Source organism: Nocardia sp. NPDC047654 (assembly GCF_043205035.1).
In the GTDB taxonomy this organism is placed as follows: Bacteria; Actinomycetota; Actinomycetes; order Mycobacteriales; family Mycobacteriaceae; genus Nocardia.
On the sequence record NZ_JBIDDF010000012.1, the window covers coordinates 1 to 56,219 of the forward strand.

Genomic DNA, 56,219 nt, shown 5'->3' on the forward strand with positions numbered 1-56,219 from the left:
ATCCTTCAGTTGCTCACCCGTGCCGGGTTCTCCGGCGCCGACGCGCTGCATGTCTACCGTGCGGTGTTCGGCTTCCTGTACGGGCACGTTCTCAATGAGTTGCAGGAGATCGTGGAGCGTCCCGAGGAGACCGACGACGTACTGCGGCTCGGTCTGCATCGCCTCCCGCTGGCGGAGTTCCCCCTGCTGCGCGAACTCGCGCCCGTCCTGGCCGCCTACGACGGCGAAGCCGAACTCGAACGCGGCCTGGACATCCTGCTCACCGGTCTCACCGCCACGCTGCCCGGATCAGGGTGATGGTGTGTGGCGCTCAGTTCCTATCTCGGCCGCGTGGCGGCTGGTGTCATGGTCTCGGTGAGACCACTGATCAAAATGTCGAGGCCGCGTTCGAGTTCGACTCCGCCTTCGTAGGCAGCCAGATCCGAGGCGAGGCCGCGAAGTAAGGGAAATTCGCCCACGGGCAGGCGGTACAAGCCGAGGCGCAGCACGTCGTCGGTCTCTTCGGGGCGTTCGATGATTTCCTGGAGTTCGTTGAGGACGTGACCATAGAGGAATCCGAACAGCGCGCGGTAGATTTGCAGGGCGTCGGCACTGCTGAAGTCGGCCCGGGTGAGCAGGTCGAGGGTGCGTTCCAGCGGCCGCAGGATGCCGAGCGGCCGCAGTCCGAGCGGGGTGGACAGCGGGTGGGTGACCAGCAGGGGAACCACGTTCGGGTGGGCTACTGCCAGTCGGCGGAAGTCGCGGGCGATGATGCGCAGCTGACGGCGCCAGTCCGGGTCGGTGGGGTCGACGGTGAGTTGTTCGAGCACGATTTCGGCGACTCCGTCGAGAAGTGCGGCTTTGTTGGCCGCGTGCCGGTAGAGCACCATCGGGTCGCGGTCGAGCGCCTGGCCGAGGCGCCGCATCGACAGGTGTTCGACACTATCGCGATCGATGATCTCGAGGGCGGCCGCCAGCATCGCGGACCGGGTCAGCGGGCCGCCCGCGTGGTCTTCCCGGGCGGCGCGGTCCGCTGAGGCGTCCGCGGAACCGCTTGGTCCGGCTTTGGCACGGCTCATCGACTCGACGCCTTCTCTCGGTCGGAACTCTGATCTGTTATCGTTGTAAGTCTACACCGTAGACATACAATGTATCTAGACCCTGAGCTGGGGCGACCGGGTTCGCGCAGCTGCCGGGTAGGAGGTTCGAGAAGTGAACGGCTTCGGCCCTGCCGAGCGAAGTCGTCGCCCACGACCATGGACTGTCCAGAAAGCTCTTCACGCTGTGTCCACCCACCGCCTATCAGGCGTTCCGACGGCCGGGGCTTACTGCGCCGGTGACTTGTTCCATCGGCGGCTGCGGCCCGGAGATTATTTGAAACCTATGGATCGGCTACGTTGAGGCGACCTGCTGTCCGTGTGAGTCGGTGGCCGGTTCAGTCGGCGAGATGCCGATGGGGCGTTCGAGTAGTGTGCTCTCACGGACGAGGGCATTGTCGCGTACGAGCGCGTCCAGGGGTGTGGGTTCACACAACGCCACCGGTTCTTGGCGGCGACGGCCGTTCAGGATCAGCTCCGCGTGGCGTCTCACCTGCCTTCGAGTCCGGATCGACCTTATCCGCGCGCTCCCACTCCTTGTCCAGCTCGGTTCGCGATTCCGCCGCCGCACCGCGATGCACGTGCGCCTGCTGAGCGAGCTGCTCGGCCTGCGCCGCCTTGGCCTCGGCTTCGGCTTTTGCCGCCCGGCTCTTGGCGGCAGTCTCCTTCGCCCGCGCCTCCCGCTGACCGACCTCGAGTTCTTGTTCCGCCGCGCGGCTACGAATGCCTTCGGCTTCGACCCGCTGGTGTTCGCGCCGTCTGCGCATCAACACCCACACACCGGCCAGAAGCAAAATGACAACAACCGCGACGACGATCACGATCACAATGGTGGTGCTCATCTTTCGACTCCTCGCACTCTCCCCCTTCTACCCTAACGCCGATGCACTAGCCCTGAACTGGAAAAATGACCGATGGACGCTTAGACGGAACCTGCCCCGCATTCGACCTCCGGCCGGTAAAGGCGGGGCTGCGCCGACAGCGCGGCACAGCCACACAACGGACACTCTTCGATAACCGTTCAGGCGGTTCCGGCGGAGCTTCACCCCCACTGATCCCGGGCGAGCCTCGTTTCTGACGACAATCCGTCCTCGACGCCCTCTCCGCATCATTGTCGGCCGCGTACGACTATCCGCCGTCCATGGCGAGCCCAGAACAGCGTTTCGAACGATTCGCCGGGGGACCATCCGACCTGCTGGTCGAACAGGCTGGATGCGTGCGCTCCCGGGCCTGATCGGCCGGGTTCTCAGGCCATCCAATGTTTTCGAGCAGGCTGCTCAGTCGCGTAATGCCGTCTCGTGCAACGAGTTCAGCGTCCTGGCCAGGATGCGTGAGACGTGCATCTGGGAGACGCCGAGGTGCTCGGCGATCTGGGTTTGGGGTTTGAATTCGAAGAAGCGCATGAACAGCACTTCGCGTTCACGCTCGGGCAACGCGGCGATGAGAGGTTTCACCGTCAGGCAGTCCTCGATGGTGCGGTAGTCCGGTTCCTCGGCGCCGAGAATGTCCAGCAACGACAGTGGCGCGTTCTCGTTGTCGTAGTCGGCGGTCGCGTTGATCGAAGAGGTCTGGTAGCCGTTGTGGGCGATCATTGCCTGTGTGACATCACCGATGCCGACGCCGAGCTGCTCGGCGATCTCGCCGGCTTTGGGCATGCGGCCCAGTCGTTGCGACAGCATTTCGATCGTGGGGCCGAGGCTTTGCTGAATTTCCTTGACTCGCCGTGGTACTCGCAGCGCCCAGGTGAAGTCACGGAAATGGCGGCGGATCTCGCCCATGATGGTCGGCACCGCGAAAGACAGGAACGTCGTCCCGTAATCGGGGTCGAACCGGTCGACGGCGGTCACCATGCCCAGCCGGGCGGTCTGCAGGAGATCATCGAAGTTCTCGCCGCGGCCTGCGTACTTGCGGGCGATGTGTTCGGCCAGTGGCAGGCATCGCCCGATCAGCGCCTCCCGCAGGGTAACTCGGCGCGGGTCGTCCACGTCCAGTTCGGCGAGCTGGGCGAACAGCGGTTCGAGATGGTCGTAGTTGTCGGTGCCGCGGCGGGTGTGTGGCGTCCTCGCAGGGAGAGTCCGTGTCGACTTATCGGTCATCGGTCTGCCTCGGATCCAGCTGAATCGGCGGAGTTCGGACACCCGGACAACCGCGTTGGTGAACGGGATGTGCAGCGGCGACCCGAGGTTGATGAAGGTCGCCGAGTCGCGATGTGACGCCAGGCCGGAATCGTCTCGGCCTGGCACGAGTACAGGATGCCGGCCCCGGTGGGGCCGGGACATCCGTCGCGGTGTCGTGTTACGGGCTGGGTTGGGGCAGATCGCAGTCGTTCACCTTGGGATTGACGCCTGCATAGTTCAGCGGGCCCGCGATGACGGTGACCGCGATGGTTGCCGCGCTGGCGCAGTTCTGGTCACGCTCGGTGAAGTATCCGCGTTGACCGGCGGCGATGGCACCGATGATCAACCAGATGAGCAGAAGCAACGGCACTAGACGACGCATCATGCACCTCCACCGAATTCCGGCGGGTCGGGCACAGCGCTTGCCTGACCGCGGCATCGAGTTCGTTTGTCGCGGATCGACGTTGTCTCGATCGTGTTGTGAGTAGCGGAGTGTCGCATCGTGTTCTCCCTGCATCGCATGCCGCGTAGGCGAATAGAGCACAGCCGGAACTCGGCCGGCTGCGCGGGGATCGGTCAGTAGTAGTGCCGTCGGCCGCCGACGGCATGGCCGGCCATGCCCGCGATCATCAGCACCACGCCGATGAGCGCGACGATGACTCCAGCGGTGACGAGCCATGGGATGCCGAGTAGGAATCCGACGACGAGGAGGACGATTCCGAGAATGATCATGAGCGGTCCCTGATTCGGTGCGGTAAGGATGGGGTGGGGTCAGTGCTTGAAGACGGCTCGGGTTCGGTGGGCGAACCTTGCTCTGATACTCATCGCGGCCTCCTTGTCTGCAGTGAGATGGCGCGCGGTTACCGGCGTTGGTCCCCGCGTGAGGGTGTCGAACGGCCCGAGACGGGCGGCCTGTCATCGAACAGGGGTCCTGCCGCGGAACGTGGGCCATTTTTCGGCCGCTGCCCGGCGGCGTTTGCCGGACGCTCCGGCTGTGGTGCCGGGGTGTCCTCGTCGAGCGAAGGTGCCCCGAAGTCGAAGGGCTGCGGCCCGCCGCGGGCTGAACCGACAAGTCCGCGGTCGTAGCGTCGGCGTCGCGTTCGCCACGGGCGCCCGCCGGACGTCGAGCGGTGACGCTCGAGCCGACTTGCGGATGCACTCGACTCGGCCGGTCTGAAAGTGGTGATCATGGCGATCCTCGAAGCCTTGGCCCGGATCGGTTGCTCCCTTCAGTAGACGCCGCCCGGAGCGTTATGTCAACAGTGTAGGTCTACAGTTGATATCTACGGTGCATTCGTCGCGGTCTGCGTACCGAGCACGCCGCCGGAGGAACCGCGGTCGCCACCACTGCGCGCCGGGTGACACTTCGCCGAATTCGGCCGCGACGAAGGCGATCCTGAGATCGGCGGGGAGGATCATCGTCGCGCCGATACCGGCGGCCCCCAGCACGCCGCGTCGGCGCGGAATGTCCGAGCGCTGGGACATGGCACCCGATGCTCCTCCACGTAGGCCGCCGCCGCTTTGCGCGGCGAGCCGGGCGCCACACGCACAGTTGCCGATGTTGCCAATGGCGGAGATGACGCGTGCAGGAACTGGTGCACGCCGAGTAATGGACGGGTGAAACAAGCGATGCCCTACGTCGAGGACAATCGGCACTGGATGGCCGCGGCGCGTGAGGTCCTATGGCCCAATCATCATCTTGCGCTACAGAAGCTCGATCCGACCGGGCTCGGGCAGCGTGTGTGGGCGTTCGTCCGTATACCAGGCGTACTCGATTCCATTGAGCCAGCCGTTCTCGACCCATAGAATGACCTCGCCGATCGGTGATTCGTTGCGGTCGGTGACCGCTCCGCTGGCGAAGATCCCGTCCGTCGAACCGGATGCTTGCACCGCACCGGGCCGCACCGCCAGATCGACACTCGGTGAACCGACACCCCAGGTTGCGACGACCTGCGAATACGGCACCTGTGCCAGATACTCGGAGGCGCCGAGGGTGTTCGACGACAGCAGCTTGGTGACGACGCTGGTTTCGAGGTCGGTCAACGCTCGCGGCGGAATCGGTGTATTACTCAACAATCTCCTCGGTTCTCGCGCTACGTCATGGATTCGCCCTTGTTCAGCTGGCGGGCGATCTTGCGGCGATACACCGGACCGGACAGATACCGGGCGGCATAGATCATGCGCCGCATCGCCCCGTACTCCTCGAGCGCGGCGGCCAGCGTGTTCTGCCGACCCGACCCGAACTACTGGTCGACCAGTAGCGACGCGGTCGCGTGCCCGAACTTCAACGATCCGGCCAGCCGCAGCAGATCATCGTAGTGCTCGGGCGTATCGGGCGGCCGCCCAACCCGGGAGCAGCACTTCGTGGCCGGAATGGCAGGGGCTCCGACGTGCCGGAGCCGAAGGTCACGAATTCGCTGAATGCGCGGGCGCGCAGCGCGCTGCGCACACGTGCTGCGCTGATCTCTTCCGGGCGGCGCGCCTTGGGCAGCGGTCTGGCCACCGGTATCGGCATCGCCGATCTGGCACGGGACGCCGGCGTCGCGACCGGATCCTTCTACAACCACTTCGGCAGCAAAGCCGAGTTGTTCGCCGCAACCCTCACCGAGGTTGTCGAGGAGCTCGCCCAACTCCTCGACAACGCTGCCGCAGGGGTCGACGACCCTGTCGACGTCGTCCGGGCGCATGTACGAGCGCTGGGCGCGGTCGGCCGGGTCCAGCCTGATATCGCGGCGATCGTCGACTGCTTCCTGCGTCGCGCGACCTGGGCCAGCTTGCGGCTCCCTCGGGGTCACTGCGGCGACGAGCACATCCGGCTTGCGAGCCACCGGCACCACCTCCACCTGGCAGCATCACCGGCCACCCGCCGATGACCACCCCCCCACCCCGGGCCGCGGGTTACAGCGTCAACCTTCCCGGATGCGGCACCAGATACCGGAGGCGTCCCGTCGCGAACCCGGCTCGATCAGATACTGCTATCCCGCTTCGGCGCAGCGCGCGCTGTGGGCTATCGGGAACGCCGGTCGAATCTGCCAGCTCATGCTGCCCTTCCTCGATGCGCTGCCGCAGGGCTATATCGAGCCGGCCATCTTCCTCAATGCGGCGACGGATTTCCGGATCCCGTAGGCGACCACCGTCGATCGCCTGTCAGCCCGTGTCCAGGTGAGCAGAGCGGCTCCGTCCGCGATGCTGCCAACTACACTGGTCGGTTCGCCGACGAGTGGCAGCGGCCCAACGATTTTGATAGAAACCCCCAGGATTTCGGTCCAGAAGTAGTCGTCGGTGGCGGACGTAAAAGAGGCGAGCCCGAGGGCAGAGGCGGCGGCGACCTTGCCCTGTGCGACAGCGTTGGACCAGAACGGGGCTCGTCGGCCGTCGCGGATCGAGTAGGCGACATCGCCGGCCGCGTAGACCCCGGCGGTCGTCGTCGCACACAAGTGATCGATACCGATGCCGCGTTCGTCGGCTACGCCGGAACCATCGAGCCACAAGGTATTCGGTACTTCCCCGGCGCAGGTGACCACGAGGTCGGCGGTCGATACCGATCCATCGCCGAGAATGACACCGCAGACCGGATCGCCTGTGAGTGTGACCAACCGGGGAGTCTGCACTATCCGGACGCCCTGTTCTTCGGCTCGTGCGCGTACCGCGTCGGAGAGGAAAGGTCCGAGGATGCGCCGCAACGGAGGGTCGACATCGATCACGGTGACCGGGATGCCGCGAGCGACGCACGCGCTGGCGACCTCCATTCCCAGAAACCCCGCGCCGACCACGATCGCCGAGGTGGCGGCCGAGAGCCTGGCTCGCAACGTCCGCGCGTCCTCGAGTGTCCGAAGGACCAGTTCGCCGGTCTGTCCCCCGGTGGCCAGCCGCCGTGCGTCGGCGCCGGTTGCGGCGATGAGCGCGTCATATGCGAGGGTGCGGCCGGTTGCGGTGGTGACGGTGCGGGAGTCGAAATCGGTGCTGACGGCGGCCTCACGGAGGAGGTCTATCCCTAGTCCGTCTAGCCGATACGGTAGAGAGCCCTCCGAAGCCGGGTCGTGCAGGACCGCCTTCGACAACGGTGGTCGCGAGTAGCCGCCGCGTTCGTCGGCGCCGATGATGGTCAGTCGACCGGTGTGTCCCAGAGTGCGCAATTCACGCGCCGCGGTGATCCCGGCGATGGACTCGCCGACGACGACGATCGAACGGGGAGAGGTCATGACTGCTCGCGCAGGATCGCTACCGGGCAGGAACTGATGGCCGCCCGCGCGGCACTGACGTGCTCTTCGGGGAGCTCGCCGCCCTCGAATCGGTAAGTCAATTCGCCTGCGTCATCGAGCTCGAACACTGCGGGGGCCTGTTCGGCGCACATGCCATGGCCTTCGCAGCGAAGGTAGTCGACGGAAATCTTCATTGCGATTCGTCCTTCAGTCGGGAATGAGTTGCAGGGGAAGGTTTTCGAAGCGGTGGATGATGTTATTCATCGCCCGCTGCGGTCTTCCGGTGATCTCGATGCGTTCCACGCGTTCGAGCAGTGCGGCGAGGATGGCCTGGGTTTCCAGCCGGGCCAGGCCCTGGCCTGCGCAGCCGTGGGTGCCGTGCCCGAAGCCCAGTTGGCGGGAGGCGTCGCGGCGGATGTCGAAAGTGTCGGGAGAATCCCACTCGAGTGGATCCCGATTCGCCGAGGAATACATCACCACTACCCGTGCGCCCACCGGAATGGTGACGCCCGCCAGTGTTACGTCACGAATTGCCTTGCGAGAGAACGCACGCAGCGGTGACTCGTAGCGCACCACCTCGTTCACCGCATTGGCGATCATCGTGGGGTCGGACCGCAGTAGCTGCCACTGGCGTGGATGGGCGGCGAACAGGTACAGGGCGCTGGAGATCGCGCTGATCGTGGTGTCCAGTGAGGGTGCGAGAAAGTCGATCATCATGGCCGGGCACTCGTTGTGCGCGATCTTGCCTTCATCCGCGGCCTGGAGGATCTCCGCACCCGCGCTGCCGGGCAGCAGCTGCCGGTCGCGAGCAAGGCGGCGGGTGAACCGCATCATCTCGATGCCGGCCGGAGCGGTTCGGATCGATTGGTTGTTGATCGGTCCAAGTGAGTCGAAAGTGGCGCCAGCCCAACGCAATAAGTGCTCGCGACCGTGCTGTGGCCATCCGATCAGATCGGGTACGACCGACATCGGCAGCGTGGTAGCCAATTCGACGCCGTCGATCCGGCGCCGTACTACAGCGGCTTCGACGGCCGCGACCGCTTGCCGCTCGACCGTCGCACGCATCGTGCGCAGCGCCTTGGGTGTCAACCGTCGGCCCAGTAGCCCACGCCGCCGGCGGTGGTCTTCGCCATCGCTGTTGAGGGTGGTGCCACGCGAAAGGCGGTTGGCGAGAGGATTCAGTCCGACGCCCTCGCCGGAGATGAACGTGTCGTCATCGAGTAGGACTGCCTTGCACTCGGCATAGCGCGGTAACGCGTACGCCCGCTGCCTTGCCAACCACACGACCGGGCCCGACTCGCGCATCCGGGCGTAGTGCGGATATGGGTCCATGATCGCCTGCCGCGAGTACAGGTCCGGCTGGTAAACGGGGACACCAGCAGTCTTACGCATCGAAACTCCTCAACACCGACGTTCGTCCGCCGGCGGCTCTTCACCGGATCACCCCGGCCGCGTGCCGCCTCGAGCTGGATTCAGGCGACTGGTCATCGGGCCGATCTGTGGCCTGAATCTCAGGTTAGACATTTGGTTGACTATATGTCAATGACATGAAATCAACTTGTGTTTCCCCCGGGGGCGGCCCAGTATCGGAGTAGGCGATCGGCAGGCAACAGGAGGGACAGCGATGACCGCGACAACCGGGAAGGGGCGTACGACCATGCGTGCTGCGCAGGCCGCCGAGACCCGCCAGCGCCTCATCGACGCCGCGGTCGACGTGTTCTCCGAACAGAGCTACGACGAGGTGGCCGTGGCCGACATCGCAAAAGCCGCCGGGGTGGCCCATGGGCTGCTGTTCCATTACTTCGGCAACAAGCGTGGCATCTATCTGGCGGCCTTGCGGGATGCCTCCGACCGGATCGTGCGAGCTCAGGGGCTCAATCCCGAGCTTCCTATCGCCGAGCAGATCCGCGGCGGGTTCCGCGCTCACCTCAGCTATCTCGCCGCACACCGCGGGCTCGCGCTGCGGTTGGTTCTAGGCGGGCGAAGCGCTGACGCCGAGGCGTTCGAGGCGTTCGAAGCGGGCCGATGGCGGACCATCGAGGGGTGGACCACCCTATTGGGACTCGACCCTCGAATTCCCGCTTTGCGCATGATGATGCGGTCGGCCACCGGCGCGATCGATGAGGCGACCCTCTACTGGCTGCAGAACGGAGAACCCTTCGATATCGAATCCATGATCGACGCCCTCATCCCGATGGTGGTCGCCGGGCTGCGTGCTGCCGCCCAACTCGATCCCACCCTCGACGTGGACACTGCCACGCAAGCACTGCTGGATAGTCGCAGTCGGTGAAGTTGCACCAGTGAAGTGCAGGAACCCTCCGTCGGTTGCAGGGGTTCACGGCTGTTGCGGACTCTCCATCATCTGGGAATTCTTCCGCGCACACCCACTCTCACACCCCAAACCCTGACCCCAGCACGCCGGAAAGCGGCCCCGAACCGTAGAACAGACACGCCCGAACCGACTACCGATCCGAGAGGCCGCCCGCCTCCGTGGCGCACCCCTGCGGGCCGCAGTAAGAATTCCTCACAGTGCCGGCGCTAGAGGAAAATCCCGCTGTGCTGCAGCACATTTGGTCATGAATCCACAACAAGCCAGGATGCACGAGCAAGGATGCAAGTGCAGAAACCGCCCGCGCCGACTTGCCAAACAACCGGAACAGATGCCGGTGATGATCTCATCGATCAGGACCGAAGCCTCTACAGCTCTGCACCTCTCAGCTCCGACGCTGCTCCGGCGCAACGGCACCTGTCTCAGCCCGCTGAGATCCTGTCGCTGGGCGAACTCACATCGCGAGGAGTACGCTCCACGCGACGCGCGGTGGTGAACGAACGCCTCCGCGGCCCCGGGCTGCCGGACTCCCGACGAGGTACACCAAGTCCTGAATTGCCGAGTGTTCTCCACCATTTCACAGTTCAACTGGACACGCTGCGCCGTGCCCTCCGCGCCATGTCCGCTCGACGCGGCAGGGGCCGCCAGAGATGGCTGTGATGCAGGTCACATCCGAAGGAGGTGTTGTCGATTGCCCTTGTCATCGAAATAGCTGCGCTACGATGGGCTGGGATGGCCTTGATTCAGGTAGCGGATCAGTATTTGATTTGGACCTCGAGGAGGGTGACATGCGTGCTCCCGTTCTGTCGATAATTTCTTCGGTCCTACTCGCGATTCGATCCATATAACCCGGCGATTCTCGAAAATCGTCCGACTTGCGCAATCCAGCGCCTGCGCACCGCTGGGAGCTATATCAAGCAGAGCCCTGTCCAGCCGGGCTCCCCTGTGATCAAATCTGTTCGGCGCGCGTTTCGGGTTGTCGATAGAGGCGGGGACCAATATGCAAGATGAAGGATTTGATCACGACGGACTGTGCTATGCCGACAACGATGGCCGAATATGGACCGTGAGCGCAGTCAAACAGGTCTGCTACACGGTAGAGATGATCGATGACCTGTTTCGCCCGACTAGCACTGCGGCGGCCGAAGGGATGGCGGGGGAATCCTACAGAGGAAAGCGGCGACTCGTCGTCATCGACCGCAATGTGGATGATCTGCATGGCAAGAGCATCAGAAGGTATTTCGAGCTGCATGACATGCGGGCGACTGTTGTCCCATTACCGTCCGGGGAGGCATGCAAAAGCTATGGTACGGCGCTACAGGTGGTCGACGCGATGGAAGAGTTCGGCATCGATCGCCGACGCGAACCGGTCGTGGCCATCGGCGGTGGCGTCCTGATGGATATCGTCGGCTTCGCGGCGAGCATCTACCGACGCGGTACTCCCTATATCAGGATCCCCACAACTCTCATCGGGCTGGTCGATGCCGGAGTCGGAGTCAAATCCGGTGTCAACTACAGATCGGGGAAGAATCGACTCGGAACGTACGCTCCTGCTGAAACAACGTTCCTCGACCGAACCTTCCTGAACACGCTGCCCTCGAGGCATCTGAGTAACGGAATATCCGAGATCTTGAAGATGGCGCTGGTTCGATCAGAAAATCTTTTCCTCACACTCGAGAGCGTCGGTAGGGATGTCTTGCAGGATCGGTTCAGAGGAACCACCCCTGCCCTCGAATCCGCTGCCAAATGGATTCTGACCGAAGCGGTTCACCTCATGTTGGAAGAACTTCAGCCGAACCTCTGGGAAGCGGAACTCGAGCGATGCGTCGACTTCGGACACAGTTTCAGCCCGACCATCGAAATGCGAGCTCTGCCCTCTTTGCTGCACGGGGAAGCGGTTTCCCTCGATATGGCGCTCACCACAGCGATATCCCTGCGACGTGGCTACCTCGCCGATGATGAGGCAACCCGGATCTATCGGACGATGGCGGACCTGGGACTTCCTCTGTGGGATCCGATCCTCGAAAGTCGAGGTCTTTTGCTGCAAGCTCTGGCGGACACCATACGACACCGCGACGGAAAGCAGAGGATACCGCTGGTGACCGGCATAGGTCGATACGAGTTCGCGAACGACATCACAGATGAAGAGATTCGATCCGCAATACATTGGCTGGCACGCGCCCGGTCTCGAATACAGCAAACCGGGATCCGAGCAAATAGTACGTTAGGAGCGGTCCATGGGTAATGCGATAGTCGTCGGCGGATCGACTGGCATCGGGCGCGGCATTGCGGACGCCTGGGCCGGCAGCGGCTTCGATGTGACGGTATACAGCCGATCCGAACCGGTCGGCGACGGCGCGACATCACTGCGCTGGTGTCAGCTCGATTTCCGGGACGCTGCGGCGGCACGGACCATTATCGAAGGAACACTGCCGCATACCATCGACCTGGTCTGTTACTCGTCCATCTATTACACGTCCAAACGGCAATACTTCCCTGATGTGGTTGAATGCGATTGGATCGATCAACTGAAGATCAACCTTCATGGCTTGTGGATGGTTCTGAAGAGTACGATTCCGACTCTGCGACAGGCTGGACCGGGCGTATTCCTCAGCGTGTCTTCCGAGGTCGTGTACAACGCGGGACCCGCGAGATCAGGTTATGCCGCGACGAAAGCGGCGGCTGCGTCGCTCGTCGAGTCGGTAGCGCAGGAAGAGGACGCGGAGGAGATCCGGTTCGTGCAGGTGCTGCCGGCGGGCATGGTCGATACGCCGGGTATTCGAGCGCGGCGACCCGCCGACTTCGACTACAGCGACTACATGACACCCGCTGATTTCAAGCCCTTCGCCGGCAACCTTGCGGAGAGCCGTGCGAAAGATATGGCCGGCGACGTCTTCGTCGTCGCCAAAGGAGGTAGCTGGCATTCTCTCCACGACGGAGTTCCTGTTTCTCAATCTCGTGCATTGTCGTGAACCTAGGGACGTGAAACGTGTTCGAATACAAAGCCTCGGCACTACTGTTCGACATGGACGGCACCCTTGTGGACTCGACCGCCGTTGTCCGCAGCACCTGGACCGCCTTCGCTGAGCGGCACGGCCTGGATGCGGAGAAAGTTTTGGGCTTCGCGCATGGACGTCCGACCGGCACCACCGTCTCCGAGTTCATCGGCGACGGTGTGATCGCGCGTCGGGAAACCGCGCGCATAGTGGCCGAGGAGGAAACCACGGTCGAGGGCATCGCAGAGATACCCGGCGCGACCGCCCTCCTGCGATCGATCCCGGCGAGCGCATGGTCGGTGGTCACCTCGGCAGGTCGCACTTTGGCGTTGAATCGCATGGCGGCAGCCGGAATCCCGATCCCCGAGATCATTGTCAGCGCCGAGGACATCGTCCGCGGAAAGCCGGACCCACAAGGCTACTCGAACGCGGCGGCCATGCTGGAGGTGGACATCGCCGATTGTCTGGTGTTCGAGGATTCCCACGCGGGAATTCGAGCCGGGATCGCCAGCGGTGCCCGAACAATCGCAGTCGGCGATCTCGCCGAATTCGATCACCTGATCCCTCGAATAGCCGACTTCTCGAAATCCGTCGTCACGACGCACCAACTGTGCGGCGACGTCACATTCACCGACAGATCGGAGCGACGATGACGGCCGTCATGTACGCGGTCGACCTGGGCGGCACGTGGATACGTCTACGGCATGGTGCCGAGGTCACCGGTTCACCATCGACTAGCCGCATGCGGTCGCCGAGCTTGTTGAATTGTCCGAACGAAGATGTCTCCACGCTGCGACGGCGATTGATCGAGCTCCTCGCCGAGCAGGTCCCCGTCGGCGCGTGTGCGGCTCTGTCGTGTGGAGCAGCCATGGATGAGGAGCAGGGAATCATCTATGGTTCGGCACCCTTGTGGGGTAGCGCGAGGGAGCCGTTCCATCTACTCGCGGAACTCACCCGCGTGCGGCCGGATGTCCGTTGGTACGCAGTCAACGACGTGACGGCCGGACTCGCCGACTTCTGCGCGCGGTACGCAACGGAGGCCACGCGACAAGCCGGATACCTCACGGTCAGTAGTGGAATCGGACTTCGCCTGGCCGATATCAACAGCCGACGCATCCCGGTCGACGGCTGGGGCCTGCAGGGAGAGGTAGGGCACTGCCTCGCCCAGTTCCCCGCTGGGATACAACCACCGGCCTTGCCTGCCTGCGAGTGCGGCGCGATCGGCCACATCGGCTCGGTGTCCTCCGGCCCGGGGATTCGTCGCCTCGCCGAGCAAGCGGGGCTGGACTGTGGAACCGACTTCGATGACGGATTCGCCGACCGGTTGACCGATCGTGACCCAACTGCGAGGAAGGTACTCCGGATCGCGATCGCGCCGATCGCGGAACTACTGCGGACGCTGTGGTGCATCGTGCCCCACCTCGACCTTGTCGGTATCGGCGGCGGCGTCGTCGAGAACCTGCGCGAGCACTACCGTGCCGAGTTGTTCGGTCAACTGAGCGAGAAACGCTCCTATGTAGACAGGGGCCGCGACGAACGATGGCTCGAGGAGCACATTCGCTTGTGTGGTGCACAGGACGTCGACAACCTGCACGGCGCGGTCCGAATGTTGACAGGCGAGCTGCAGGTGGTCCGGTGAGCCGGTATGCCGCGCTGGTGCGTTCTCGCGATGGGGTGCGTTTCGAGCACCTGCCGACACCGATCCCCCGCCCAGGTGAGCTACTGCTCGCGCCGATTGTCGCCGGTATCTGTGGCACGGATCTGCAAATCCTTCAGGGACTGCGGTCGGACCCCACGGATGTTCTGGGGCACGAAGGAATCGCCACGGTCGTCGCGGCGGGGTCCGGCAGCGGACCGTACGAGCCGTCTGCTGTAGTCACCGTGAACCCGACCCACCCAACCGATGCGCGATTCCTGCTCGGGCACAACGTTCGCGGGTTCTGGGCCCAGCGCGTACTGATCCCTGCGGAGGCTGTCGCTGCACGTTTGGTTTTGGAGCTGCCCCGGGTTCCGGAGGTCGACCTGGCATCGCTGATCGAACCGTTGGCGTCTGTGCTCTACGGCCGAGAAATAGCCATGGCTGCCGCGTCGGAACTGCCGAAGGTTCTCCTCGTCTGGGGAGACGGCACTATCGGACACTTGGCGGCCAGGTATTGGCGACATCGTGACCCTGGTGTGGTCGTCGTGCACGTGCACCACACTGAAGCAGGACTCGCCTGGTCGAGAATACAGGCTGGGCCCGAGATATCGTTCCGTTGCGGAGATCTCGAGGTCATGGATCTTCTCGGCACGGCGAAGGATTCCCTCGCCGCAGTCGTCGCAACCCCACGTACCGCGACCGCGTCCGTGATCGCTTCGATCATCGATCACTGCGACGCGCCGCTATATGTGGACGTGCATGCCGGATCGGATCGAGACCCGATCACCACCAGGCACGGTGCGATCGCGGTCGGTCCTGTCCGAGCCGCCAATTGCGGCGGACAGCCGGCTCAGCCGATATTTAGAACCTTCCCGCGCACGAACGCCGGGCCGCTCACGGTCTTCGGTCACCGGGGAGTGGCGAACCGGCATCTCATCGAAGCCGTCGATGAACTACTACGGTACCCGGAACTGTATCGGCCGCTCGTGACCCACGTCGTCGATATCGCCGAGGCGGAGGCGATGCTGGCTCGATTGGCCAACGGGACAAGCCGGCGATTCGCAGACCGGCGAGTGGTGAAGGCTGCCATCATGATCCGGCCCGATTGGCAGCCATGACAGACGACCTCGAGCAAGTCGAACTGGCGTTGCCGCAGTGGCGCCTGAGCATCGATCGAGCCGCGGCCATCGAGCAGGCGATCGGAGCCGGTGTCAGGCGAGTTCATCTCGACTTCGGGGGCGCGCACCGCGGAACGGTCCTCAGCGACGGCGCCTGCCTGCCCCGCTTGCTGCCCCTCCTCTCCGACGTGGCAGTCCCGGTCCTGGCCTTCAACCACGCGAACGACGTCGGCATCTTCACGGAAGACAACCGCGTCAACCCGTACTGTCTGAGCCTGGCCATGACGGCGCTGGACGTAGCGGCCGCCCTGGGGGCGGAAACGCTCCACATACCGAGCTTCGGTGCCAGCACGATCGGTGATGCCGGCCAGCTCATGGCTACTGCCGCATTCTTGCGGCCGGTCGCGGAGTCGGCCGCCGCCCGAGGTATGGGCGTCGCATCGGAGAGTGCGTTGGGAAGCGCGGAGGCGATCCAGCTCTACCATGCGGTCGATCGGCCGAATCTCAGCCTGGTTGTCGATACCGGAAACGCCATCGACGCCGGTCATGACCCGGGCAGGCTCTTGGGTGATCTGCTGGCACAGTCGAGGGTCTGCGCAGAGGTACATGTCAAAGAGCCTCGGAGGCGGCGATTGACCGGTGAGCAGCTCGCCACCCTTGTGCGCGATCACGTACTAACGCATTTCGTGCCGAAAGCGCTACTGCTGGAGAACGATTACGCACACGTGGCCGGAAAGCTGCATGCCGACGTCGCCGCGATGCGCGAGCTTCTCGGCCGAGCCGAAGGATGAGCTTGCCGTGTGCACCTGCGAGCGACGAGGACGGTGAGTAAACATGAAAGCGACCGGGCGACCGTCGACGGGACATTGGCCCACAGGCATGATGCGGGCTTCGGTGATAACGGAACCCGAGCAGGTGCGGCTCGTCGAAGTTCCGATACCGGACCCGGTGCCGGGACACGTCTTGATCCGAGTGGCGCGCGTCGGTCTGTGCGGCACCGACTCAGAACTTCTGCGTGGTGCGGCTCGTTATATCCGAGACGGGCGCTCTACCTTCCCGCTGCGATACGGGCACGAATGGGCCGGCGTAGTGGAAGCGGTCTGCGGTGTCGATTCGGTGCTTCCAGGGGACCGAGTCGTGGGCCAGACCATGATTTGGTGCGGCAGCTGTCGCGGTTGCCAAACGGGGCGGCGCAACGAGTGCACCAGAATGGTCGAAGTAGGGCTGTACGGTTGCGCGGGCGCTGCGGCTCACTATGTCAGGGTTCCAGCGACCGCATTGACAGTCCTCCCCGCTACCGTCGACGCCGACGCGGCGGTACTGATCGAGCCTGCCGTTACGGTGTTGGCCGGAATCGACGCGTTGTCCATACGGCATTCGGACACCGTCATGATCATCGGGACCGGCACGATCGGATTGCTCGCATTGCAGATGCTGAAACGAAGGGTCGCCCGGTTGTCTGTGATCGGGATCGATGAAAACGGGCTGGAACTGGCAAGTCGATTGGGGGCATCGGATAGATTCGACCCGTCGGAGCTCGAAGAAGGATCGTACTCGGTAGTCATCGAGGCATCGGGGAGCCCGGAAGCTCTGGCGATGGCAATCCGTGGCTCTGCGGTCGGTGCCCGGATCGCGGCGATCGGAATCAGCGATGAGATCGCCGACGGAATCGACGTCAACAAGCTCGTACTTGCCGGGTTGAGCATCCGAGGCATCCGGCACGGCCTGGATTACTATCCGGACGCCGTGGAGCTTTTCGGATCGGGCACACTCGACGCCCACACACTGATCGATCGAGTCGAACCGCTGGAGCACGCGGCACTGGCGTTCGCTGAGTTGGCGGCACCGCGGCGAGCGCCGAAGATCCTCTTGGATCCATGGCGATAGTGGGAGAAATCGTGTTCGAGACGAACCTACGGGGTGGGTGGCGCCCCCTCTACTGACAGGACCGGGCATTGAACAGTCGAGAAGTAGCCGTTGAATGGATCGCCGAACCAAGAGACCGTCGCGCACCGTGGATAGTGCACATCAACACCAGTGCCAACGGCGGCGGTGTCGCTGAGCTCATTCGCGCCGTCATATTCAGCTCCAATGGCGGGCGGAGCGACCTCGGTTGGGCTGTGGTAAGGGGTGGCCCCCAGTTCTATTCCTTCACCAAAAATCTCCATCACTTGCTGCACGGACGTGGCGCCCCTTCCGAGCTGTTGACTGCCGGCGCAGGTCGAGACGTGTACCGAGAAACACTGGCTCTTGCCCTTGCCGATATCGTGGCGATGGTCAGACCTGGAGATCTAGTGGTTTTGCACGACCCTCAAACGCTGGGTTTGGCGCCGGGGCTGGCCCTGCACGGTATTCGGGTCATGTGGCATTGTCACGTAGGGTCACGATCGGATCCCTCAGGGGCGAAATCACTGGTCTGGCGCTATTTCTCGGCTGATCTGCAAGCAGTGGAGAGAGTGGTGGTCACCCATGGTGAATACTTGAAGGATGCGCCTGTCGGGGCGGTAGAGGAGGCCCGCCCCGCGATATGGGCCGACTCACCGAAGAATGCCCCGATGACAGCCGATCAGGTCAACACACGCCTCACCGAACTCGGACTCCATGAGTCGGGCCCGGTGGAGACGGAGATCAGTCGGGTCTGGCAGGCTCACTCCCTTCCCTCGTCGGGACTCGTCGTGCTCCAGGTGGGTCGCTGGGATCCACTCAAAGGGATCACCGCTGTACTACGGTGCTCCGAACACTTCGGCCGAAACGTGCACTTGGTTCTTGCCGGACCTGATCCCCGAGAGGTGGTCGACGACCCAGAGGGCCGTGCGGAACTCGATGAAGTACTCCGAGTGTTCCACGCACTATCGAGCGATGTCCGTGCGCGTACTCATATCGTGGCGATGGCCATGGTGGGCAATGACCGTGACTCGAACGAGTATCGGGTGAACGCTCTCCAGCGCCGCGCGGACATCGTCGTACAGAAAAGTGTCGAGGAGGGATTCGGGTTGGCCGTCACAGAGGCGATGTACAAATCCAAACCTATCGTCGCTTCACGAATCGGAGGACTCGACGGCCAAGTGATCCACGGCGTAAACGGCTTCCTAGTCGGAATCGATGAGGACGACGAATTCATTGCCTCGGTTGTACGCCTGTGTGAAGATCGGCCGCTCCGGCTCGAATTCGGCCGCAGAGGGAGGCAGCGGGTAACCGAGAATTATTTGATCGAACGACTGGTTTCCGACTACGACAATATGATGCACGGGGGACCGCCGTCCTGGACGCCTTGACCACCGGCCGCGTCGCCTACCTCCACGACGGTCAAACTCGGCCGCACCCCGGCAAAGCGACTGACGCTGCCCGGCTCGAGCTGCATACGCACGGCCGGACTCCCGCTCCAGTCGGTGGAACGACGGTGGTTTCGATAGATGACTATCGCCATTCGCGAACATTGCGCCCTGTCCCCCGCTGCAGGCGCCGTCACTTCGCCGACGCCCAAGCCGTCGCCGCCGTGGCCCGCATCACCGGCGGCAATCGCCATCCTGGCCACCCGGTACGCCGGCACGATCCGCGCCGCCATCCGGTTGCACCGGTCGGTGCGAGGCCATCGTGCGTGTGGCCGCCGAGGAAGCCGCGGACGCCGCCCGCGCAGACGTCGGCGGCAGACGCGCGTCGGTCCTCGCCGATCGCCCTCATCCCGTCCGTCAGCGTCCGCAGCCGAGCCAGGATCCGGTGTTCACCTCGGCGCAGACGGCGAAGTGCCGCGCACGCAGTTGGCGCGCGCAGCCGCCATGACCGGTGAAGGCCGTTGGGTCGTGTCTCCCGATGTTTCGAGCCATTAGACGACGCGGGCCAGGACGAATCCGGCTCGGTGGGTGGTGGCGAGTTCGTGGTATCGCCGCCGCCGTGGCCGCGCTGGGCCGGTCGGCCACACCTTCGCAGTGTCGCTGGCAATAACGTCATGGCCGAAATCCGCTAGCAACGCCTGGCGTCCCGGACACCAGAATGAAACGTATGCGCTTCACCACCCCGACCGTCATATTGATGATGGCGGCAGTCCTGCTGACAGGATGTACTCTTCCGACACAAGGACCGGACCAGGCCGAGCGTGACAGCTGGTCACGCGTGATCGAGACTGCCATCCAGGCTCTTCCCGGGGTGGTCGATGCGTCACATTGGTTCGATTACGAGGGCAAGTCCCGCACGTACCATTCCCGGCTCGATGCGCAGCTCGAGGATGGCGCCACACCGGACCAGGCCGCGTCCGTGGTGCGTGCCATGGGCGCCCAGCAGCTTCCTCCGCGCTACCAAGGCGACCAGACCGAGGTCAACATCGACCGGATGACGGACTCTTATTATGCGAATTGGCGGTTCGGTCGGGACGTGAGCAGGGAAGCGAACTCGGCACACACCTGGGCGAGAGTCTCGCCCCCCGGCGCACAGGTGCACTGGTCGTCACGTGGCATCGACGTAGACCAGATGAGCAACTCCATCAGCGTCTCAGCGGGCTCCGAGGCCGAACCCCACCGTGCCACTGCGGCGATGCGCCGAATCATCCAGGACTTCCCCGAACTGGCATCCAACTACTGGACGGTGTTGACCGTTCATGAGGAGAGCGGGTTCAAGAATTACTCGAGCCTGGAACCCGGGTGGCTCAACCAGGACCGCCCATTCCGCTACCCGTACAGCCGACCCCGCTTTCCGTCCAATGGTGAACTCGAGATGTGGGAGTGGTTCCTGACCGATCAACCCACCCCATTCTTCGTCGAGATTTCCGTATACGACCCGCCCGGCAAAGCAGGCCGCACCCTGGATGTCACGATATACCCTCCTGTCGGAAAGCAACTCACCGCTGCGCAGGCAACACAACTCGCCGAAAAGCATCTTCCCTACTTGGCCCAGCCCGGTGCCGTGGTCGACTACGCGATCGAAACACGCAACGGCCCCGCTTTCGCGGTCTTCGTCGGCGGTTGCCCCCAGCCACCCTGGCGCGATGTTTCACCGGAGTCGCAGCCCTACGCGCGTCAGTATGAACGCTGCTAGGCCGTGTCTCAGCAGTGGTTCGTGTTGCAAGGCGCTGGGAAGCGGCGTCCGGCGAAGGTAGCAACGGTACGTGGGTATAGCGATAGGCCATACTCGCCGGATCCAAACGCGTCGTCACCGGCTGGCTGAACACACTCGATTCGGTTACTCGAGACTGGCGGCAGGACTTGATCCCCGCCAGGATCGGGTCCAGGTGCCCGGTGAGAAGCTCCCTAATCGGATGCCCGCCTGCGTCATTGGTGTGCCTCGATTGATGACTTGCCTCTCACCGGTCACCGTGCCCTGGGTGAAGGTTCCACCCGCGCCACCAGGACCGGGACTTGGGACGAAGGGCTGGCCACCGAACCTCACACCGACAAAGTCAGCGACCCACCCCTGTCCCGGCCGGTTCCCCGGTGGCGGCTGCTGCTGAAGTCCCTGGCTCGCTGAACGACTCTCCCCGGACCTCGATTCGCTTGTCGGTCGGTCGGGTCAGGCTTGCGGCGTACCTGCCCGGCCGGAGGAGAAAGACGTGGCCGAGACCGGCGACCAGCCCACCGTGCGACTCGTCGCGCACTGCCGCCGCTGCCACGACCGGCTGCGGTCACCGCGATCGGTCGCCCAGGGCATCGGGCCGACCTGCGCGATCCGGGAGCGCGTCGAAATACGCGCCGCAGCGTCGCGACAATTCCGAAAACTGACCCTGTTCGACGTCATGGCGCCGGATCAGATGAACGATCCACTGCTAGTTGGCGCGCAGTGGACCCAGCTCGATGATGCGGTTGCCGATGATGGTGAGCGCGGCGAGGTATTCGGCGTTGCCGGCCTCGAGTAACCGCGGCGGCGGCCGGTTCGGTTCGGCGTTCGGGAACGAGTGCTCGGTCCATCGGATGCGTGAGGCCGCGACGAAACCCTGTGGACGCTGCAGATTTCGATTTCTCCGGAGAACCGCGCCGCGATCGCCCTGCACCACTCTGCGGGCTACCGCACCGTCGGCGTGCGGGAACGCGTCGCCCAGCTCGACGGAAAGTGGCGCGACAGCGTGTTCCTCGAACGCCGCAACCCGGTGCGCTGAGCCGGCGCGCTCACCGCGTTCCCGTGAGAGTGAGTTGACGCCGATGGTGGTCGTAATGGCGGCCGGGATAAGCGTAGATGTCGGCAAGGGTCATGTAGTCGGCGAAGTTGGGATCCCACCGGGTGGGGTAGTGCATTCCGCGCTGAAATGCGGTGTCTGGTTCGTGCGCCAGCGAGTGTTGTAGCGAGCCGATCACCTGGTCGAGCTTCGCTCCCATCCGGTGGCGGTTGTAGACGCGGGCCGCCCAGCACGAGCCGTAGTAGTTGATCACATCGAACGGCGCCGTCGCGGCGTTGAGGAGTGCGGCGAACCCGCGACCGATGCCCTCGGGCAGTCGGCTCATCATGCGCAGAACGATCAGCAGCCGTCGCACCACCATGTACCCGAACAGCATGTGGAACAGCAGCTGTTCGTTGCTCCAGCGGGTCCCCGCCGAAGCCTTGCCCCAGTCTTCCTCGCCCGCCATCCCCAGCAGAGTGTGAAAATCGGCCCGCGCTCGCTCTAGATCGGCTGCGAGCACACTTCGATCCGTCACCGGTTCTGGCATGACGCCTCGATTCCATGGCCGAAAGATCCGCCGCCGGCGTGGCAGTCTCCATCCTCCAGCCGACACCTCGGGCTGCACAACCGCCGCCTGACCGGTGAGCGCGCTACAGCGGCGGCCAGAGTTCCGAATCGGATTGCATCCGCCCCCGGTACGGGAGCACCCCACGGGGGCCCTCGGTGCGTCCTTTCCTGTTCTCCTCCGTCTGTCCTGGTGCCCATCCCCACGAATCCGGGAGTAACCATGACCCATCCGAAGGAATTCGAGTCTCCGGCGGCACACCGGACGGACGCATCACCGTCGCCTGCGGCACCGGCGTGTTGCAGCACCGAACGGCAGACCACGTGCTGCGCTGCCAGCGAGAAGGCGACGTGCTGCGCTGCGGCGGCCGCATCGGGCGGCGGCTGCGGCTGTCAGTAGCCCTCACCCGGCACGGTGCGGTGCGAGCCTCGTATGGCTCGCACCGCACCGTTGTCCGATCGTGGTGATCCCGCGGCTGACCGGCGGGGCGTTCCTGAACCGGTGTGACGGTCTACTGGCCGGATGGTGGCGTAGAACCACCACAGCCGCAGCCTCCGTCGCTGCCGGCCGCTCCGCCGCAGGCTCCCTCGCGGGGTTGGTAGTCGTGCACGTGGCCGGAGCGGTCCTGGCTGATCCGACAGCAGGCGTGCAGTTGGGCCTCGAGGGCGGCGCGGCCGCGTTGCACGCGAGATTTCATCCCGGACACCGAGATACCCGCCTCACCGGCAGCAGCGGCATGCGTGCGCGCGTCGAAGTCGACCATCTTCACCGCCGCGGCCTGCTCCGCGGGCAGCCCGGAGAGCATCGGCACCAGGCACGAGGCCAGTTCCTTCTCCGCCGCCTCGCCGGTGTCGGGTTCATCGTCGCCTGCCGAGGGGTTCTCGGGAACGGCGTCGACGGGTAGTTCGCGGCGATGCGGCGCCGATCGGTAGTAATCGGTGATCGCGTTGCGGGTGATCGCATACATCCAGCCCAGCAGCCGGTCCTGCTCGCGCAGATTGTCGAGGCTTTTGGCCATCCGCAGGAACACGATCGACAGGATGTCATCGGCGTCTTGCGGGCGTGAGACCCGGCGGGCGATGAAGGCCCGCAGGTCGTCGGAGAAGCGGCGCCAGAGTTGGTCGAGATCAGCGTGTTGCGGGCGTGGTGTGGTGGCGGGTGTCTCGCTCATGATCGGGGTTCCTCTCCGTCTCCAGCATCCTCGCCTGCCGGCGCGGTGGCGAGCCTTTGGTTCGTCATCGCACGTACTGACGGCGATGAGTCCGATCGGACGCATCCGTGCGTCCCGATCCGGAGTGTCCCGTCTGTATGGGTGTCGAAGTCGATATCGGAATCTCCGATTCGACAGACCCGATAAGCGCGGTGAGGAGGTGAGAGCGATGCTCACGACACATCTGCTGTCGGATCTGACCGACGAAGAGGTCGATCTGATCGTGGCCGAGGAACTGCATCTGCTCGACGCCACCGCATGAGCGCCGCCGACGCCTGCACCGGGCGTATCCGCTGAAACAGCATCCGAGATCAGCCTCTACCCCTCGCAGGGTAGAGGCCATCGCGGTGCTCGGTTCGGGCCGATACCGCGTACGCAAAGCCCGCCGCGTCCTTCCCCTTGCCGGAGAGGAAGGACGCGGCGGGTTCGTCGTGGTTCAGCGGGCCCGGGTCGGTCGAACCAGACGCGTGAGGACGGGGATGAGGGTGACCGCGGCCCACAGTCCGAGCGCCGCGACCAGGGCGGTGGCGGTATCCCCGGCGGTGCCGGTGCCGAGCACGTGTCCCCGCAGGGCGTCGGTGGCGTGGGCGACCGGATTCACCACGGCCATGGCTTGCATCCAGCCGGGCATGGTCTGGATCGGTGCGAACGCGCTCGAGACGAACATCAGCGGCATCATCACCATCATTCCGGCGAACTGGACCACGTCAGGGCGGCGTAGCCGGTCCCCGATCAGCCCGAACAGGGCGCTCATCGCCCCCGCCAGCATCACCAGAACCACGACCGCGGCCACGGCATCGACGCCGCTGCCGTGGAAGTCGAAACCCAGCAGCATCGCGGCGATCCCGAGCAGCGCGGCTCGCGCGAGGGTGAACACGGCCTCGTTGATGGTGCGCGCCATCCCGGGCAGCGTCGCCCGCATCGGCAGGGCAGCGAAACGGTCGTGCAGGCCGTTGGTGTGATCGATCGCGGCGGAGACCCCAGCGTTGGTGCCGGCCATCACCGTGGAGACCGCGAGCATGGCCGGGGTGAGGAAGTCGATGTAGCTGACCCCCGCCGGGAAGCCGGGTCCGGCGGCGACACTGCGGAACACCTGGCTGAACAGCACCAGCATCGCCATCGGCATGGTCAGTGAGAACATCAGCAGCTGCGGGACACGGGCGCTGGTGCGCAGGTTCCGGACAGTCAGGGCGGCGAGCTGGTCGATGATCGGGGAACGCCCGATCACGGTCATGGTGGTGGTCATCGGTGGGCTCCAGTGGCGTGGGCGAGGTGAGTGAAGACGTCATCGAGGCTCGGGGACGTCACATCGAGATCGGTGATGTCGATGCCGCCGTGGTGCAGGTCGGCGACCAGCGCGGTCACGGTGGGAGTGTCATCGACGGTGAGCGACACCCGCACTCGGGCGCCGTCGACCCGCTCGACGTCCGGGATGAAAGGCAGATCCGCGATCCGGTGGGTCGGGACGGTGGCGTGCAGCACCTTGCCGCCGACGATCCGTTTCAGCTCGGCAGGGGTGCCGCGGGCGGCGACCCTGCCACGGCTCAGCACCACGATGTGATCGGCGAGCCGGTCGGCTTCCTCGAGGTATTGGGTAGTGAGCACCACGGTGGTACCCGCGGTGGTGAGCTCCTCGACGACGTCCCATAGTCCGGCACGGGCCACGGGGTCCAGGCCGGTGGTCGGCTCGTCGAGGAACAGCACCGACGGGTCGCCGACGAGGCTTGCGGCCAGATCGACGCGGCGGCGGGAGCCACCGGAAAGTTCCCCGACCCGCCGGGCCGCGTACTCACCCAGCCCGAGCCGGTCGATCAGCGCGTCGGCTCGTGCGCGTGCGGTGCGGCGCAGCCCGGTCAGGCGGCCGATCAGCTCCAGGTTCTCCCGGGCGGTGAGAAATTCGTCGAGTCCGGCGTATTGACCGGTCACCCCGATCCGGCGGCGAACCCCGGTGGCATCGGCGATCACGTCGAGGCCACCGATTCGCACGCGGCCGACGGTGGGCCGCACCAGGGTGGTGAGGGCGCGGATCAGGGTGGTCTTGCCTGCACCGTTGTGGCCGAGCACCCCCAGCGTCGCCCCACCAGCAACTTCCAGATCGATACCGTCGAGCGCCCAGGTTCTGCCGTAGGCGACGTGCAGATCCTCGACCACAACGGCCGGGGCGGTCATCGCACACCCCGGAGGCGGTCAGCGAGGTGGTTGAACAGGTGAACGGTCATCAGAAGGTTCCTCTCGGAAGAAGGTGCGCTCACACCCGGATAGATGCGAGTCCGCTTCCTCAGACGAACCAGCCGTGAGATGGACGCACCGGCCGACCGCGTGATCGGCGCGGCGAGACTCCCCGTTCGCCGCCATTCGACCAGCGGAGGACCCATGACCAACGCACTACCGCAACGCGTTCCGTTTCCCCGGTCGCGCGCCCCCCTACACGGGCGTGCCGCTGCCCGTGCTCGAGCGCTACGCGGACGCGCTGCGGCGGTGGGCCGCCGCCCGAGCGTCCCGGAGGCGGGGTGTCGACCCCTCCCCCGCCTCCGGTGACCCCCACCGAAGTCCTGTCATGGGCCGAATGATCCGGCGTCGTCCCGCCCGAACGCTGACGCGGTCGCACGCGCCGAGGTGGTAGGCAGGCTAATCGGCGCGGTCAGCGTTTTGCGGCGGGATCGGTGTACTACTCATCGGTTTTCTCGGTTCTCGCGCCGCATCATGGAGGTCGAGCGGACTCGAACAACACGCGCCGCGGCAAACCGCCTGAGATACGCCACCCGCATCGAGGGCCGTGCTTACTACTTTGTCGCGAATGGGGTGTTGATCGTGGTGAAGTACTGGATCGCGGCGCCGATCGCCACCGGGGCGGTGACCAGGATCTGGCCCGCCACGGTTCCCAGAGCGCCGACCGCGGCGATACCGACAAGGCAGCCGACCCCCGCGGCCGGGATGAACGGACCGAACAGGCCCGCGATGGTTCCCGCGGCAATGGTCGCGCCCGCGATGCCGCCGAGCACACAGCCCACCGCCGCGCCGCCCAGGCCGCCGACGAGGGTTCCGATGGTGGCGCCCATGCTGATCGTGCTGGTCATGCGAGACCAGGCGGCTTGCTCACGGTCGTACTCGGTCTTCCAGGGCGCCTTGTCCTCGAACGGCAGCGCTACCGGCTTGTAGACGGCGTGTTCCATCGACAGATCCGGCGTCAGGGTCGCGGTGCGGCCGGAGATCTCGGCGACGATCGGGAATTCGAATTCGTCGAGGGTGAACCGTAGTGGCGTCCCTGCGACGGTGACTCCGTCTCGGGACTTCACTTTCAGCGTTCCGTCCTCGACTACCAAGGCGCCGGAGTCGATTTCGATGATCGACGACGTGTCGGTGGCATGGGCGGTGAAGGAGATGGGCCGGTCGCCGCCCGGTTCGGAGTGAGCGGTGCCCGTCACGGCGGTCAGGGCGGCCAGCGCCAGCGCGGGCACGGCAAGTGTCCTCAGCAACATGGTGTTTTCCTCATCGTGATCGTGGTCATGCCAGGTGCACGACCACGATCAGTATTGACAATGATTATCATTATCAGCAACTTCTCTTCAAAATACGTTGTGCCACAACATGTCTGCGCGAATCGATGGCCGAACAAGCTTGCGCAGCTAATGATAATGGTTATCATTATGTGCCGCTCGAAGCTTGGAGGGTTTGTGGGACATCTGCTGATGGTGGAGAGCTGGGTCGGCTCTATGAGCACGCTGCTTCCGGCCGGGATACGCGAGGGAGGCCATACGTTCAGCTTCCTCACCCGAGATCTGAGTCATTACCTGCGTGGGAAGCCGAGCACCCATCCGCTCCTGGAGGCGGCCAACATCGTCACCGCCGAAACCAACGACGAGGCGGCACTCCTGCCGTATGTGCGCAGGCTGCACGAGGTGCTGGCCTTCGACGGGGTGCTGTCGTCGTGTGACTACTACTTGCCCACCGTCGCGGCGATCGCCGGGGATCTGGGCTTGCCCGGCCCCGCCAGGGAGGCCGTCGCCGCGGCCTGCCGGAAACACCGGACCCGCGCCCTCTGCCGGGCCGCGGGAGTGCCGGGCCCGGCCTTCGCCGTCGCCGAGGATTGGGACGAATTGGCAGGTGCGGCAGAGGAGATCGGATACCCGCTGGTCGTCAAACCGGTGGACCTGTGCGGCGGCATGTACGTCCGCCGCGTCGACGACGAGCAGCAGTTGCGCGCGGCCGTCGAGCGTATCGCCGGTTTCCCGGTGAACGCGCGCGGGCAGGTACGCGCACCGCAGATCCTTGTCGAAGAGTGCTTGGACGGGCCGGAATTCAGCGTCGAGACGGTCACCGTGGCAGGCCACACCACCGTGGTCGGTGTGACGGACAAGCGGCTGACCGGAGCGCCCGCGTTCATCGAGGCGGGGCACATGTTCCCGGCCACGCTGACCGCCGACGAGCAGGCAGCGGTCAGCGCGGTGGCCCGCGACGCGATCGCGGCGCTCGGCCTCGACGACACCGTCGCGCACACCGAGATCAAATGCACCGCCGACGGCCCCCGGCTGATCGAGGTGAATCCCCGTCCCGCGGGCAATCGGATCACCGAGCTGGTACGCCGGGTGACCGGAATCGACCTCGCGGCCGTTCACGCCGAGGTGGCCGTGGGCGGCGCTCCCGATCTGACGCCGCGCCCGACCGGTACGGGCAGCGCCGCCATCGCATTCGCGGTAGCAGATCGCGCGGGTGTGCTGACGGCGATATCGGGTGCCGAAAACTGGGACGACGATTTGCGCGTCGTCGAGCACACGCTGGCCGAACCGGGCACCCAGGTCCGGATCGCGACCGACAACAACACCTACCTCGGCCACGTCATGGTGGTCGACGGGCAGCCGGGCGCCGCAGGCGATCTGGCGCGCGATCGCATCGACAAGCTCATCGTCGACGTCGCGCAGGTGGCGTCATGACCACCGCCGATCTCGCCCTCGTGCCACGGCCCCGCTCGGTCGGGGAACTCACCGACTGGGCGCGGGAGGCTCGCCTCGGCGCCGATCCGGCCGGCCTGGCGGTGGCCACCGCGTTCCACACCCGGTACGGGACCCGGCACGCCGGCCGTCGCGGCGGTTACCGCAACGAGGTGCTGAGTGTTCGCGTCGGCGCGGCCGTGGGCTCCTGCGGGCTCGAGCCCGGCGACGATACCGGCCGAGCGGACGTGCTCGATGACTGCGTCGGAGCGACAGTGGCGCAGCTGCTGTCCCACTCGCGGCAAACCGTCCGAATCGCCGCGTTGGACGCGTATCTGATGCATATACGGCCGCACCCTGCGGCGGGAGGTGTCGCCGCCGAACGCGTCGGTGTGACCGAGGGCAGCTCGCTCGAGAAGTCCCGGCAGCGCGCCGAGGCGGTGGTGGATCTGCTGCCCTCCGGCGTGCGGCGCGTGCTGGTCGTCGGCGTGGTCGGCTCCCTGCTCGCGGCACTGCGCGCCCGCGGCATCGGCTACTACCCGTGCGACCTCGTCGGAGGGCGAACCGAATGGGGCGAGCCCGTGTACCGCGGCGTCGCCGACACGCCGCCGGACTACGACGCGCTGCTGGTCACCGGGATGACGATCGGCAACGGGACCTTCGACGCGCTACTGGCCGAAGCGAACGACCGATCGATCCCCATGGTGCTGTTCGCCCAGACCGGCAGTGCCGTTCTGCCGTGGTTCCTGGGCCGGGGCGTCACGGCGGTCTCGGCCGAACCGTATCCCTTCTTTTCCCTCGATGGTGGGCCCAGCACCCTGTTCCGCTACCGAAATGGGGAAACCTCGTGCACCCGATGACCAGCCCCGCCCCCCAACCCGCGCTCCTCGGATTGGTCGGCGGCACCCCTGTCATACCCATTCCGGCCGGAGCAGGTAGTTACCTGGCCAAGTTGGAGGCCGCGAGCATCGCGGGCATGAAGGCGCGTGCGGCAGTGTCCATGCTCAGCGCCGCACGCGCCCGCGGCGACCTCGCCCCGGGCGCGACGGTGATCGAATCCACCAGCGGCACATTGGGTCTCGGTCTCGTCCTGGCGGGTAAGGCGCTCGGTCATCCCGTCGTGCTCGTGGTCGACGACGAACTCGAGCCGGAGATGCGCGCGCTGTTCACCGCCTTCGGTGTCGGACTTGAAGTGGTCTGTGACCCGCATCCCGAGGGCGGCTGGCAGCGCGCCCGGCTCGACCGGTTGGCCGAACTGCTCGACGCCACCCCGGGCGCGTATTGGCCCGACCAGTACGACAACCCGGACAACGCCGCCGGATACGCGGACATGGCCCATGAACTGCTCGAGCAGGTCGGCCACGCCGATGTGCTCGTCGCAGGTATCGGCTCCGGCGGCCATTGCGCCGGCCTGACCCGAGTGTTGCGCGCGCACTGGCCGGGCCTGCGGGTGATCGGCGTCGACTCGGTGGGCTCGCGCATCTTCGGTCAGCCGGCCCGACCACGACTTATGCGCGGCCTGGGCAGCAGCATCCTTCCGCGCAACGTCGCCTATGACGACTTCGACGAGGTGCACTGGGTCGGACCGTCCGAAGCGGTGGCATCCTGCCGTGCACTGGCGGCCGCCGCAGGTGTCGCGGGTGGTTGGAGCACCGGGGCGACCGCGCTGGTCGCCGGATGGATCACCCGACGCGAGCCTGGTGTTCGCGTACTCACCGTCTTCCCCGACGGACCGCACCGCTATCTGCGCAGCATCTACGACGACGGGTGGTGCCGGCGAAACGGCCTGCTCCGTTCGACCATCACCGAACCGGTGGAACTTTCCGCGCCCGACGCGGAAGAGGCGCACGGGTGGGCTCGGTGTGCCGTGGTTCGCGACCCGTTGGGCAAGGAGGTCCGCGCGTGAGAATGACGTGGACGTCTACCACGCTGAAATTGGCTCGCCCCCTGCGCATCTCGCGCGCGACCATGACGGAGCGATTCGCGGTGTGGGTCACGCTGACTGCCGACGGGCACGCCGGGCACGGTGAAGTCGTCGGCAGCCCCCGCCTCGGGCTGGACCTCGCCGCGATCGACACCGCGCTGCGCGGGATCGCCGAGCGGATCGCCTGCTGCGCAGATCCCGACGAGGTGCGCGCGCTGCTGCCGTCGCTGCGCTCGGAGTTCGCGCTGCCCGTGGTCGCCGCGCTCGACAGCGCGGCGCACGATGTGCTCGCTCGCCGCGCGGGGCTGCCGATGTGCGAGTATCTCGGTTTGCCGCAGTGGGATTCGGCGCCAACCGCCTACACGATCGGCCTGATGAGCCCCGGCGAAGCCGAGTCGACCGCGCACCGGATGACACGGGCCGGATTCACCGTGCTCAAGATCAAAGCGGGTGCGCCGGACCCTGCCGAGGACATCGCACGCGTCCGGGCGATTCGCGCGGCGGCACCGACCGCGGAACTCCTGCTCGACCCCAACGGCGCCTGGGACGTCCGCACCGCCGTCGCGGTGCTCGACGCCCTCGCCGACCAGAGCATCGCCGCTGTAGAACAGCCGGTGCCCGCCGGAGACCCCGATCGGCTCGCCGCTGTCGCCAGCGCGGTGCCGATGCCGGTGCTCGCCGACGAGGACGCGGGATCGATCACCGATCTGGACCGCCTGCCCGATGGCATCGGCGGCGTCAACATCAAACTCGCCGAGTGCGGCGGACTCGACGCGGCGCAAACGATGCTCGACTGGGCGGGGGCGCGCGGACTACCGGTGCTGCTCGGTTGCCAGGTCTGCAGCTCACTGGGCATCGCCCCCGCCGCCCAGTTGGTCGGGGCCGCGCGCTGGGTGGATCTGGACGGTCATCTGCTGCTTGCGGACGACCCGTGGACGGGTTTGAGCGGTGCGGACGGCACGCTGCGCCGACCGACCGGGCCCGGACTCGGGGTGCGGCGCGTGCGAGCGGCCGCATGACGGGGCTCGGGCTGTTCGCCACCTTCCCGCTCTCGGTGCGCTTGCTGCTGGTCAACCAGCTCGTCGGGAACATCGGGTTCTTCATGCTGGTGCCGTTCCTCGCCGAATATCTGCGCGCCGATCTGGCGCTGTCGGCGGCGGTGGTCGGCGTAGTGCTCGGCGTACGCAATCTCAGTCAGCAAGGCCTGTTCCTGGTCGGGGGCTCGGCTTCGGATCGCCTCGGCGCGCGGGGGGTGATCATCGTCGGAGCGAGCATCCGGGCGGCGGGGTTCGCGCTGTTCGCCGTCGGCGGCTCACTGCCTGTGGTGCTGCTCGCGTCGGTGCTCACCGGGTTCGCGGGTGCGTTGTTCAACCCCGCGGTGCGCGCCTACATCGCCCGCGACGTTGGCGACCGGGCGGCCGAGGCGTTCGCCCTGTTCAACATCTTCGGCAATACCGGTTCGGCCCTAGGGCCGCTCGTCGGAACGCTGCTGGCAGGGGCCGGATTCCGGTTGACCGCGGTGGCCGCGGCATGCGTTTTCGCCGGCTTGACCATCGCGCAACTGCTCCTGCTGCCCGCCCGGCCCGCGTCCGCCCGGGACACCGCGCTGCGCGCGGATTTCGCGCGGGTATTCGCCGATCGCCAGTTCTGGGCTTTCGCGCTGGCGCTGATGGGCATGTTCGCTCTGCAGAGCCAGATCTATTTCCTGTTCACCCTGCAGGTGCAAGACCTCGCCGGGTCTTCCGCCGGACCGGCTGCGGTGGCGGCGCTATTCGTCATCGAGACGATAGCGGTGGTGGCACTGCAGGTTCCGATCACCAGGACGCTGTCCCGGCGCACCGACCGTGGTTCGGCGATGGCGCTGGGGATGGCGGTGCTGGGCGCCGCATTCCTCGTCCCGCCCGCCGCGGGACTCGTCCTGTCGCCGGGCGGTGACGGTACGGTCGCGGTCGCGGTGCGTGTCGCGCCGGTCATGGCGGCCGCGGTGGTACTCGCGCTCGGTGTGATGGCCGTGCAACCGTTCGTGAACGAGGCGCTTCCCCGCTTCAGCGGACCGCACCTGACCGGCACCTACTTCGGCGCCTTCTACCTGGCCTCCGGCGTGTTCACCGTGGCCGCCACCACCATGGTCGGCACAGCTGTCGACCATGCGGGCGGACCGCTGAGCTGGCCACCCGCCCTGCTGTGCGCGGGCGTCGGATCGCTGTCCGCCGTCGCCGTATTGCTGTTGCGCAGGCGCGGCTGCCTACCCGAGGCCACCACATCGCAACCCCGACCGATCGACGCGACGCCGAGTCGCACGGCGAAAGGCGATTCCGCCCGATGACTGCTCGAGATCAGGGCCCCGTCCTGCTCAGCGAGAACCTGCTGACCGACAACCCCGCGCTCTACGATCGAACCTTCCCCGACAGCGGCGACCGCAACGCGCGCTTCGTCACCGATCTGCTGGTCCGCTTCGGCGCGGGCACGCCGGCCGACCTGCTCGACGTCGGATCCGGCACCGGTCGCGACGCGGCCCGCCTCAGCGAACTCGGATACCGCGTGCGGGGAGTCGACATCTCACCGCGCATGGTCGAGTACGCCCGGACCCGATATCCGGCAGTGGATTTCAGCGTCGGCGACGCCCGCGCCCTGCGCACCGGCGCGCCGGTGGACGTGCTCACCTGCTTGGGCAGCACGCTGCTGCACCTGCACGACACCACCGAGTTGGTCGCGGCGCTCGACCGTTTCGCGGCGTGCCTGCGCTCCGGCGGTCTGCTGATCCTGGAGATGCGCAACGGCGCCTTCCTGCTCACCGATCGCGGGCGGCGGGAACTGCTCGACGAGGAACTGGTCCGGCAGGTCGACTGGGAAGGCATGACCTACACCTCCCATACCTCGCTTACCGTGGACCTGCCCGCGCAATTGCTGCGCAGGCAACGCATCTGGACGTGGCCGGGATGTCCTGAGCCGGTCACCCAGCACACCGCCTGGCGATTGCTGTTCCCACAGGAACTGCGTCACCTGCTGACGAATGCGGGATTCGAAATACTCGCGCTGTTCGACGCGCCGGGCCCGTTGACCACACCGGGCTGGCCCGCCGACGGCGTGCTCTCCGAGCGGCTCGACGGCGACCGGCTGCATGTGGTCGCCCGCCGCACCGGCACGGGGCAACGGTGACCGCCCCACCCCGCGTCGGCGTCGGCAGCGCGTTCGGCAGTTGCGGGGAACTGTTGCAAGGCATCACCGCGGAGCACGATCGCGACTTCCTGGTCACCCTGCCCATCGCGCGCGGCGCGGTAGCGGTTTTCGAGCCCGACCCGCACCGGCACACCGTCACCGTCGCTCCCGCCCACAAGACCAAGTCCGGGATCCTCGCCCGCGCGCTGCTCGCACGCTCGACGGTGCTGCACGGCGGTGTGCTCACCCTGCTGGGCGACCTACCCGAGGGCAAAGGTCTGGCCAGCTCCACCGCCGACCTGGTCGCCACCGCCCGCGCCGTGGCCGACGCCGAGGACCGGGAGATCGGCGCAGGCGAGATCGAGACCGAACTACGGCGCATCGAGCCCTCCGACGGAGTGATGTATCCCGGCGCGGTCGCCTTCTACCACCGGGAAGTACGGCTGCTGGCCATGCTCGGCGCGCTGCCGCCGCTGACCATCGTCACCGGAGACGAAGGCGGCCACGTCGACACCGTCGCCTTCAACCGCCGCAAACCCGCGTTCACCGCCGCCGCCAAACGCGAATACAGCGCATTGCTCGCCGAACTCACCGTCGCGGTCGCTCGCCGCGACGTGCGCGCGATCGGCGCGGTAGCCACCCGCAGCGCCGAACTGAGCACCGTGCTGCGGTCGCGGCCGCATCTTGACGCCACCATCAGCGCCGCCAGAGAACTCGGCGCGGCGGGTGTGGTCGTCGCGCACAGCGGCACCACTACCGGCATCCTGCTGGACGAGACCGATCCGGCACTGCCCGCGAAAATCGTCGCAGCCCACCGTGTCTGCGCCGGCTTCGCCACGACGGTCACCGTGCACCGGACGTGGCGGCCCACGCCGCCGGACTGGACCACACCGCCTCGGCGCGCCGCGGAGGTGGTGATCCGATGATCACAATCGATGACGTCGGCTTCTCCTATGGCGGCCAGATCGTGCTCGACGGAGTCGGACTGGTCGCCGACCCCGGCACCATCGTCGGCCTGATCGGGCCCAACGGCTCGGGCAAATCCACGCTGCTGCGCCTGCTCTATCGCGCGCTGCGGCCCCGGTCCGGTGTCGTGACCATCGACGACACTCCGGTCGAGGCGCTGCGCGGCCGGGCGCTGGCGGCGCGACTGGCCGTCGTCGCGCAAGAGTCGCCCGCCGAGACCCCGATCACCGTCGCAGAGACCGTCCTGCTGGGCCGCGCCCCGTGGGCCGGTGCGCTGCACGGCTACTCGCGTGCCGACCGTATCGCCGCCGCGGCGGCGCTCGCTCGCGTCGGGGCCCGTCACCTGGCCGATCGTCCCTACACCGCGCTCTCCGGCGGCGAACGCCAACGGGTGCTCATCGCCAGAGCCCTGGCGCAGCAAGCCGACCACCTGCTGCTCGATGAACCGACGAACCATCTCGATATCGGCTACCAACACGAATTGCTCGGCCTGATAAGGGATCTGACGACCACCACCACGCTGGTGGTGCTGCACGATCTGAATCTGGCCGCCCGCTACTGCGACCGTCTGGTGCTGCTGCACCGAGGCCGGGTGGCCGCCGCCGGTCCGGTGGCGGAAGTCCTCACTCCCACCATCCTCGAACCCGTCTACGGCGTGTCCGTCCACATGTCGGCCGCGTTCGGCGCGATTCAACTGCTGTTCGGCCCACGCGACGCGGGACCACCCGTCGAGGTTCTGGATCCAGGAAAGGCGGCTGTTCGATGACCGCGACCTTGCCCGACACCGAGGACACCGACGATCTCGACCACGCGCGCCATCGCGCGACGACCGTGCTGTGGCTCGGCGGGCTCGGCGCCACGCTGGCCGTGGTGCTGATCACGGCGACCGGGCTCGGCCCGGTGTGGGTGCCGCCCGGCACCGTCGCGCGCATCATCGGCCACCACCTTTTCGGGACGCCCGCTGTGGCGGACTGGACACCGGCCCAGGATTCCATCGTCTGGCTGGTGCGCGTGCCGCGCGTGCTGCTCGGCGCCATGGTCGGCGCGGCGCTGGCCGTCGCGGGCGCGGTACTGCAAACCTTGGTGCGCAACGTGCTCGCCGACCCGCACATGCTCGGCGTCACCTCCGGCGCCTCGACCGGCGCGGCGATGTCACTGCTGTTCGGCGTCACTGCGGCCACCGCGAGCGCGCTGGCGGCCAGCGCATTCGCCGGTGCGCTGGCCGCGACGGTCCTGCTGTTCGCCATCGCCAGGATCAACGGGCAGATGACCTCCCTACGGCTACTACTGGGCGGGGTCACCATCGGTTACCTGTTCTCCGCGGCCACCAGTTTCCTGATCTTCGCCTCCGACAACCAGGAAGGCGCCCGGACGGTGTTGTTCTGGCTGCTCGGTTCGCTCAGTTCGGCGGGCTGGTCGTCGGTGGCCACCACCGCGCTGGTCTCCGGGGGCACGGTCGGTTCGCTGTTGCTGCTGGCGGCGAGATTGGACGTGCTCGCCGCGGGTGACGACACCGCACGCGCGATGGGCTTATCGCCGGTCCGGCTCCGGATGCTCGCGTTGGGCGTCGTCGCGCTCGCCATCGGCGCGGTCGTCGCGGTCGCCGGCGCGATCGGCTTCGTCGGCCTGATCGTGCCGCACATCGCCCGCCTGTGCGGAGGCGGGACGCATCGCAGGCTGATCCCGCTCTCGGCGGTACTGGGCGCCCTGTTCCTGGTCGTCGCGGACGTCGCGGCGCGCGTGGTGTTCGCGCCCCGCGAACTGCCGCTCGGCATCGTCACCGCCGTCGTCGGTGCGCCGCTGCTGCTGGTGCTGATCCGCCGGTTCCGGCAGTCACCCACCTGAATTTCTGTAGGAGAGGAATACCGATCATCGTGTCCATAGGTCTCACCCGGCCCGCCCGGCTCGCACCATTACCCGTCGCACTGCTCACCGCGGCGCTGCTCACCGGCTGCGGCAGCCCTGTACCCGCCACCCTCGAGGCATCGGAGGGCTTTCCGATGACGATCTCCAGCTGTGGCCGCGACGTCACCTTCACCACCGCGCCCCAGCGCGTGGTGACGGTCGGCTCCGTCGCAGCCCCGCTCATCGCGGCCGCAGGCGCCGCCGACCGCATCGTCACCCGCACCTTCGAAACCGCGCCCTTCCCCGGCCGATACGCCGACGCGCTGAAAGGCGTCGAAATCACCGCCCCCACAGGCGAACTCGCGCGCGAGGAAATCATCAACCGCACCCCCGACCTGGTGGTGAGTTTCGAGGGCGCCGCTGTCACACCCGACGATCTGGCACGGGTGAACATCCCGCTGCTGGTGACTCGCGGCTACTGCCGCGACGCCGCGGGGAATTACGACGACATCTTCGCCGACATCGAGCTGTACGGCCGGCTGTTCGGCACGGCCACGGCGGCGAACGCCGAAGTCACCGCCTTGAAACAACGGGTAGCGGCGGTGGCGGACCGCCACCGCGCCGAGCATACGGCCCGAGCCGCCGCGGCACTGATCATCTCGCGCGACGGCGCCAAGCTCAGTGCTTACGGCAGCACCAGCACCGTCGCCACTCAGATGGGAATTCTCGGTCTGCACAACGTCTTCGGCGACGTCGCCAAACGCAACTTCGACGCCAACACCGAAACCCTCATCCAGCGCGATCCCGAGGTGATCATCCTGCTCACCCAGGGCACTCAAACCCCGGAATCGGCGCGCGACGCCTTGCGCGCGCGTCCCGAACTGGCCGGGCTTCGCGCGATCCGAGCCAACCGAATCATCGCCGTCCCGTTCGGCTACACCGGTCCCGGACCGGTCGCCGTCGAGGGCCTGGAAGTGCTGGACCGCGAACTCGGAGCGCAGCGATGAGCGCGCCCGCGGCCACCGGCTACCAGTTGCGCGTGGCTTGCCCCGAGGATCTCCCCGGTGCCCGCAGTGTCATGCTCGACACCTTCTACGGGGTGTTCGGCATCGGTTATCTGCCTGAACACCACCATGACGTGATCGACCCGGAAACGGCCTATCTGCACCACCCGCTCAACCAGCTCTGGGTCGCCGAGCACGAGGGCCGCATCGTCGCCACCACCGCGATCCGCGCCCAAGGCCCTCGCCATCCACCGCACCCGGCGTGGCTGGCCGAACAGTTCCCCGACCGGAGCACCGCACAGCTGTTCCGCGTCTACGTCCGCCCCGAACACCACCGGCGCGGCCTAGCCACACAGTTGGTCAACACGGCGATCGACTATGTCTCCGCTACACCGGAGTTCGAGCGGCTGTATTTACACACCGACGCCAGGACGCCGGGCGCCCTGGAGTTCTGGCTCACCTTCGGCCGAATCATCCACGACGCCCGCGGACCGCACACCGGATTTCAGACAGTGCACCTCGAGATCCCCCGGTCCGGCGTGTAGCGCAACCAGTCGCAGCAAATTACCGCTGTTCCTGACACACCAAGACTTTCGCTCGCGCCGGTGAGCTGCGGCAAGCGGTCGCCGCCATCCAGGTCGTCGGTGGCCTGGTACGGACGGTCGCGCTCACCGAGCACATCGCCGGTGTCACGCGCCGCCGTCATCCCGAGCACGCGGTCCCGGAAGCGTCGCGCCCGCTCGTGGCCCTCGTACTCGGGCTCCAAGGGACGGCTACCAGCGTCTCAGGTGACCGCGCGGACCGAGCCTCCGGCGGCGGGCGACAACGTCAAGTCTCGGCCAGGCAGGTGATTTGCCCGCATTTGTGGTGGATCATCTAGACTCGTATCCACTGCTACCGGTCCGGGATGATCTGTCCCCGATGCGGATGCGGCGTGTGAATTCGCGTCACCGCTTTTCTCCTCTCTGTTTCGGATGAAACTCATACGGTAAGGAGCGGTACATGACTGCACGATCCACGACGATCAATGAGCCGACTCTGCAAGACAAGATCGCATACCAGTTGTGCGAGTATGCGAATCTGGTCAACAGCATCAGCGAACAACAAGACAGCGACCTGGAGGGGACGCTCTCTCAGAAGATCCAGCAGTATCTCGACACCAACCGGGAGGTCATCGGAGGGTGGGAGATCGTCTGGGGTCCGGGAGTCGCGCTGTTCGACACCGACTTGTACGCGGTCAACGCCATGTACATGGTGCGAAGCACCGAGGACCGCTCCCGGTACGTGATCGCCATGGCCGGCAGCACCGACGCACTGGTGTTCGACTGGCTCGTCGAGGACTCCTTCATTCTCCAGAAGCCGTGGTTCGCGAACAACGCCGCCATGCACACGATCGGCACGGCCATCGGGGTGAAAACCCTCCTCGGCATCAGGCCCTCCGGCCCCCGTCCCGGCGCCGGTCACAGCTTGCCCGAGTTCCTGAGCGCGCTCGGCGACAAGGCGATCGACCTGACCGTCACCGGCCACAGCCTCGGCGGCGCCCTGTCGATCACACTGGCCCTGTTCTTGCGCGACACCCAATGGCTTTGGGACAATTCCGAGAAAGCCAAGATCAGCGTGCTCTCCACCGCCGGACCGAGTTTCTGCAATCAGGAATTCGTCAACTACACGACCCAACGCCTGCAACGGGTGAAGCGCTACGCCAACGACCTCGACGTCGTCCCGCACATGTGGAACCCGCCCGACATCGATGGCGCCATGGCTCTCTATTCCAAGAACAACCGGCCTGCTCCCGATGGCATGGAGGTTGTGTTCGCCGTGCTCAAGACGCAGGCTTCCCTCTCAGGCCAATACGCGCACTTCGACCCCACCAGCGGCGTATTCCAAGGCACCTTCAACAACGAGATAGATCAAACGCAAGGCGCGACGCCGGACGATCTGTACTTCCAACAGGTCGGCTACCAGCACATAGGCGGCTACCATGATTTCTTCGCAATCAAGGGCGTGCAGTGGCCGCAGGGCGTCGTAGCCCTCCCGCCGGTCGGCACCGATGCCGTGATGAACCGTATCCTGTCCGTGGCCGGTCTACCGCTCGGCGACGGCGCCGGAAAGGTACTGGCGAACCATCGGCCGGTGACCGTCCCGCTCGACGGACAGCCCGTGGAATTGCCCACCGACCACGACAGCCCCGAAGCCGAGGACCTCGCGGATCGCGTCGCCGCGGAGTTCGCCCCCACCTCCGCATGAACTGACGCCCCGGGCCCTGGGGCTCGGGGCTCGGTGGCACGAGGGCTTCGATCCGCTACAGCGCGAAAGCGCTCCAACGGAGCAGGACGTGGCGGTCGATTCCGGCGGGCACCTCGGCGGCAACAGATCAGCCGACGAGGTCCAGCATAGGTCTCGGCAGTCGGCCGCCACGCCTAGGCAGTGTCTCGAAGTAGTTTGTGGGTCACAGCCATTGGTCGATGGCGGCGATCTGAATGACGGCGAGGTAGCGGGTGGCGAGTTTCTCGTAGCGAGTGGCCAGCACTCGGTCCTGCCGCACGCGAGCGCGTGGTCGGCCGGCTCGGTACGGTGGCCGCCGGGTTGGTTCGGCCCGGCCGTTTCGGGGTGGGCAGCAGCGGTTCCAGCCGTGCCCATTGGCATCGGTCAGGTCCGACCGGCCCGTCACCGCTGGAGTGGTCACGAGGTCTCCGGTGTTCAGTTGAAACTTGGTCGATCAACCAACTGCCGGAGACCTCGCCACCTCCGAAATCCCAGCCCGCCAACCAGTCCTACACCCGGGGCATTGCTTCTTGACACGCTCTAGTCGTGTAGCTCGACGTCCAGGACGTACTCGAGGTTTCTGATCTGGTCGATGACCTCTGGGGGGCGGAGATGACGACGCGGTCGGCGCCGCAGAGTTCGACGACCTCGGCGTCGGTGGTGGCGAGCCAGTCGAAAAACTGTGTCCGCACCCCGCGCGGCGTCGCATGTCGCCTCACATGCTGGGTTGACGAGCGCGGCCGGTCGGGTATGGAATCGGAATGCGATCACCGGGCCGGTAGGCTTCGATGGCTCCGAGATGGGTGGTGAGCCCGGCCAGCGTGGTGCGGCGGCTCTGCCCGCGCGGCACGCCGACCAGCAGAACTTCGACCGCGCAGTCTTGCACGGTGTCCGTCGGGATGGAGCGGTCGAGGATGGCCACGATGGTGGTGATGGGTTCTCGTCCGCGGTCGAGGTAGGCCGCTCCGGCGTCGGAGGGCCCGTAGCTCCAGGTCAGGATTTGCGGGCCGGAGCATTCTTTGATGAACGTCCAGCCGCAGACTCGCAGCATGGTGTCCAGTCCGGCGAACACTCGCATGTCCGACGCTGGCACCGGATGGCCCCATCGGGTGCCCAAAGCCTGCATCACCGAAGAGGGTGGATATCGGCGATGCCAGATCTCAGCCTGCATTGTCGTGACCAACGCATCCTCACCCCGCGATATGCGCCAGTCGGAACCACGCCAGAACCGTCTGTCACGTTGGCGTGCGGTCTTTGTCTCGTTCGCCCTGGACATGGGCACCAATGGTCGCAGTCTCAGCGTCTGGACCTCCGCAGACACGCCCACCGCGGGCACACCGGTCCTCGACATCTGGTTCCAGCTCGATGCGTTTCCAGCAGCATTCCGGAACAGCGACCGAAGTGGCACGTCGGGCACTGCCCTCGCGTAACACCGATGGAGGGTGGGATAGGTCATATCGGGCGCGCTGTTACACGGCTCGGGCCGCCGACGTCTGATGTTCGTTCAGTGCACCAGCACGCAACCCCACGAGTGAGGACCACGTCATGGAACCCCGTTTCAATCTCAACGACAACGAGATCGGCCGCAAGATCGGCAAGCGGTTCGCCGACACCAGCCTGGCGATCCTGCAGTCGACGGTGCCGAAGTCCACGCTGGAACTGGTGGAGTTGCGCGCCAGTCAAATCAACGGTTGCGGTTGGTGCACCGACGTGCACACCAAGGAACTGGCGGCGGCGGGTGAAACCGCGGTCCGAATCAACCTGGTCGCCGCCTGGCGTGAATCCGGTGTGTTCACCGAGGCCGAGCGGGCCGCGCTGGCGCTGGCAGAGGAAGGCACCCGGCTCGCCGACGCCCAGCAGGGCGTCTCCGACGAGACCTGGGCCCAGGTGCGCAAGCACTACGACGAGGACCAGATCGCCGCGTTGATCTATCTGGTCGCCATGATCAACGCCGCCAACCGGCTGGGCGTGATCGCGCGCATGCCAGGAGGTTCCTACCAGCCGGGCATGTTCGACAGCATCACGAACTGATCGGCACGCGGCCACCGGCCCGGATCTCTCGATCCGGGCCGGTAATGCCGGAATCCGAACGCCCCCGTGGGGGTGTCCCCCTCAGGGATGCGCCACCCGAGGAAATCGACCCCCTCGTCGATGTGAGTGATCAACGTCTTTTCCGGCGACAGGCGCAAACCCATTGTCGTCAAGAGGATTTCGACCTCGTCGCGCAACTGCTCCGGTCGCAGCAGCGACTTGAAAGATCAGAACATGCCTGACCTCTACGGTGAGTAGTGCCCCGAGGTGTGTGCCGGAATCGAATCGTCCGTAGGGACCATCACAGTAGTCACCACCGCCCACGAATAGGAGCGGCCCGAAGAAAACCGAGACCCCGACGTAGATAGCGGCAAGGACGATAGGCGTTGCGCGGTCTCGGCCGTACCCTGTGCTCGTCGCGCGAACGTGTGTGGCCGATCCCAGTCTGTTCGTCCTGACATCACGATCACCAACACCATCGCCCAGCACCATCGCACAGGACAGGCCAACTTCCCCCTGTCGGCGATGCCAAGGCTCGGATCACCAGGGTCGGTGAACACTGAGCGTGGCGGCCGCACGGTGTCGGTGACCGACGGTATCCGCGGGCTGGGTCGAGGTATCTGAACAAGTCATCGGCTCCGCTTCCCGGGCACTGCTGAGAGGAGTGAGGTGCCCCAGAAGCCGACGTGCTCCTGCTGGTATGTGCGAATGTGATGTTTGCCTTCGTCCGGGAGTGCTACCCGATAGCTGGCGGCGCCAAGAAAGGGGCCCAGCGATCCTCGATTCGTTGGGCAGGTGATGAACGCGTGCGCTATCCCTCGCGCGGCATCCGGGATAGCCGCAATCGCTGATTGCTGACGATCCGAACCGGCCATGATTCGCTCGGGCAGCCACGACAGTTTGCGGAGCCTCCCACGAACGATGAGCGAGCCGGGCGGTCTTGAAAATGGACGCGGCGCGCAGCGAAGGATCACCGTTCTGGGTCTACAACCTACTACTCATCGGCGGATGGATTGCAAAGGAGAACTGTCATGCCTGATCTGGTACGCCAGAGTTTCGAATCTCCGGAGGAGAGCAGGCCTTTCGAACAGGACAAAGGCAGAGTCGATCTCGTCAACCTGGACCATGGCCCGGTGGGCCGGGCGATCTTCGAACCCGGTTGGCGGTGGTCGCTTCATGTCAAGCCGATAGCCCAGACCGACAGTTGTCAGTCGGCCCACGTCGGTTACTGCATCTCCGGCCGGATGGTGGTCGCCATGGACAACGGCGAGCAACAGGAATACGGGCCCGGCGACTTCATGATCATCCCACCCGGCCACGACGCGTGGACCGTGGGAGACGAACCCTGCGTCATGCTCGACTGGCAGGGCTTCGCCGACTACGCCAAGCGGTAGGCGGGCGACGGAGCCGCTGACAAAGAGAGGTGAGTGTGGCGCCGGCTTAGCAGTTCGCCTCGTGGGTCGGCGCGGATGATCGTTCGAAGTGCTGGCCCCACATCCACCGCCACCCGCAAAGAGCATGTGGACGCTGTTGTGCCGGGTGCGGATATCCTCGCCGCACCGCGCTGAGTGGAATGAGCCGAGCAGGTCGGTGCGGCATCAGCCGAGCCGGTGCAGGACCGCCGCGGAGGGGCGCACTCGCGTAATGCGGTCCTGGTAATGTCCGGTCGACGCTCGGGTCGCCGCGGTCTCGGTCCCTGCGTCCCGGAGACCTATGCCGAGCCCGTTGCCACGGCACTCACCACGACGGCGGCGGTGAGCGCCGCGTCGACCGCCCGCACCGCGTCCCTGGCCGCCTTCGCGGCCCAGTCCCCGGCGGCGATCTCCTTGGCCCGCTGTGTCACCACTCGACGGTCGCGGTCGGGAAAGATCTTCGGCGCCGCGTCGGCCGCCGACAGCAGTGAGATCAAGGCGGCGGCGCGTGGCTCGACAGGGGCGTCAGGGTGTGTGAACGGCGGTGTCAGCCGATCCCGAAGTTCCCTGCGATGTCCCATCGGTATCCAGGCGGTCCGGGGAAAGATGCCCAGCGTCCGGTGGTGTTCGACGCGTACCAGGCCCTCGTCCGCCAGCCGGTGCAACACCTTCGGCTGCAACCCCTTCGACAGTTTCTCGATCGCAGCTCGGGGTTTCATCGGACGCGCCGCTTCGATCCTGGCGAGCGCGTCGCCCAGTATCGGATCGCCGATCTTGTCCGCGCTCCCCATGATCCGGCCCCGTTTCGCCTCGTCACCCGGCCCGGCCAGCCCGATTGCCCCGGCGTCGATCAGGTCCAGCAGCACTGCTCCGGCGAGAACCCTTGGGGTACGGGTGCTGTCGGCCATCGAGCGCCCCGTGCGTTCGTCGAGAAGCAGCAGCATCAGATCTTTCGCGAGCAGGTTCATCACTCGTCCTCCGGTTCCGCGTCGGGCCGGGTCCAGGCCAGGATCATCGTCGGGGTGCAGCCGCCGACAAGCAGCGCGGTCAGCAGCATCACCCCGCCCGCGTAGGCCGCCTGGATATTGTCGAGGTCGGTGAACCCACCCACGACGATCAGCCAGATCGCGGGAATCATCGCCAGCGTCTGTGTGAGGGTGAGTCCCACCGAGCGAGCCGCGTTGCGCTGCTCGATCTCCCATTCGTCCAAGGCGCCGAGGGGCGCATCGGCTTGGCGTCCCGAGACGATCTGCAGCGATATCCACAGCGGAAAGAACGCCAGACAGAGCGGCGCCCACAGCAGGGGGCCCTGCTCCAGACCGCACGCGATCAGTACTGCGACGAGCGCCAGGGCCAGGAATATCGTCGCGAGGGCCACCGCCAGCAGCCGACGGCGCCGGCGCGTCCGCCACCGCGGCAACATGTGGGCCCAGCGCTCGGCGTAGAACTCGAACCGGCGCGTCCGGCGAGCCTGGTAGCGCTGCAGCAGATTCGGGTGCGTCATCGAATATCCCCTCCGTCGTTCCGGTAGACCGCCGTGGACAGCGGCGCGAATTCCTCCCGCGAGAACACCGCCTCGACCGGCAGCCCGAACACATCACAGATCCGCAGCGCCAGATCGAGGCTCGGATAGTGATCGCCCCGTTCCAGCGCCCCGACCGTCTGCGGATTCACCTCGATCGCCTCGGCAAGCTGGGCCCGGCTCATTCTCCGCTCGGCACGTAACACCCCGATGCGGTTGTAGATGGGAAGGTTTTTCCCACGCCTCATGGGACTCATACAACATATTGTTGCATAAACCCAACAGTTCGCCAAGGATGGAAGCAGACCGCCGAGGCTGAGGTGCGGAGGCAGCGCCGCTCCGGCGTATCCAAGAGGGCTCCCAGCGGAGATCCGCCGTTTCACCGCTACCCCATCATCGGCTGCATCCGATCACGTCTACTCGTAGACCATCCGACACTCGTTGTCACCGTGTTGATCTCTCGAAAGACCACGCTCCCCGCGTGGGCTGAGAACCACCGAGCTGATCGGGCGGGCCGTCCGCTTCTGATCGGTAGCGTAGATGAAGTCCCCGGACTCGCCGGGAGGACTCATACCGCATAGATCCGCGAGCGCCTGCCCCCGTCGCGATTCCGCGTCCGGTCTGCTCATCGGCCCGTGAAGTGAGGTGACCTGCGGTTCAGCACGGCAGAGACCGCCTCGTGGTGGTCCTCGGTGTGGTGTGCGGCGGCCTGCATCGCCGCCGAGAGCTCGAGCAGGCTTTCCAGGGTCTGGTGTGTCCCTTCGCGAAGCAGCCGCTTGGTCATCCGCAGCACATGCGGCGGATTGACGGCCACGCGCTCGGCGAGCCGGTGGGCTGCGTTCAGCAGGTCGCCGGGATCGACGACCTGGGACACCAGTCCCCAGTCGAGCGCGGTGTTCGCATCGATCGGCTCACCCGGTGAAAGCCATCTCACAGGCTCTGGCCACGCCGATCGCCCTGGGCAGCAGCCAGGCGCCGCCGTCACCGGGGATGAGGCCGACCTTGACGAAGCTCTCGGCGAACACCGCGGTGTCGGCGGCGACCCGCATGTCGCACATCAGAGCCAGATCGCAACCGGCACCGATGGCCGGACCGTTGACGGCGGCGATGGTGGGTATCTCGCAGTGGTACAGCGCTTTCGTATGCGCTGGATGCCGTGCCGGTATGCCTGACGCAGCTGTGCCGGTGTGCCGCCGAACATTCCGGGGTCGCGCATGCGCTTGACGTTGCCGCCGGAGGAGAACGCCGAGCCCGCACCGGTGAGGATGGCCGTCCGCAGACCAGGGTCTCGGTTGGCCGCCGCCACCGCGTCCTCGAGGGCGCTGATGGTATCGGCTTCGGAGACCGGATTGCGGGCTTCCGGGTTGTTCAAGGTCCAGACGACCACACCCTCGGTCCGGTCGATCAGGGTCGGGTCAGTCATCGCTGTCTCCGAATGTCCTTTCAGACAGAATGATTCGCACATCGACCGGTGTGATGCCGGACCCGGACGCGATCACCGGGTTGAGGTCGAGTTCGGATATCTCCGGATGCGTGGCGACGAAATCGCCGACACGCACCAGGAACCGCGCAAGGCCGGCGCGATCCACCGCGGAGACATTCCGGTAGCCGTCGAGCATGCGGGAAGCGATCGTCTCCTCGATCATCTCGCGGGCTTCCAGTTCGGTGAGCGGGACCGCCCGGAAGGTGACATCTCGGACCGCCTCGACCAGCACCCCACCGGTGCCGAACGCCAGCACCGGTCCGAAGATCGGATCGCGAGTGGCGCCGACGAGCAGTTCCACTCCCTCGTCGGCCATGGGAGTCACGATCATGCCGTCGATGTGGGCGTCGGGCGCTTTCGCGGTGACCGAGTCGATGATGGCCTCGGCGTCCTCCGTCGCGGTGGCGGCCACTACACCCAGTCTGACCCCTCCCACGTCAGATTTGTGGATCACCTCACGGGAGACGATTTTCAGCGCACACGGTCGCTCGAAGGCGGCGACAGCCCGGGCCACCGCGTCGACGCCGCGGACGAATGTCCAACCGCCGATGTCGATTCCCGCGTCCGCCAGCACCCGCCGCGCGGTCGGCTCGTCGAGGATCCCCGAGCCCGGGATGGGCGTGGCGGGTGGCGGCAACAGCAGCGAGGAGCGCAGACCACGATCGGCCGACGACCGGCCACGCCGCTGCAACGCCGCCACCACCCGACCGGCGTGCTCGATAGAATCGAGTACCGGTACGCCACCTGCCCGCAACCGGTCGTGGTTGGCGATGTCGAGACCGGCGTAGCAACTCTGGACCACCAAGGGCACACCGTATTCGGTGGAGAGCGCGAGCAACGCGCCCGCGGCGGCGTCTTCGATCTCGCGCAATCCCGGATCGAACCGCAGGTGGTAGCCGCCGTACAGGCCGATGATCAGCACGAGACCCACCGCGGGATCGCGCATGAGGATTTCGGCGGCTTCGGCAAAGAGCATCGGGTCCGCGTCGGACGCACCCGCCACGTCGACCGGACCGGATACCGCCGCCGCAGTGCCGAGCAAGTGCCGTAACTGGTGCCGGGTTCGCTCGCCGAGCCGTGCTGATTCGATGCCATGCGCGGCCAGCGCATCCGCCGCCAGCGCCGCGTGGCCGCCACCATCGCTGAGGATGGCGGCCGCACGGCCAGGGGCGATCGGCGCGCAGACGGCGAGGGCTCCCGCGACGACCGCGAGTTCGTCGGAGCGCTCGACCAGTTCCACTCCGGCCTGGCGCAGGACGGCGGTCGCCACGGCGTCCGAGCCGGCGATCGAGCCGGTGTGCGAGGCCGCGGCGCGGCGACCCCCGTCAGAACGTCCGCCGCGTAACAGGGCGACCGGCGTCTCGGGCACGGTCCGAGCGGCCGCGACCAGGAACGAACGCCCATCGACGAATCCCTCGGAATGAATGGCGACGACTCCGGTTTCCGGATGACGGGCGAGTTCGACCAGACACTCGTCGTAGCGGACGTCGGCTTGATTGCCCAGCCCCACGTACGCGTGGAAGCCGGGGCCGCGAGCGGCGCGGATGTCGTTCACCAGCGACAACAGCATGTTCCCGCTCTGCGTTATCACACTGATCGGCCCGCGCGGGACATCCTGCAGGCCGACCAGATTCGCACCCGAGGCGAGATTGAACAGGCCGGAGGTGTTGGGACCGATGACCCGGATACCGGTTTCATCGATCGCCGCCGCCAGTTCGGCGGCGAGGTCGGCGCCGTCCTCCCCGATCTCGCCGAAACCGTTGGCGAGCACCACCGCGCCCGCGAGGCCCGCGGCCGCGCACTCGCGCAGCGCCCCCGGGACGGCCGCGGCGGGCACAGCGATCAGCGCGACGTCGGCGCCGTACGGAACCCGATCGATCGAGGAGTAGACGTCGAGGCCGAGGATCTGCCCCCCGCTCGGGTTGACCGGATAGACGGGGTGGGCGTACCCGGCCTCTTGCATTGCCCGGGTGACTTGGTGGCCACGCTTCACCGGGTTGGCGGACGCGCCCACCACGACGATGGAGTGGGGGTCGAGCAGCCGTTCGAGGGCAGTGCGGACCGGGGCGTCGTCGAGTGTGGTCACGTCACTTCCCCTCGAAGACAGGGGTACGGCGTTCGGCGAAGGCCGCCACGCCCTCGGCCCAGTCCCCGGTCGCCATCAGTTCCAGAATCTGGCGCGGCTCGCTGGCGAGCGCGACGTCGAGAGAGTCGTCACGGCGCAGCGCTGCCTTCATCCGCGCCAGCGACAACGGCGCCTTCCCCGCCAGGGATTCGGCGAGGCCGCGCGCCGTGTCGAGAAGGAGGTCGCCGGGAACGGACGCGTAGGCCAAGCCCCACTCGGAAGCCTGTGTGCCGGTGCAGCGCTCACCGAGGATCAGTAGATCGGTGGCTCGGCGCAGACCGATCAACCGCGGTAGCCGGTGGGTGACTCCGCCGCCGACGAATGTCCCGATGCCGACCTCGGGGAAGCCCAGTTGCGCGTCCTCTGCCATGACCAGGAAGTCCGCGCTCACCGCGATTTCGGCGCCCGCGCCGAGTGCGTAACCGCCGACGGCGGCGACCACCGGCGTGTCCATCCGCTGGATCTGCTCGCACGCCCGCTGGGCGAGATCGAGGTAGTGCGCTTGCTCGGTGGAGGTGCGAGCACCGGAGTGGTGCGCCTTCAGGTCAGCGCCCGCGCAGAAAGCGCGGCCCGCACCGTGCAGTATCACGCAGCGCACCGTCGGATCCGAGTCGGCGACGACCAGATGGCCGATCAACGCTTCGTAGAGCTCTTCGCTGACCGCGTTGAGCCGCTCCGGGCGGTTCAACGTCAGCTCGGCTATGGGACCGGACCTGCTCAACAACACCGTGGACATCTCGATCACTTCCTCTGGACTCTGGATCGAGCCCACTATGCCACAGAAATTGCATTCCCATCATTGGATGCAAACATATTTGCAGATGTGGGCAGGGGCGGTGTTGCATGACCGACCATCAGTTACCGGGTCACAGCCCACGGTCTTTGGGAGGCACAGTGCCCACCGCAATCCCCCCTGCGGGAAACCTCAACCACACCATCAACACTCGTCAGTTGACGATGATCGGAATCGGCGGCGTCATCGGCGCGGGGCTATTCGTCGGCAGCGGGAAGGCGATCGCGGCCGCCGGACCAGGCATCGTCCTGGCCTATCTGCTCACCGGGCTGATCGTGATCCTGGTGATGCGCATGCTGGCCGAACTGGCCACGGCCAGCCCGGAGACCGGTTCGTTCTCCAGTTATGCCTCACGCGAACTGGGTCCGTGGGCCGGGCTGTCGGTCGGCTGGGTGTACAGCTATCACTGGTGCGTGACAGTCGCTTTCGAGGCCATCGCCGGCGGAGCGATCGCCAACCAGCTTCTTCCAGCGGTACCCACGTGGGCCTTCGCCCTGCTCTTCATGAGTGTGCTTACCGGAGTCAACTTGGCGGCGGTGAGTTCGTTCGCGCGTTTCGAGTTCTGGTTGGCCCTGATCAAGGTCACCGCGATCGTCGTCTTCATCGGTATCGGCATCGCGGCGATCTGCGGCGCCTTCTCCCATTTCGCCGCGCCGGGGACGACGAATCTTCTGGGGCGGGGCGGCTTGTTCCCGCACGGATTCCCTCCGTTGCTCGCCGCGTCGCTGACGGTTTTCTTCTCCTACTTCGGCACCGAACTGGTCACGATCGCCGCCGGTGAGGCCGCCGATCCGGTCAACGCGGTGCGGGCGAGCATGCGCAGCGTCGCCGGGCGCATCCTGATCTTCTATGTCGGATCGATCCTGGTCGTCGTCACGTTGCTGCCGTGGGACAGCGCCGAGATCACCGAAAGTCCGTACACCGCCGTGCTGAACCTGCTGGGCATTTCCGGCGCCCGGACGATCATGAACCTGATCGTCCTCACCGCTGTGCTGTCGTGTCTGAACTCGGGCCTCTATTCCGCGTCGCGGATGCTGTTCTCGCTGGCACAACGCGGAGAGGGTCCAGAACCGCTGGGTCGCGTCAGCCGATCCGGCGTGCCCACAGCGGGTGTTCTCGCCGCGGCGAGCGCCGGATTCCTGGCCGTGGCCGCGAACTACTTTCTGCCCACCGGAGCGGTCTTCAACTTCCTGCTCAGCTCGTCCGGCGCCGTCGCGGTGGTCGTGTACCTGTGTATCTGTGCTACGTACATTGCCGGTCGGCGCCATCGCGCGGCGGAATCCGCGACGCCACCGGTGCGGATGTGGGGCGCTCCCTATCTGCCGTACCTGGTCTTCGTCACGCTGCTGGGCATCGTGGTGGGGATGGCGTTCGGATCCGATACCCGGACACCGCTCGCGCTGACCCTGACGGTCACGACCCTGGCAGTGGCAGCGGGCCTACTGCACCAGCGTCGCGCTGCCAAGAATGCCGCGACGACGCTACCGGTGACCTAGCCGGCGGCAAGACGGAATCAGAAGCCGTCGGCGGTGTATACGCCGAACTCGCCCAGCAACCTTTCCTCTTCCAACAACGTTTCGCGCACCTCGTGGCCTAGTAGATGCGCGACGGCGCCCGACATGGCCTGGACGATCGAGGTGAAGGCGGTCATCGAACGCAGCACGCTCGCACTCGATGCCTCGACGTAGAACGTCTCGTGCGCTGCCGCCGCCAGCGGCGAGACCGCGGTGTCGGTCAGGGCCACGACGTGGGCGCCGCGACCGCGGGCCCACCGCGCCGCGCGCACCGTGTCGAGGCTGTAGCGATGGATCGATATCGCGACGAAACAATCCCCGGCGCGGACACGACGCAGCTCGTCGGTCAGAGATCCACTGGTTCCGGTCACGGTGGCTACCTCCTCACGCAGCAAACCCAGCAGGTAGCCGAGCAGATAGGCCGGAGCGTGGCATTTGCGCAAGCCCATCACGTGCACCCGCGGCGCGCGCGCCAGCTGGGCGGCCACCGCTTCCCAGGTGGTGTCCGCGATGCCGGCGAAAGAACGGGCGATGTTCGCTCGGTCCAGCGCCACCTGGTTCTCACGCAGGCCCACGCCCTGCGCCACCACATGCTCGAGGTTCTCGAAACGGCGCAGCAACTGCGCCTGCTCCTGCAGGCGCTCCTGGCACAGCCGGGCCAAACCGGGGTACCCCTTGAGCCCCAGAGCGTTCGCGAACCGCACCACTGTCGCCTCGTTGACCGCGACCGCGCTCGCCAGATCGGACACCGTCATGAACGCCACCGCCTCCGGGTCCGACAGCACGCGCTCAGCCAGCTTCTTGTGCGAGGCCGACAGCGAACCCCACCTGGCGCGGATCTCGGTCACCAGGTCGTCGAACGTGGCCGGACCCGTCACCGACTCCGCATTCGTGTCCACTCAGCCTCCTCCTCCACCGCGTCGACCACCACGGATTCCTTCCCGAATCTATCCGACGCAGCCGGTCTGTCCGACCCAGCCGGTCTCCGCCCCGCGGTCGGATGATCGGAATCGACGCCGCCTCCCGCAGACCATCGATGCACCCGCGCGATGTGGGGCAGCAGGTAGCCCTTCGGCCAACTGTCAGAAAGAAGCGGAAAATCGCGCGGTCTTCGCGGAAAGATTCAGCCGCGCAGTGGAAATGCGCCGATGCAGTACCTGATCCATTGGCGCATGGCGGCCGCGATGGACATGCTCCGTGCGGAGAAGCTGTCGATGACCGAGGTAGCGCGTCGCGTCGGATATCAATCGGCGACCGCATTCACGCGACATACCGGGAACTCGCCAAGGAAGTTCGCACGGTCCTGGTGACATGGGACGCCGCAAGGTCGAGAGTGCGCGGTGGATCATCCGCGGCAACGACCACCCAGCCACAGAAGGCCCGCGAGACCGGCCTCATGGATGCCCTACTCAGCCGCGGCGTCGAACCCTGCCTCCCGCGGCTCCAGAACGCCGACGCGACCTGGTTGGTTGCCGACCACGAGAACGATGGATTGTTCGAACTAGTCGGTGATGATCGGCCTGATGTAGTCGCGGGCGAACGCGGTGAGCCCCGAGTCCAGGTCGATGGCGCCGATCGGTTGCAGGATCAGCGAGTGCACGATGCGGCAGACGACCTCGACGCGTACGTCCAGGTCGGGCACCTCGGGGAAGCCTTTCTCGAGCATCGCGGTTCGCAGGACCTCGGTCGTCGCGGCGACCGACATCATGAAGAAGGCGCCGCCCTCGGTGGTGAGCTGCGGGAGTAGGCGGTCGGGCTCGAGGGACAGCATCCGTTGCACCAGTGGATGGGTTCGCCAGCGGGTGAGGACGGTGGCGAACACGTCGACAACCAAGCCCTCCAGGGTGTCGTGCCGGGCCGGGAGTTCGCCGAGTTCGGCGAGCAACTTGCGCACCTCCCGTTCGGTCACCGCGCGCACGACGTCGTCCCGGGCGCCGACGCGCCGATAGACGGTCACCCGGTCGACACCGGCCTTGCGGGCGATGTCCTCGATGGTCGTCTTCTTCACGCCGACCTGCCCGAACTGGATCAGGGCTGCTTCGAGGATCCGTTCCTCGATGGATTCGGCAGTGTTCTCCGAGGTGGCGGCAGTGGTGGGCACACCTCTGACGCTAGCACCGATCGCCATCATTGCAACATCGCAAGTCGATTTGTGGCCGCAACATTGCAATACGAAATGTAGCGATGTACGGTTCGCTGTATGGCTGATCACAGTGCAACGAAGCGCTCCTATCAAGACGAGGCCCACGCGATCCACGCCCGTGACGTCCACTTCGACTTCTCCTCGGTGCCGATGCACTACATCCCGGGCGAGGTAGTCGCGACCCACGTCACCAACGTGATGCACCTGGTGCTGCCCGAAGGGGAACGGGCGATGGCGGCCTGCTTGGCCGAGGCCCTGCCCTTCATCAAGGACGAACGCCTGCGTGAAGAGGTGACCGGATTCATCGGCCAGGAGTCGATGCATGCCAGTAGCCATGAGGGTGCGCGTGAGCACCTGCAGTCGCTCGGTCTGGACGTCGAGTCCTACGTGAGCAAGGTCGCCTGGCTGGTCGACCGGGTCCTGGGCGATCACGACCTCAGCGGCAAGGCCAAGGAGCAGTGGCTCAAAGAGCGCCTCGGCCTGTTCGCGGGCATGGAGCATTTCACCGCGGTGATCGGCGAGTGGCTCCTCGAGGCCGAGGCCCTCGAAGCCGCCGGCATGCACCCGACGATGCTGGATCTGGTCCGCTGGCACGGCGCGGAGGAGGTCGAACACCGCAGCGTCGTCTTCGACGCCTACATGTACCTCGACGGCGGTTACGCGCGTCGGGCTCGCACGGGATTGCTCGCCACCGTATTACTTCTGCCGCTCTTCGTGATCTCCACGGCGTACCTGTATCGCAAAGACCCCAGTACGAACAAAGGCAGATTCTGGGGTGCGCAGTTCGTGAGCGCGACCGTGCGGGGCGTGATTCCCAGTTTCACGACCTTCTTCACGGAAATGCCGCGCTACCTGCGGCCGAGTTTCCATCCCTCACAGCTGGGGTCGATGGACAGCGCGCTGCGCTATCTCGCGCACTCTCCGGCGGCGCGCGCATGACCAGCACCGACGCCGCCCCCACGCCGAGCCTTCGAGCGTTCGGCATCGCCATGGACATCTACAAGAAGGTGTTCACCACCCCCGCGCTCTCCCGCCCGAAGCCGTTGCGGTTCAACGGATTCGAACTCGACACCGTGGTCGAGTCAGTGCGTGCCGAGGCCGATGACGTCGCGTCGCTCACCCTGGTGGGCCGGGACGAACAGACCCTGCCGTCATGGCGGCCGGGTTCGCATCTCGATGTGTTTCTGCCGTCGGGACGACAGCGGCAGTATTCGTTGTGCGGGGATCCCCGGGATCGGCGGCGCTACCGCATCGCCGTGCGCCGCATCGCCGACGGGGACGGCGGATCACTGGAAATGCATACGATGCAACCGGGCGACGCGCTGCGAATTCGGGGGCCGCGCAACGCGTTCACTTATATCGAGAACGCGCCGTCCTACCTGTTCCTCGCCGCTGGCATCGGGATCACCCCCATCCTGCCGATGGTCAGGCAGACCGGTGAACGTGGGCGATTGGTGTATCTGGGGCGCTCCCGGTCGACCATGCCGTTCCTGAGCGAACTACCGCTCGACACCGACATCCGCCCCGACGACGAATACGGCGCACCCGACGTCCCCGCTATCCTCTCCCGAGCGGAACCTGGCGCGGCCGTCTATGTTTGCGGGCCGCCCCCGGTGCTGGAGGCCGCGCAGCGACACCTGTTCCGGCTCAATCCCACCGCCTCGCTGCATACCGAGCGCTTCTCCGCGCTGCCGGTGACCGACGGCCGCGAGTTCGACCTGACTTTGGCGCGAACCGGGGTCGATGTCCGGGTCGGCAGCCACGAAACGGCTCTCGAAGCACTCCGCCGGGTCAAGCCCGACGTGCTGTACTCCTGTCGTCAAGGATTCTGCGGCACCTGCAAGACCCGTGTGCTCTCCGGCGACATCGACCACCGCGACCGGTTGCTCAGCGACACCGAACGCCCCGACCACATGTTGACCTGTGTCTCCCGTTCCACCGACGGACCTCTCGTCCTCGATCTCTGACCGTGAAAGGCAATCCGGTCTCATGACTGCACGTTTCGCGCTGGCGAAATCCGACGACGCATTCCTCGCCGGCGCCGCCCGCCGCTACACCCATTTCGTCGACATCTCACAACCGCCGCAGCGCGTCTGGGCGGCACTGACCTCCGACGACGCCCTCGTGTCGTGGTCGCCGGTGATCACCGAGGCGCGCTGGACCTCGCCCCGGCCGTTCGGTGTCGGCACCACCCGCGTGGTCACCCTCGGCGGTGTCGCGCGCCTGGAGGAACGGTTCTACCGCTGGGAGGAAGGCTCCCATATGACCTTCACCGTCGACGCCGCCTCGATTCCGGGCTTGAAGCGGTTCGCCGAGGACATCGCCCTACAGCCGACCCCCGGCGGGACACGCCTGATCTGGACGTTCGCGCTCGAAGGCAACGCCTTGCTGCGCCCGCTGCTGGCCGCAGCGAGCCCGGTCAACCGTTTCGTCACGAAATCGATTGCCCGCGGGATCCGCCGGGCGATCGCCACTTCGGCGCAGGAGGCCGGTCGATGACCGTCACCGAGACGCGGCCCGCCGCGCAGGACAGCATGTTCGAGGTGCGTAACCCGGCGTCCGGCCTGGTCGTCGGCCGGTATCCGAACCGGACCCCGGCGCAGGTCGAGGCCGCGGTCACACGCGCTCAGGAGGCCGCGGCCGAATGGGCCGCGATGGGTTTCGCCGAGCGCGGGCGGGTGCTGGACCGCTGGCGGGCCGAGATCGTGCGCGGCCGGAATGATCTCGCGCGCATCATGCATCAGGAGATGGGCAAGCCGATCTCCGATGCCAAGCTCGAGATCGTGATGGCGCTCGAGCATCTGAAATGGGCGGCGCGCAATGCTCAGCGCGTGCTCGGCCGCCGTGCGGTGGGATCGAGCTTGCTCACCCTCAATCAGGCGTCCAGTGTCGAGTACCGTCCGTTCGGCGTCGTCGGCATCATCGGGCCCTGGAACTATCCGGTATTCACGCCGCTGAGTTCGATCTCGTTCGCGCTCGCCGCCGGCAACGCGGTGGTGTTCAAACCGAGCGAGTACACCCCGGGGGTCGGACTCTGGCTCGCCGAGGCATTCACCCGGGTGCTGCCGGCGAGACCGGTGTTACAGGTGGTCACCGGGGCGGGCGAGACAGGCGCGGCACTGTGCCGCAGCCGGGTCGGCAAGATCGGATTCACCGGATCTACCGAGACCGGAAAGCGTGTTCTTGCCGCGTGCGCCGAGCACCTCACCCCCGTCCTGATGGAGTGCGGCGGCAAGGACGCGCTGATCGTCGACGCGGACGCCGACCTCGACGCCGCGGCCGACGCGGCGATCTGGGGCGGTATGTCCAATGCGGGCCAAACCTGTCTCGGTGTCGAGCGGGTATATGTCCACACGGCCGTCTACGACGAATTCCTCGGCAAACTTCGCACTCTGGCCGGTGACCTGCGCGCCGGAAACGGCACGGCGCAGATCGGCCCGATCACAATGCCCAAGCAACTCGAGGTGATCCGCCGGCACCTGGACGACGCGATCGCCCGCGGCGGGCGCGCGCTACTCGGCGGCTCCGAATCGATCAGCGGTCAGTTCGTGCAGCCGACCATCCTGGTCGATGTCCCCGAGGATGCCGCCGCCGTGGTTGAGGAGACCTTCGGGCCGACACTCACCGTCGCCCGCGTGACCGATATGGACGAGGCCGTCGAACGGGTCAACGCGAGCGAATACGGTCTCGGCGCCACTGTTTTCGCCCGGTGCGACGGTGTGGCGATCGCGGACCGGATCAACAGCGGCGCTACCTCCATCAACGCCTTCG

At 66.2% G+C, this 56,219-nt stretch carries 55 protein-coding genes and 4 pseudogenes (1 of these 59 running past the window's edge); 35 read left to right on the forward strand and 24 right to left on the reverse strand.

Annotation, left to right across the window (positions count from 1 at the left end; translation table 11 throughout):
• The coding region (locus tag ACGF7Y_RS25515; protein WP_393237370.1) for a TetR/AcrR family transcriptional regulator C-terminal domain-containing protein at positions 1-297 on the forward strand (297 nt) is incomplete at its 5' end.
• Positions 298-317: 20 nt separating this feature from the next.
• Here the strand turns inward: ACGF7Y_RS25515 and ACGF7Y_RS25520 are convergent.
• From ACGF7Y_RS25520 to ACGF7Y_RS25550, 7 genes and pseudogenes are all read right to left on the reverse strand, one after another.
• Positions 318-1,058: a TetR/AcrR family transcriptional regulator C-terminal domain-containing protein gene (locus ACGF7Y_RS25520; RefSeq protein ID WP_393237373.1), complete on the reverse strand. Its 741-nt coding sequence runs from the start codon at positions 1,056-1,058 to the stop codon at positions 318-320.
• Positions 1,059-1,504: 446 nt separating this feature from the next.
• The gene (locus ACGF7Y_RS25525) at positions 1,505-1,918 is read right to left on the reverse strand and encodes a hypothetical protein (protein WP_393237376.1); all 414 of its coding nucleotides are present in this window, start codon (positions 1,916-1,918) and stop codon (positions 1,505-1,507) included.
• A 435-nt stretch (positions 1,919-2,353) separates the two neighbouring features.
• Positions 2,354-3,172: an RNA polymerase sigma factor SigF gene (locus ACGF7Y_RS25530; RefSeq protein ID WP_393237899.1), complete on the reverse strand. Its 819-nt coding sequence runs from the start codon at positions 3,170-3,172 to the stop codon at positions 2,354-2,356.
• A 199-nt stretch (positions 3,173-3,371) separates the two neighbouring features.
• On the reverse strand, positions 3,372-3,575 hold the full coding sequence (locus ACGF7Y_RS25535) for a hypothetical protein (protein ID WP_393237902.1): 204 nt from the start codon (positions 3,573-3,575) through the stop codon (positions 3,372-3,374).
• A gap of 194 nt (positions 3,576-3,769) precedes the next feature.
• A complete protein-coding gene (locus ACGF7Y_RS25540) occupies positions 3,770-3,925 on the reverse strand; it encodes a DUF6131 family protein (RefSeq protein ID WP_169810549.1) in 156 nt (51 codons plus the stop codon).
• A gap of 972 nt (positions 3,926-4,897) precedes the next feature.
• A complete protein-coding gene (locus ACGF7Y_RS25545; RefSeq protein WP_393237379.1) occupies positions 4,898-5,266 on the reverse strand; it encodes a hypothetical protein in 369 nt (122 codons plus the stop codon).
• Positions 5,267-5,292: 26 nt separating this feature from the next.
• Positions 5,293-5,517, reverse strand: a pseudogene (locus ACGF7Y_RS25550) (Tn3 family transposase); the annotation flags it as partial.
• A 66-nt stretch (positions 5,518-5,583) separates the two neighbouring features.
• Between ACGF7Y_RS25550 and ACGF7Y_RS25555 the strand changes: the two are divergent.
• The gene (locus ACGF7Y_RS25555) at positions 5,584-6,066 is read left to right on the forward strand and encodes a TetR/AcrR family transcriptional regulator (protein WP_393237382.1); all 483 of its coding nucleotides are present in this window, start codon (positions 5,584-5,586) and stop codon (positions 6,064-6,066) included.
• A 198-nt stretch (positions 6,067-6,264) separates the two neighbouring features.
• Here ACGF7Y_RS25555 and ACGF7Y_RS25560 read toward each other — a convergent pair whose 3' ends face one another.
• The 3 genes from ACGF7Y_RS25560 to ACGF7Y_RS25570 are packed head-to-tail and all read right to left on the reverse strand — an operon-like array spanning position 6,265 to position 8,787.
• Positions 6,265-7,395: an NAD(P)/FAD-dependent oxidoreductase gene (locus tag ACGF7Y_RS25560; RefSeq protein ID WP_393237385.1), complete on the reverse strand. Its 1,131-nt coding sequence runs from the start codon at positions 7,393-7,395 to the stop codon at positions 6,265-6,267.
• Positions 7,392-7,589 (reverse strand): ferredoxin, encoded by a 198-nt coding sequence (locus ACGF7Y_RS25565; RefSeq protein WP_393237388.1) that lies wholly within the window; start codon positions 7,587-7,589, stop codon positions 7,392-7,394. The genes ACGF7Y_RS25560 and ACGF7Y_RS25565 overlap by 4 nt, the downstream gene beginning before the upstream one ends.
• 13 nt (positions 7,590-7,602) lie before the next feature.
• Positions 7,603-8,787, reverse strand: a complete 1,185-nt coding sequence (locus ACGF7Y_RS25570) for a cytochrome P450 (RefSeq protein ID WP_393237391.1) — start codon at positions 8,785-8,787, stop codon at positions 7,603-7,605.
• 232 nt (positions 8,788-9,019) lie between these two features.
• On the opposite strand from ACGF7Y_RS25570, the gene ACGF7Y_RS25575 reads away from it, so the two are divergent.
• The 13 genes and pseudogenes from ACGF7Y_RS25575 to ACGF7Y_RS25635 form a co-directional block, all read left to right on the forward strand.
• Complete coding sequence (locus ACGF7Y_RS25575; RefSeq protein WP_393237394.1) at positions 9,020-9,685, forward strand: TetR/AcrR family transcriptional regulator; 666 nt, start codon at positions 9,020-9,022, stop codon at positions 9,683-9,685.
• A 1,141-nt stretch (positions 9,686-10,826) separates the two neighbouring features.
• Positions 10,827-11,969: a sedoheptulose 7-phosphate cyclase gene (locus ACGF7Y_RS25580; protein WP_393237397.1), complete on the forward strand. Its 1,143-nt coding sequence runs from the start codon at positions 10,827-10,829 to the stop codon at positions 11,967-11,969.
• Positions 11,962-12,696 (forward strand): SDR family oxidoreductase, encoded by a 735-nt coding sequence (locus ACGF7Y_RS25585; protein ID WP_393237400.1) that lies wholly within the window; start codon positions 11,962-11,964, stop codon positions 12,694-12,696. The genes ACGF7Y_RS25580 and ACGF7Y_RS25585 overlap by 8 nt, the downstream gene beginning before the upstream one ends.
• 17 nt (positions 12,697-12,713) lie before the next feature.
• A complete protein-coding gene (locus ACGF7Y_RS25590) occupies positions 12,714-13,373 on the forward strand; it encodes an HAD-IA family hydrolase (RefSeq protein ID WP_393237403.1) in 660 nt (219 codons plus the stop codon).
• A gap of 89 nt (positions 13,374-13,462) precedes the next feature.
• Positions 13,463-14,359 carry an ROK family protein gene (locus ACGF7Y_RS25595; RefSeq protein ID WP_393237905.1) on the forward strand — a complete coding sequence of 299 codons (897 nt, stop codon included), beginning with the start codon at positions 13,463-13,465 and terminating at the stop codon, positions 14,357-14,359.
• Positions 14,260-14,688 (forward strand): annotated as a pseudogene (locus ACGF7Y_RS25600) (alcohol dehydrogenase catalytic domain-containing protein); the annotation flags it as partial. The gene ACGF7Y_RS25595 and the pseudogene ACGF7Y_RS25600, both read left to right, overlap by 100 nt.
• A gap of 306 nt (positions 14,689-14,994) precedes the next feature.
• Complete coding sequence (locus ACGF7Y_RS25605; protein WP_393237933.1) at positions 14,995-15,477, forward strand: hypothetical protein; 483 nt, start codon at positions 14,995-14,997, stop codon at positions 15,475-15,477.
• Positions 15,478-15,506: 29 nt separating this feature from the next.
• Positions 15,507-16,268, forward strand: a complete 762-nt coding sequence (locus tag ACGF7Y_RS25610) for a sugar phosphate isomerase/epimerase family protein (RefSeq protein WP_393237406.1) — start codon at positions 15,507-15,509, stop codon at positions 16,266-16,268.
• Between the two features lie 91 nt (positions 16,269-16,359).
• Entirely contained in the window at positions 16,360-17,364 is a 1,005-nt protein-coding gene (locus tag ACGF7Y_RS25615) for a zinc-binding dehydrogenase (RefSeq protein WP_393237908.1), read from the forward strand.
• Positions 17,365-17,498: 134 nt separating this feature from the next.
• Positions 17,499-18,752 (forward strand): glycosyltransferase, encoded by a 1,254-nt coding sequence (locus tag ACGF7Y_RS25620; RefSeq protein WP_393237409.1) that lies wholly within the window; start codon positions 17,499-17,501, stop codon positions 18,750-18,752.
• 724 nt (positions 18,753-19,476) lie between these two features.
• Positions 19,477-20,505, forward strand: a complete 1,029-nt coding sequence (locus ACGF7Y_RS25625; protein WP_393237412.1) for a hypothetical protein — start codon at positions 19,477-19,479, stop codon at positions 20,503-20,505.
• Positions 20,506-21,016: 511 nt separating this feature from the next.
• Entirely contained in the window at positions 21,017-21,319 is a 303-nt protein-coding gene (locus ACGF7Y_RS25630) for a DUF6011 domain-containing protein (RefSeq protein WP_393237415.1), read from the forward strand.
• A gap of 78 nt (positions 21,320-21,397) precedes the next feature.
• Positions 21,398-21,559 (forward strand): annotated as a pseudogene (locus tag ACGF7Y_RS25635) (GNAT family N-acetyltransferase); the annotation flags it as partial.
• A gap of 10 nt (positions 21,560-21,569) precedes the next feature.
• Here the strand turns inward: ACGF7Y_RS25635 and ACGF7Y_RS25640 are convergent.
• The 5 genes from ACGF7Y_RS25640 to ACGF7Y_RS25660 all read right to left on the reverse strand — a co-directional run bounded on the left by ACGF7Y_RS25640 (position 21,570) and on the right by ACGF7Y_RS25660 (position 26,813).
• The gene (locus tag ACGF7Y_RS25640; protein ID WP_393237418.1) at positions 21,570-22,106 is read right to left on the reverse strand and encodes a DinB family protein; all 537 of its coding nucleotides are present in this window, start codon (positions 22,104-22,106) and stop codon (positions 21,570-21,572) included.
• 529 nt (positions 22,107-22,635) lie between these two features.
• The gene (locus ACGF7Y_RS25645) at positions 22,636-23,295 is read right to left on the reverse strand and encodes a sigma-70 family RNA polymerase sigma factor (RefSeq protein ID WP_393237421.1); all 660 of its coding nucleotides are present in this window, start codon (positions 23,293-23,295) and stop codon (positions 22,636-22,638) included.
• A gap of 475 nt (positions 23,296-23,770) precedes the next feature.
• Positions 23,771-24,580: an ABC transporter permease gene (locus ACGF7Y_RS25650; protein WP_393237424.1), complete on the reverse strand. Its 810-nt coding sequence runs from the start codon at positions 24,578-24,580 to the stop codon at positions 23,771-23,773.
• A complete protein-coding gene (locus tag ACGF7Y_RS25655) occupies positions 24,577-25,503 on the reverse strand; it encodes an ATP-binding cassette domain-containing protein (protein WP_393237427.1) in 927 nt (308 codons plus the stop codon). Before ACGF7Y_RS25655 ends, ACGF7Y_RS25650 begins: the two co-directional genes overlap by 4 nt.
• A gap of 614 nt (positions 25,504-26,117) precedes the next feature.
• Positions 26,118-26,813 (reverse strand): hypothetical protein, encoded by a 696-nt coding sequence (locus ACGF7Y_RS25660; RefSeq protein WP_393237430.1) that lies wholly within the window; start codon positions 26,811-26,813, stop codon positions 26,118-26,120.
• A 195-nt stretch (positions 26,814-27,008) separates the two neighbouring features.
• On the opposite strand from ACGF7Y_RS25660, the gene ACGF7Y_RS25665 reads away from it, so the two are divergent.
• The 12 genes from ACGF7Y_RS25665 (at position 27,009) to ACGF7Y_RS25720 (ending at position 39,407) form a co-directional block, all read left to right on the forward strand.
• On the forward strand, positions 27,009-28,265 hold the full coding sequence (locus ACGF7Y_RS25665; RefSeq protein WP_393237433.1) for an ATP-grasp domain-containing protein: 1,257 nt from the start codon (positions 27,009-27,011) through the stop codon (positions 28,263-28,265).
• Positions 28,262-29,122, forward strand: coding sequence for a hypothetical protein (locus tag ACGF7Y_RS25670; RefSeq protein ID WP_393237436.1), 861 nt, complete (start codon positions 28,262-28,264; stop codon positions 29,120-29,122). The genes ACGF7Y_RS25665 and ACGF7Y_RS25670 overlap by 4 nt, the downstream gene beginning before the upstream one ends.
• On the forward strand, positions 29,119-30,168 hold the full coding sequence (locus ACGF7Y_RS25675; protein ID WP_393237438.1) for a PLP-dependent cysteine synthase family protein: 1,050 nt from the start codon (positions 29,119-29,121) through the stop codon (positions 30,166-30,168). Before ACGF7Y_RS25670 ends, ACGF7Y_RS25675 begins: the two co-directional genes overlap by 4 nt.
• Before the next feature lie 2 nt (positions 30,169-30,170).
• Positions 30,171-31,205 carry a mandelate racemase/muconate lactonizing enzyme family protein gene (locus tag ACGF7Y_RS25680; RefSeq protein WP_393237441.1) on the forward strand — a complete coding sequence of 345 codons (1,035 nt, stop codon included), beginning with the start codon at positions 30,171-30,173 and terminating at the stop codon, positions 31,203-31,205.
• On the forward strand, positions 31,202-32,512 hold the full coding sequence (locus tag ACGF7Y_RS25685) for an MFS transporter (RefSeq protein ID WP_393237444.1): 1,311 nt from the start codon (positions 31,202-31,204) through the stop codon (positions 32,510-32,512). Before ACGF7Y_RS25680 ends, ACGF7Y_RS25685 begins: the two co-directional genes overlap by 4 nt.
• Positions 32,509-33,345 (forward strand): class I SAM-dependent methyltransferase, encoded by an 837-nt coding sequence (locus ACGF7Y_RS25690; protein WP_393237446.1) that lies wholly within the window; start codon positions 32,509-32,511, stop codon positions 33,343-33,345. The genes ACGF7Y_RS25685 and ACGF7Y_RS25690 overlap by 4 nt, the downstream gene beginning before the upstream one ends.
• Positions 33,342-34,271 carry a hypothetical protein gene (locus ACGF7Y_RS25695; RefSeq protein WP_393237448.1) on the forward strand — a complete coding sequence of 310 codons (930 nt, stop codon included), beginning with the start codon at positions 33,342-33,344 and terminating at the stop codon, positions 34,269-34,271. The genes ACGF7Y_RS25690 and ACGF7Y_RS25695 overlap by 4 nt, the downstream gene beginning before the upstream one ends.
• Complete coding sequence (locus ACGF7Y_RS25700) at positions 34,268-35,077, forward strand: ABC transporter ATP-binding protein (protein WP_393237451.1); 810 nt, start codon at positions 34,268-34,270, stop codon at positions 35,075-35,077. The genes ACGF7Y_RS25695 and ACGF7Y_RS25700 overlap by 4 nt, the downstream gene beginning before the upstream one ends.
• Complete coding sequence (locus ACGF7Y_RS25705) at positions 35,074-36,156, forward strand: FecCD family ABC transporter permease (protein ID WP_393237454.1); 1,083 nt, start codon at positions 35,074-35,076, stop codon at positions 36,154-36,156. Before ACGF7Y_RS25700 ends, ACGF7Y_RS25705 begins: the two co-directional genes overlap by 4 nt.
• 29 nt (positions 36,157-36,185) lie before the next feature.
• Positions 36,186-37,163 (forward strand): ABC transporter substrate-binding protein, encoded by a 978-nt coding sequence (locus ACGF7Y_RS25710; protein WP_393237457.1) that lies wholly within the window; start codon positions 36,186-36,188, stop codon positions 37,161-37,163.
• Positions 37,160-37,705 (forward strand): GNAT family N-acetyltransferase, encoded by a 546-nt coding sequence (locus ACGF7Y_RS25715; protein ID WP_393237460.1) that lies wholly within the window; start codon positions 37,160-37,162, stop codon positions 37,703-37,705. The genes ACGF7Y_RS25710 and ACGF7Y_RS25715 overlap by 4 nt, the downstream gene beginning before the upstream one ends.
• A gap of 457 nt (positions 37,706-38,162) precedes the next feature.
• Complete coding sequence (locus ACGF7Y_RS25720; protein ID WP_393237463.1) at positions 38,163-39,407, forward strand: hypothetical protein; 1,245 nt, start codon at positions 38,163-38,165, stop codon at positions 39,405-39,407.
• A 733-nt stretch (positions 39,408-40,140) separates the two neighbouring features.
• Here the strand turns inward: ACGF7Y_RS25720 and ACGF7Y_RS25725 are convergent.
• A complete protein-coding gene (locus ACGF7Y_RS25725) occupies positions 40,141-40,518 on the reverse strand; it encodes a hypothetical protein (RefSeq protein WP_393237466.1) in 378 nt (125 codons plus the stop codon).
• A gap of 452 nt (positions 40,519-40,970) precedes the next feature.
• Here ACGF7Y_RS25725 and ACGF7Y_RS25730 point away from each other — a divergent pair, with 452 nt between their 5' ends.
• Together ACGF7Y_RS25730 and ACGF7Y_RS25735 are read left to right on the forward strand one after the other, a co-directional pair.
• Positions 40,971-41,456, forward strand: coding sequence for a carboxymuconolactone decarboxylase family protein (locus tag ACGF7Y_RS25730; protein WP_393237469.1), 486 nt, complete (start codon positions 40,971-40,973; stop codon positions 41,454-41,456).
• 1,031 nt (positions 41,457-42,487) lie between these two features.
• The gene (locus tag ACGF7Y_RS25735) at positions 42,488-42,850 is read left to right on the forward strand and encodes a cupin domain-containing protein (RefSeq protein WP_393237472.1); all 363 of its coding nucleotides are present in this window, start codon (positions 42,488-42,490) and stop codon (positions 42,848-42,850) included.
• Positions 42,851-43,167: 317 nt separating this feature from the next.
• Here the strand turns inward: ACGF7Y_RS25735 and ACGF7Y_RS25740 are convergent, their stop codons facing one another.
• The 6 genes and pseudogenes from ACGF7Y_RS25740 to ACGF7Y_RS25765 form a co-directional block, all read right to left on the reverse strand.
• Positions 43,168-43,836: a GPP34 family phosphoprotein gene (locus ACGF7Y_RS25740; protein WP_393237475.1), complete on the reverse strand. Its 669-nt coding sequence runs from the start codon at positions 43,834-43,836 to the stop codon at positions 43,168-43,170.
• Positions 43,836-44,372, reverse strand: a complete 537-nt coding sequence (locus ACGF7Y_RS25745) for a hypothetical protein (protein WP_393237478.1) — start codon at positions 44,370-44,372, stop codon at positions 43,836-43,838. Before ACGF7Y_RS25745 ends, ACGF7Y_RS25740 begins: the two co-directional genes overlap by 1 nt.
• Positions 44,369-44,647, reverse strand: coding sequence for a helix-turn-helix transcriptional regulator (locus ACGF7Y_RS25750; RefSeq protein WP_393237481.1), 279 nt, complete (start codon positions 44,645-44,647; stop codon positions 44,369-44,371). The genes ACGF7Y_RS25745 and ACGF7Y_RS25750 overlap by 4 nt, the downstream gene beginning before the upstream one ends.
• A gap of 368 nt (positions 44,648-45,015) precedes the next feature.
• Positions 45,016-45,813: pseudogene (locus ACGF7Y_RS25755) on the reverse strand (crotonase/enoyl-CoA hydratase family protein).
• On the reverse strand, positions 45,806-47,959 hold the full coding sequence (locus tag ACGF7Y_RS25760; RefSeq protein ID WP_393237484.1) for an acetate--CoA ligase family protein: 2,154 nt from the start codon (positions 47,957-47,959) through the stop codon (positions 45,806-45,808). Before ACGF7Y_RS25760 ends, ACGF7Y_RS25755 begins: the two are co-directional and overlap by 8 nt.
• Before the next feature lies 1 nt (position 47,960).
• On the reverse strand, positions 47,961-48,734 hold the full coding sequence (locus tag ACGF7Y_RS25765) for an enoyl-CoA hydratase/isomerase family protein (RefSeq protein WP_393237487.1): 774 nt from the start codon (positions 48,732-48,734) through the stop codon (positions 47,961-47,963).
• A gap of 158 nt (positions 48,735-48,892) precedes the next feature.
• Between ACGF7Y_RS25765 and ACGF7Y_RS25770 the strand changes: the two genes are divergently transcribed.
• Positions 48,893-50,287 (forward strand): amino acid permease, encoded by a 1,395-nt coding sequence (locus ACGF7Y_RS25770; RefSeq protein ID WP_393237490.1) that lies wholly within the window; start codon positions 48,893-48,895, stop codon positions 50,285-50,287.
• 17 nt (positions 50,288-50,304) lie between these two features.
• Here ACGF7Y_RS25770 and ACGF7Y_RS25775 read toward each other — a convergent pair whose 3' ends face one another.
• Positions 50,305-51,204: a MurR/RpiR family transcriptional regulator gene (locus tag ACGF7Y_RS25775; protein ID WP_393237493.1), complete on the reverse strand. Its 900-nt coding sequence runs from the start codon at positions 51,202-51,204 to the stop codon at positions 50,305-50,307.
• 249 nt (positions 51,205-51,453) lie between these two features.
• Between ACGF7Y_RS25775 and ACGF7Y_RS25780 the strand changes: the two genes are divergently transcribed.
• A complete protein-coding gene (locus ACGF7Y_RS25780; RefSeq protein WP_393237496.1) occupies positions 51,454-51,615 on the forward strand; it encodes a helix-turn-helix domain-containing protein in 162 nt (53 codons plus the stop codon).
• Between the two features lie 191 nt (positions 51,616-51,806).
• Here ACGF7Y_RS25780 and ACGF7Y_RS25785 read toward each other — a convergent pair whose 3' ends face one another.
• Positions 51,807-52,406 (reverse strand): TetR/AcrR family transcriptional regulator, encoded by a 600-nt coding sequence (locus ACGF7Y_RS25785; RefSeq protein WP_393237498.1) that lies wholly within the window; start codon positions 52,404-52,406, stop codon positions 51,807-51,809.
• Positions 52,407-52,505: 99 nt separating this feature from the next.
• Between ACGF7Y_RS25785 and ACGF7Y_RS25790 the strand changes: the two genes are divergently transcribed.
• The 4 genes in view from ACGF7Y_RS25790 to ACGF7Y_RS25805 are tightly spaced (at most 22 nt apart) and all read left to right on the forward strand, a layout consistent with a single transcriptional unit that may run on beyond the window.
• Positions 52,506-53,387: a metal-dependent hydrolase gene (locus tag ACGF7Y_RS25790; protein ID WP_393237501.1), complete on the forward strand. Its 882-nt coding sequence runs from the start codon at positions 52,506-52,508 to the stop codon at positions 53,385-53,387.
• The gene (locus ACGF7Y_RS25795) at positions 53,384-54,415 is read left to right on the forward strand and encodes a PDR/VanB family oxidoreductase (protein WP_393237504.1); all 1,032 of its coding nucleotides are present in this window, start codon (positions 53,384-53,386) and stop codon (positions 54,413-54,415) included. Before ACGF7Y_RS25790 ends, ACGF7Y_RS25795 begins: the two co-directional genes overlap by 4 nt.
• A 22-nt stretch (positions 54,416-54,437) precedes the next feature.
• Complete coding sequence (locus ACGF7Y_RS25800) at positions 54,438-54,947, forward strand: SRPBCC family protein (protein WP_393237507.1); 510 nt, start codon at positions 54,438-54,440, stop codon at positions 54,945-54,947.
• Positions 54,944-56,219, forward strand: the 5' portion of a protein-coding gene (locus ACGF7Y_RS25805; protein ID WP_393237510.1) for an aldehyde dehydrogenase family protein. 221 nt of this gene lie beyond the right edge of the window; only the first 1,276 of its 1,497 coding nucleotides appear in the window; its start codon is at positions 54,944-54,946; its stop codon lies off the right edge, out of view. The genes ACGF7Y_RS25800 and ACGF7Y_RS25805 overlap by 4 nt, the downstream gene beginning before the upstream one ends.

Excerpts from the sequence above, each read along its gene's own strand:
- ACGF7Y_RS25520 (WP_393237373.1), bottom strand. The coding sequence starts at position 1,058 with ATGAGCCGTGCCAAAGCCGGACCAAGCGGTTCCGCGGACGCCTCAGCG.
- ACGF7Y_RS25525 (WP_393237376.1), bottom strand. The coding sequence starts at position 1,918 with ATGAGCACCACCATTGTGATCGTGATCGTCGTCGCGGTTGTTGTCATT.
- ACGF7Y_RS25530 (WP_393237899.1), bottom strand. The coding sequence starts at position 3,172 with ATGACCGATAAGTCGACACGGACTCTCCCTGCGAGGACGCCACACACC.
- ACGF7Y_RS25535 (WP_393237902.1), bottom strand. The coding sequence starts at position 3,575 with ATGCGTCGTCTAGTGCCGTTGCTTCTGCTCATCTGGTTGATCATCGGT.
- ACGF7Y_RS25540 (WP_169810549.1), bottom strand. The coding sequence starts at position 3,925 with ATGATCATTCTCGGAATCGTCCTCCTCGTCGTCGGATTCCTACTCGGC.
- ACGF7Y_RS25560 (WP_393237385.1), bottom strand. The coding sequence starts at position 7,395 with ATGACCTCTCCCCGTTCGATCGTCGTCGTCGGCGAGTCCATCGCCGGG.
- ACGF7Y_RS25565 (WP_393237388.1), bottom strand. The coding sequence starts at position 7,589 with ATGAAGATTTCCGTCGACTACCTTCGCTGCGAAGGCCATGGCATGTGC.
- ACGF7Y_RS25570 (WP_393237391.1), bottom strand. The coding sequence starts at position 8,787 with ATGCGTAAGACTGCTGGTGTCCCCGTTTACCAGCCGGACCTGTACTCG.
- ACGF7Y_RS25575 (WP_393237394.1), top strand. The coding sequence starts at position 9,020 with ATGACCGCGACAACCGGGAAGGGGCGTACGACCATGCGTGCTGCGCAG.
- ACGF7Y_RS25580 (WP_393237397.1), top strand. The coding sequence starts at position 10,827 with ATGATCGATGACCTGTTTCGCCCGACTAGCACTGCGGCGGCCGAAGGG.
- ACGF7Y_RS25585 (WP_393237400.1), top strand. The coding sequence starts at position 11,962 with ATGGGTAATGCGATAGTCGTCGGCGGATCGACTGGCATCGGGCGCGGC.
- ACGF7Y_RS25595 (WP_393237905.1), top strand. The coding sequence starts at position 13,463 with ATGCGGTCGCCGAGCTTGTTGAATTGTCCGAACGAAGATGTCTCCACG.
- ACGF7Y_RS25605 (WP_393237933.1), top strand. The coding sequence starts at position 14,995 with ATGGATCTTCTCGGCACGGCGAAGGATTCCCTCGCCGCAGTCGTCGCA.
- ACGF7Y_RS25615 (WP_393237908.1), top strand. The coding sequence starts at position 16,360 with ATGCGGGCTTCGGTGATAACGGAACCCGAGCAGGTGCGGCTCGTCGAA.
- ACGF7Y_RS25625 (WP_393237412.1), top strand. The coding sequence starts at position 19,477 with ATGCGCTTCACCACCCCGACCGTCATATTGATGATGGCGGCAGTCCTG.
- ACGF7Y_RS25640 (WP_393237418.1), bottom strand. The coding sequence starts at position 22,106 with ATGCCAGAACCGGTGACGGATCGAAGTGTGCTCGCAGCCGATCTAGAG.
- ACGF7Y_RS25645 (WP_393237421.1), bottom strand. The coding sequence starts at position 23,295 with ATGAGCGAGACACCCGCCACCACACCACGCCCGCAACACGCTGATCTC.
- ACGF7Y_RS25650 (WP_393237424.1), bottom strand. The coding sequence starts at position 24,580 with ATGACCACCACCATGACCGTGATCGGGCGTTCCCCGATCATCGACCAG.
- ACGF7Y_RS25655 (WP_393237427.1), bottom strand. The coding sequence starts at position 25,503 with ATGACCGCCCCGGCCGTTGTGGTCGAGGATCTGCACGTCGCCTACGGC.
- ACGF7Y_RS25660 (WP_393237430.1), bottom strand. The coding sequence starts at position 26,813 with ATGTTGCTGAGGACACTTGCCGTGCCCGCGCTGGCGCTGGCCGCCCTG.
- ACGF7Y_RS25670 (WP_393237436.1), top strand. The coding sequence starts at position 28,262 with ATGACCACCGCCGATCTCGCCCTCGTGCCACGGCCCCGCTCGGTCGGG.
- ACGF7Y_RS25675 (WP_393237438.1), top strand. The coding sequence starts at position 29,119 with ATGACCAGCCCCGCCCCCCAACCCGCGCTCCTCGGATTGGTCGGCGGC.
- ACGF7Y_RS25680 (WP_393237441.1), top strand. The coding sequence starts at position 30,171 with ATGACGTGGACGTCTACCACGCTGAAATTGGCTCGCCCCCTGCGCATC.
- ACGF7Y_RS25685 (WP_393237444.1), top strand. The coding sequence starts at position 31,202 with ATGACGGGGCTCGGGCTGTTCGCCACCTTCCCGCTCTCGGTGCGCTTG.
- ACGF7Y_RS25690 (WP_393237446.1), top strand. The coding sequence starts at position 32,509 with ATGACTGCTCGAGATCAGGGCCCCGTCCTGCTCAGCGAGAACCTGCTG.
- ACGF7Y_RS25700 (WP_393237451.1), top strand. The coding sequence starts at position 34,268 with ATGATCACAATCGATGACGTCGGCTTCTCCTATGGCGGCCAGATCGTG.
- ACGF7Y_RS25705 (WP_393237454.1), top strand. The coding sequence starts at position 35,074 with ATGACCGCGACCTTGCCCGACACCGAGGACACCGACGATCTCGACCAC.
- ACGF7Y_RS25715 (WP_393237460.1), top strand. The coding sequence starts at position 37,160 with ATGAGCGCGCCCGCGGCCACCGGCTACCAGTTGCGCGTGGCTTGCCCC.
- ACGF7Y_RS25720 (WP_393237463.1), top strand. The coding sequence starts at position 38,163 with ATGACTGCACGATCCACGACGATCAATGAGCCGACTCTGCAAGACAAG.
- ACGF7Y_RS25730 (WP_393237469.1), top strand. The coding sequence starts at position 40,971 with ATGGAACCCCGTTTCAATCTCAACGACAACGAGATCGGCCGCAAGATC.
- ACGF7Y_RS25735 (WP_393237472.1), top strand. The coding sequence starts at position 42,488 with ATGCCTGATCTGGTACGCCAGAGTTTCGAATCTCCGGAGGAGAGCAGG.
- ACGF7Y_RS25740 (WP_393237475.1), bottom strand. The coding sequence starts at position 43,836 with ATGAACCTGCTCGCGAAAGATCTGATGCTGCTGCTTCTCGACGAACGC.
- ACGF7Y_RS25745 (WP_393237478.1), bottom strand. The coding sequence starts at position 44,372 with ATGACGCACCCGAATCTGCTGCAGCGCTACCAGGCTCGCCGGACGCGC.
- ACGF7Y_RS25750 (WP_393237481.1), bottom strand. The coding sequence starts at position 44,647 with ATGAGTCCCATGAGGCGTGGGAAAAACCTTCCCATCTACAACCGCATC.
- ACGF7Y_RS25765 (WP_393237487.1), bottom strand. The coding sequence starts at position 48,734 with ATGTCCACGGTGTTGTTGAGCAGGTCCGGTCCCATAGCCGAGCTGACG.
- ACGF7Y_RS25780 (WP_393237496.1), top strand. The coding sequence starts at position 51,454 with ATGCAGTACCTGATCCATTGGCGCATGGCGGCCGCGATGGACATGCTC.
- ACGF7Y_RS25790 (WP_393237501.1), top strand. The coding sequence starts at position 52,506 with ATGGCTGATCACAGTGCAACGAAGCGCTCCTATCAAGACGAGGCCCAC.
- ACGF7Y_RS25795 (WP_393237504.1), top strand. The coding sequence starts at position 53,384 with ATGACCAGCACCGACGCCGCCCCCACGCCGAGCCTTCGAGCGTTCGGC.
- ACGF7Y_RS25800 (WP_393237507.1), top strand. The coding sequence starts at position 54,438 with ATGACTGCACGTTTCGCGCTGGCGAAATCCGACGACGCATTCCTCGCC.